55 protein-coding genes (1 of these 55 only partly in view) are annotated in these 54,276 nt (G+C 73.3%); 32 read left to right on the top strand and 23 right to left on the bottom strand.

Annotation, left to right across the window (positions count from 1 at the left end; genetic code table 11):
- The 3 genes in view from ACGGAQ_RS29370 to ACGGAQ_RS29360 are tightly spaced (at most 49 nt apart) and all read left to right on the top strand, a layout consistent with a single transcriptional unit that may run on beyond the window.
- Positions 1 to 1,086 carry the 3' portion of a Vms1/Ankzf1 family peptidyl-tRNA hydrolase gene (locus ACGGAQ_RS29370; protein WP_393054769.1) on the top strand. 39 nt of this gene lie to the left of the window's left edge, so 1,086 of the gene's 1,125 nt are visible here — the last part of the coding sequence; its start codon lies beyond the left edge, outside the window; its stop codon occupies positions 1,084 to 1,086.
- The gene (locus tag ACGGAQ_RS29365; protein ID WP_393054767.1) at positions 1,079 to 2,833 is read left to right on the top strand and encodes a thiamine pyrophosphate-binding protein; all 1,755 of its coding nucleotides are present in this window, start codon (positions 1,079 to 1,081) and stop codon (positions 2,831 to 2,833) included. The genes ACGGAQ_RS29370 and ACGGAQ_RS29365 overlap by 8 nt, the downstream gene beginning before the upstream one ends.
- Positions 2,834 to 2,882: 49 nt before the next feature.
- Positions 2,883 to 4,007, top strand: coding sequence for an iron-containing redox enzyme family protein (locus ACGGAQ_RS29360; RefSeq protein ID WP_393054765.1), 1,125 nt, complete (start codon positions 2,883 to 2,885; stop codon positions 4,005 to 4,007).
- A 32-nt stretch (positions 4,008 to 4,039) separates the two neighbouring features.
- Here the strand turns inward: ACGGAQ_RS29360 and ACGGAQ_RS29355 are convergent, their stop codons facing one another.
- Entirely contained in the window at positions 4,040 to 4,267 is a 228-nt protein-coding gene (locus ACGGAQ_RS29355; RefSeq protein ID WP_393054763.1) for a CDGSH iron-sulfur domain-containing protein, read from the bottom strand.
- Positions 4,268 to 4,490: 223 nt separating this feature from the next.
- Between ACGGAQ_RS29355 and ACGGAQ_RS29350 the strand changes: the two genes are divergently transcribed.
- Together ACGGAQ_RS29350 and ACGGAQ_RS29345 are read left to right on the top strand one after the other, a co-directional pair.
- Positions 4,491 to 5,903, top strand: a complete 1,413-nt coding sequence (locus ACGGAQ_RS29350) for a hypothetical protein (protein ID WP_393054761.1) — start codon at positions 4,491 to 4,493, stop codon at positions 5,901 to 5,903.
- A gap of 221 nt (positions 5,904 to 6,124) precedes the next feature.
- Positions 6,125 to 7,267 carry a SigB/SigF/SigG family RNA polymerase sigma factor gene (locus ACGGAQ_RS29345; protein ID WP_355067259.1) on the top strand — a complete coding sequence of 381 codons (1,143 nt, stop codon included), beginning with the start codon at positions 6,125 to 6,127 and terminating at the stop codon, positions 7,265 to 7,267.
- A gap of 66 nt (positions 7,268 to 7,333) precedes the next feature.
- Here ACGGAQ_RS29345 and ctaD read toward each other — a convergent pair whose 3' ends face one another.
- The 5 genes from ctaD to ACGGAQ_RS29320 all read right to left on the bottom strand — a co-directional run bounded on the left by ctaD (position 7,334) and on the right by ACGGAQ_RS29320 (position 13,028).
- Entirely contained in the window at positions 7,334 to 9,325 is a 1,992-nt protein-coding gene (gene ctaD, locus ACGGAQ_RS29340) for a cytochrome c oxidase subunit I (protein ID WP_393054759.1), read from the bottom strand.
- Positions 9,326 to 9,450: 125 nt separating this feature from the next.
- Positions 9,451 to 10,179: an STAS domain-containing protein gene (locus tag ACGGAQ_RS29335; protein ID WP_393054757.1), complete on the bottom strand. Its 729-nt coding sequence runs from the start codon at positions 10,177 to 10,179 to the stop codon at positions 9,451 to 9,453.
- Between the two features lie 112 nt (positions 10,180 to 10,291).
- Complete coding sequence (locus ACGGAQ_RS29330) at positions 10,292 to 10,750, bottom strand: DUF4383 domain-containing protein (RefSeq protein ID WP_393054755.1); 459 nt, start codon at positions 10,748 to 10,750, stop codon at positions 10,292 to 10,294.
- 90 nt (positions 10,751 to 10,840) lie between these two features.
- Positions 10,841 to 11,998 (bottom strand): glycosyltransferase, encoded by a 1,158-nt coding sequence (locus ACGGAQ_RS29325; protein WP_393054753.1) that lies wholly within the window; start codon positions 11,996 to 11,998, stop codon positions 10,841 to 10,843.
- 46 nt (positions 11,999 to 12,044) lie between these two features.
- Positions 12,045 to 13,028 carry a glucosyl-3-phosphoglycerate synthase gene (locus ACGGAQ_RS29320; RefSeq protein WP_393054897.1) on the bottom strand — a complete coding sequence of 328 codons (984 nt, stop codon included), beginning with the start codon at positions 13,026 to 13,028 and terminating at the stop codon, positions 12,045 to 12,047.
- A gap of 222 nt (positions 13,029 to 13,250) precedes the next feature.
- On the opposite strand from ACGGAQ_RS29320, the gene ACGGAQ_RS29315 reads away from it, so the two are divergent.
- From ACGGAQ_RS29315 to ACGGAQ_RS29285, 7 genes are all read left to right on the top strand, one after another.
- Complete coding sequence (locus ACGGAQ_RS29315; RefSeq protein WP_393054751.1) at positions 13,251 to 14,261, top strand: Gfo/Idh/MocA family protein; 1,011 nt, start codon at positions 13,251 to 13,253, stop codon at positions 14,259 to 14,261.
- The gene (locus ACGGAQ_RS29310; protein ID WP_393054749.1) at positions 14,254 to 15,342 is read left to right on the top strand and encodes a zinc-binding dehydrogenase; all 1,089 of its coding nucleotides are present in this window, start codon (positions 14,254 to 14,256) and stop codon (positions 15,340 to 15,342) included. The genes ACGGAQ_RS29315 and ACGGAQ_RS29310 overlap by 8 nt, the downstream gene beginning before the upstream one ends.
- A gap of 49 nt (positions 15,343 to 15,391) precedes the next feature.
- A complete protein-coding gene (locus ACGGAQ_RS29305) occupies positions 15,392 to 17,143 on the top strand; it encodes an ABC transporter ATP-binding protein (protein ID WP_393054747.1) in 1,752 nt (583 codons plus the stop codon).
- Positions 17,144 to 17,231: 88 nt separating this feature from the next.
- The gene (gene secA2, locus ACGGAQ_RS29300) at positions 17,232 to 19,523 is read left to right on the top strand and encodes an accessory Sec system translocase SecA2 (RefSeq protein ID WP_393054745.1); all 2,292 of its coding nucleotides are present in this window, start codon (positions 17,232 to 17,234) and stop codon (positions 19,521 to 19,523) included.
- A 178-nt stretch (positions 19,524 to 19,701) separates the two neighbouring features.
- Positions 19,702 to 20,442, top strand: a complete 741-nt coding sequence (locus ACGGAQ_RS29295) for a GAF and ANTAR domain-containing protein (RefSeq protein ID WP_393054895.1) — start codon at positions 19,702 to 19,704, stop codon at positions 20,440 to 20,442.
- Positions 20,443 to 20,559: 117 nt separating this feature from the next.
- Entirely contained in the window at positions 20,560 to 21,051 is a 492-nt protein-coding gene (locus ACGGAQ_RS29290) for a DUF2231 domain-containing protein (RefSeq protein ID WP_354862118.1), read from the top strand.
- Between the two features lie 66 nt (positions 21,052 to 21,117).
- On the top strand, positions 21,118 to 21,888 hold the full coding sequence (locus tag ACGGAQ_RS29285) for a class I SAM-dependent methyltransferase (protein ID WP_393054743.1): 771 nt from the start codon (positions 21,118 to 21,120) through the stop codon (positions 21,886 to 21,888).
- A 39-nt stretch (positions 21,889 to 21,927) separates the two neighbouring features.
- On the opposite strand, the gene ACGGAQ_RS29280 is transcribed toward ACGGAQ_RS29285, so the two are convergent.
- Positions 21,928 to 22,878: a DUF3500 domain-containing protein gene (locus ACGGAQ_RS29280; protein WP_393054741.1), complete on the bottom strand. Its 951-nt coding sequence runs from the start codon at positions 22,876 to 22,878 to the stop codon at positions 21,928 to 21,930.
- Between the two features lie 32 nt (positions 22,879 to 22,910).
- Positions 22,911 to 23,303 carry an ankyrin repeat domain-containing protein gene (locus tag ACGGAQ_RS29275; protein ID WP_387182413.1) on the bottom strand — a complete coding sequence of 131 codons (393 nt, stop codon included), beginning with the start codon at positions 23,301 to 23,303 and terminating at the stop codon, positions 22,911 to 22,913.
- A 64-nt stretch (positions 23,304 to 23,367) separates the two neighbouring features.
- Here ACGGAQ_RS29275 and ACGGAQ_RS29270 point away from each other — a divergent pair, with 64 nt between their 5' ends.
- From ACGGAQ_RS29270 to ACGGAQ_RS29235, 8 genes are all read left to right on the top strand, one after another.
- On the top strand, positions 23,368 to 23,745 hold the full coding sequence (locus ACGGAQ_RS29270; RefSeq protein WP_354860324.1) for a signal peptidase I: 378 nt from the start codon (positions 23,368 to 23,370) through the stop codon (positions 23,743 to 23,745).
- A gap of 114 nt (positions 23,746 to 23,859) precedes the next feature.
- The gene (locus ACGGAQ_RS29265; RefSeq protein WP_393054738.1) at positions 23,860 to 24,315 is read left to right on the top strand and encodes a cysteine dioxygenase; all 456 of its coding nucleotides are present in this window, start codon (positions 23,860 to 23,862) and stop codon (positions 24,313 to 24,315) included.
- Between the two features lie 44 nt (positions 24,316 to 24,359).
- Entirely contained in the window at positions 24,360 to 24,848 is a 489-nt protein-coding gene (locus ACGGAQ_RS29260; protein ID WP_355137049.1) for a rhodanese-like domain-containing protein, read from the top strand.
- Positions 24,849 to 24,899: 51 nt separating this feature from the next.
- The gene (locus ACGGAQ_RS29255; RefSeq protein ID WP_393054736.1) at positions 24,900 to 25,487 is read left to right on the top strand and encodes a winged helix-turn-helix domain-containing protein; all 588 of its coding nucleotides are present in this window, start codon (positions 24,900 to 24,902) and stop codon (positions 25,485 to 25,487) included.
- Between the two features lie 259 nt (positions 25,488 to 25,746).
- A complete protein-coding gene (locus ACGGAQ_RS29250; protein WP_363940473.1) occupies positions 25,747 to 26,352 on the top strand; it encodes a winged helix-turn-helix domain-containing protein in 606 nt (201 codons plus the stop codon).
- Positions 26,353 to 26,396: 44 nt separating this feature from the next.
- Positions 26,397 to 27,041: a uridine kinase gene (locus ACGGAQ_RS29245; RefSeq protein ID WP_393054734.1), complete on the top strand. Its 645-nt coding sequence runs from the start codon at positions 26,397 to 26,399 to the stop codon at positions 27,039 to 27,041.
- Positions 27,042 to 27,197: 156 nt separating this feature from the next.
- The gene (locus tag ACGGAQ_RS29240; protein WP_007459738.1) at positions 27,198 to 27,596 is read left to right on the top strand and encodes a TraR/DksA C4-type zinc finger protein; all 399 of its coding nucleotides are present in this window, start codon (positions 27,198 to 27,200) and stop codon (positions 27,594 to 27,596) included.
- Between the two features lie 48 nt (positions 27,597 to 27,644).
- On the top strand, positions 27,645 to 28,520 hold the full coding sequence (locus tag ACGGAQ_RS29235) for a DUF72 domain-containing protein (protein ID WP_393054732.1): 876 nt from the start codon (positions 27,645 to 27,647) through the stop codon (positions 28,518 to 28,520).
- A 39-nt stretch (positions 28,521 to 28,559) separates the two neighbouring features.
- On the opposite strand, the gene ACGGAQ_RS29230 is transcribed toward ACGGAQ_RS29235, so the two are convergent.
- Positions 28,560 to 29,369, bottom strand: coding sequence for an SDR family NAD(P)-dependent oxidoreductase (locus ACGGAQ_RS29230; protein ID WP_393054730.1), 810 nt, complete (start codon positions 29,367 to 29,369; stop codon positions 28,560 to 28,562).
- Positions 29,370 to 29,548: 179 nt separating this feature from the next.
- Between ACGGAQ_RS29230 and ACGGAQ_RS29225 the strand changes: the two genes are divergently transcribed.
- A complete protein-coding gene (locus ACGGAQ_RS29225; protein WP_393054728.1) occupies positions 29,549 to 29,734 on the top strand; it encodes a hypothetical protein in 186 nt (61 codons plus the stop codon).
- Positions 29,727 to 30,155, top strand: coding sequence for a DUF2267 domain-containing protein (locus tag ACGGAQ_RS29220; RefSeq protein ID WP_393054726.1), 429 nt, complete (start codon positions 29,727 to 29,729; stop codon positions 30,153 to 30,155). Before ACGGAQ_RS29225 ends, ACGGAQ_RS29220 begins: the two co-directional genes overlap by 8 nt.
- A 51-nt stretch (positions 30,156 to 30,206) precedes the next feature.
- On the opposite strand, the gene ACGGAQ_RS29215 is transcribed toward ACGGAQ_RS29220, so the two are convergent.
- The gene (locus tag ACGGAQ_RS29215; protein WP_393054724.1) at positions 30,207 to 31,001 is read right to left on the bottom strand and encodes a DUF72 domain-containing protein; all 795 of its coding nucleotides are present in this window, start codon (positions 30,999 to 31,001) and stop codon (positions 30,207 to 30,209) included.
- 157 nt (positions 31,002 to 31,158) lie between these two features.
- Between ACGGAQ_RS29215 and ACGGAQ_RS29210 the strand changes: the two genes are divergently transcribed.
- Positions 31,159 to 31,464 carry a hypothetical protein gene (locus ACGGAQ_RS29210; protein ID WP_393054722.1) on the top strand — a complete coding sequence of 102 codons (306 nt, stop codon included), beginning with the start codon at positions 31,159 to 31,161 and terminating at the stop codon, positions 31,462 to 31,464.
- 9 nt (positions 31,465 to 31,473) lie between these two features.
- Entirely contained in the window at positions 31,474 to 32,748 is a 1,275-nt protein-coding gene (locus tag ACGGAQ_RS29205) for a cupin domain-containing protein (RefSeq protein WP_393054720.1), read from the top strand.
- Positions 32,749 to 32,783: 35 nt separating this feature from the next.
- On the opposite strand, the gene ACGGAQ_RS29200 is transcribed toward ACGGAQ_RS29205, so the two are convergent.
- The 7 genes from ACGGAQ_RS29200 to ACGGAQ_RS29170 all read right to left on the bottom strand — a co-directional run bounded on the left by ACGGAQ_RS29200 (position 32,784) and on the right by ACGGAQ_RS29170 (position 41,057).
- Positions 32,784 to 33,302 (bottom strand): trypco2 family protein, encoded by a 519-nt coding sequence (locus ACGGAQ_RS29200; RefSeq protein WP_393054718.1) that lies wholly within the window; start codon positions 33,300 to 33,302, stop codon positions 32,784 to 32,786.
- Positions 33,303 to 33,342: 40 nt separating this feature from the next.
- Positions 33,343 to 35,763 (bottom strand): CHAT domain-containing protein, encoded by a 2,421-nt coding sequence (locus ACGGAQ_RS29195; RefSeq protein ID WP_393054716.1) that lies wholly within the window; start codon positions 35,761 to 35,763, stop codon positions 33,343 to 33,345.
- Positions 35,764 to 35,844: 81 nt separating this feature from the next.
- The gene (locus tag ACGGAQ_RS29190) at positions 35,845 to 36,507 is read right to left on the bottom strand and encodes a hypothetical protein (RefSeq protein WP_393054714.1); all 663 of its coding nucleotides are present in this window, start codon (positions 36,505 to 36,507) and stop codon (positions 35,845 to 35,847) included.
- Complete coding sequence (locus ACGGAQ_RS29185; protein WP_393054712.1) at positions 36,504 to 39,179, bottom strand: FtsK/SpoIIIE domain-containing protein; 2,676 nt, start codon at positions 39,177 to 39,179, stop codon at positions 36,504 to 36,506. The genes ACGGAQ_RS29190 and ACGGAQ_RS29185 overlap by 4 nt, the downstream gene beginning before the upstream one ends.
- Positions 39,172 to 40,257 (bottom strand): hypothetical protein, encoded by a 1,086-nt coding sequence (locus tag ACGGAQ_RS29180; RefSeq protein WP_393054710.1) that lies wholly within the window; start codon positions 40,255 to 40,257, stop codon positions 39,172 to 39,174. The genes ACGGAQ_RS29185 and ACGGAQ_RS29180 overlap by 8 nt, the downstream gene beginning before the upstream one ends.
- A gap of 6 nt (positions 40,258 to 40,263) precedes the next feature.
- On the bottom strand, positions 40,264 to 40,524 hold the full coding sequence (locus ACGGAQ_RS29175) for a hypothetical protein (RefSeq protein WP_007076395.1): 261 nt from the start codon (positions 40,522 to 40,524) through the stop codon (positions 40,264 to 40,266).
- A gap of 152 nt (positions 40,525 to 40,676) precedes the next feature.
- A complete protein-coding gene (locus tag ACGGAQ_RS29170) occupies positions 40,677 to 41,057 on the bottom strand; it encodes a hypothetical protein (RefSeq protein ID WP_393054707.1) in 381 nt (126 codons plus the stop codon).
- 141 nt (positions 41,058 to 41,198) lie between these two features.
- On the opposite strand from ACGGAQ_RS29170, the gene ACGGAQ_RS29165 reads away from it, so the two are divergent.
- Genes ACGGAQ_RS29165 through ACGGAQ_RS29155 form a run of 3 tightly spaced genes read left to right on the top strand, consistent with a single transcriptional unit; the run spans position 41,199 to position 44,322 of the window.
- The gene (locus ACGGAQ_RS29165) at positions 41,199 to 43,754 is read left to right on the top strand and encodes an ATP-dependent Clp protease ATP-binding subunit (RefSeq protein ID WP_393054705.1); all 2,556 of its coding nucleotides are present in this window, start codon (positions 41,199 to 41,201) and stop codon (positions 43,752 to 43,754) included.
- Entirely contained in the window at positions 43,751 to 43,972 is a 222-nt protein-coding gene (locus tag ACGGAQ_RS29160; protein WP_354860347.1) for a hypothetical protein, read from the top strand. Before ACGGAQ_RS29165 ends, ACGGAQ_RS29160 begins: the two co-directional genes overlap by 4 nt.
- The gene (locus tag ACGGAQ_RS29155; RefSeq protein ID WP_393054702.1) at positions 43,972 to 44,322 is read left to right on the top strand and encodes a DUF3140 domain-containing protein; all 351 of its coding nucleotides are present in this window, start codon (positions 43,972 to 43,974) and stop codon (positions 44,320 to 44,322) included. The genes ACGGAQ_RS29160 and ACGGAQ_RS29155 overlap by 1 nt, the downstream gene beginning before the upstream one ends.
- Before the next feature lie 56 nt (positions 44,323 to 44,378).
- Here ACGGAQ_RS29155 and ACGGAQ_RS29150 read toward each other — a convergent pair whose 3' ends face one another.
- Positions 44,379 to 44,624, bottom strand: a complete 246-nt coding sequence (locus ACGGAQ_RS29150; RefSeq protein WP_234582022.1) for a hypothetical protein — start codon at positions 44,622 to 44,624, stop codon at positions 44,379 to 44,381.
- Positions 44,625 to 44,704: 80 nt separating this feature from the next.
- Positions 44,705 to 45,448 (bottom strand): TetR/AcrR family transcriptional regulator, encoded by a 744-nt coding sequence (locus ACGGAQ_RS29145; RefSeq protein ID WP_393054699.1) that lies wholly within the window; start codon positions 45,446 to 45,448, stop codon positions 44,705 to 44,707.
- 23 nt (positions 45,449 to 45,471) lie between these two features.
- Here ACGGAQ_RS29145 and ACGGAQ_RS29140 point away from each other — a divergent pair, with 23 nt between their 5' ends.
- Entirely contained in the window at positions 45,472 to 46,626 is a 1,155-nt protein-coding gene (locus ACGGAQ_RS29140; protein WP_393054697.1) for an FAD-dependent oxidoreductase, read from the top strand.
- A 15-nt stretch (positions 46,627 to 46,641) separates the two neighbouring features.
- On the opposite strand, the gene ACGGAQ_RS29135 is transcribed toward ACGGAQ_RS29140, so the two are convergent.
- A complete protein-coding gene (locus ACGGAQ_RS29135; RefSeq protein WP_393054695.1) occupies positions 46,642 to 47,613 on the bottom strand; it encodes a LysR family transcriptional regulator in 972 nt (323 codons plus the stop codon).
- 87 nt (positions 47,614 to 47,700) lie between these two features.
- Positions 47,701 to 48,309: a hemerythrin domain-containing protein gene (locus tag ACGGAQ_RS29130; protein WP_393054693.1), complete on the bottom strand. Its 609-nt coding sequence runs from the start codon at positions 48,307 to 48,309 to the stop codon at positions 47,701 to 47,703.
- Positions 48,310 to 48,483: 174 nt separating this feature from the next.
- Between ACGGAQ_RS29130 and ACGGAQ_RS29125 the strand changes: the two genes are divergently transcribed.
- Positions 48,484 to 49,812 carry a M20/M25/M40 family metallo-hydrolase gene (locus tag ACGGAQ_RS29125; RefSeq protein WP_393054691.1) on the top strand — a complete coding sequence of 443 codons (1,329 nt, stop codon included), beginning with the start codon at positions 48,484 to 48,486 and terminating at the stop codon, positions 49,810 to 49,812.
- Positions 49,813 to 49,870: 58 nt separating this feature from the next.
- The gene (locus ACGGAQ_RS29120; RefSeq protein ID WP_266241932.1) at positions 49,871 to 50,530 is read left to right on the top strand and encodes a hypothetical protein; all 660 of its coding nucleotides are present in this window, start codon (positions 49,871 to 49,873) and stop codon (positions 50,528 to 50,530) included.
- Positions 50,531 to 50,679: 149 nt separating this feature from the next.
- Here the strand turns inward: ACGGAQ_RS29120 and ACGGAQ_RS29115 are convergent, their stop codons facing one another.
- Positions 50,680 to 50,871, bottom strand: a complete 192-nt coding sequence (locus tag ACGGAQ_RS29115; RefSeq protein ID WP_039906151.1) for a DUF5703 family protein — start codon at positions 50,869 to 50,871, stop codon at positions 50,680 to 50,682.
- A gap of 174 nt (positions 50,872 to 51,045) precedes the next feature.
- The gene (locus tag ACGGAQ_RS29110; RefSeq protein ID WP_393054688.1) at positions 51,046 to 52,017 is read right to left on the bottom strand and encodes an aldo/keto reductase; all 972 of its coding nucleotides are present in this window, start codon (positions 52,015 to 52,017) and stop codon (positions 51,046 to 51,048) included.
- Between the two features lie 187 nt (positions 52,018 to 52,204).
- Here ACGGAQ_RS29110 and ACGGAQ_RS29105 point away from each other — a divergent pair, with 187 nt between their 5' ends.
- Positions 52,205 to 53,257, top strand: a complete 1,053-nt coding sequence (locus ACGGAQ_RS29105; RefSeq protein WP_393054686.1) for an LLM class F420-dependent oxidoreductase — start codon at positions 52,205 to 52,207, stop codon at positions 53,255 to 53,257.
- Entirely contained in the window at positions 53,254 to 54,090 is an 837-nt protein-coding gene (locus ACGGAQ_RS29100; protein ID WP_355137073.1) for an undecaprenyl-diphosphate phosphatase, read from the top strand. Before ACGGAQ_RS29105 ends, ACGGAQ_RS29100 begins: the two co-directional genes overlap by 4 nt.
- Positions 54,091 to 54,276 lie beyond the last annotated feature (186 nt).

The following is a 54,276-nucleotide window of genomic DNA, read 5'->3' as shown; positions in this document are numbered from 1 at the left end:
GGGCCGTGGTGCTCGGTGTACCTGGACGCCTCCGCGGACACGGAGGACGCCCACCCGGCGCTGGACCTGCGCTGGCGCGCACTGGAACGTCGCCTTGCCGAACAGGGGGCCGACGAGGCGAGCATCGCCGCGCTGGACCGGGTGATCCGGGGTCACGACCCGATGGTCGGTGACTACGGCCTGGCGGTCTTCGCCAGCCACGGGCGGGTGGCGCTCTCCGAGTACCTGTCCGCGCCACCTCTGCGCGACCTGGCCAGTTTCGGGCCGTTGCCACACGTGATGCCGCTGCTCGCCCAGCGCGGCGAGCAGGTGGCCTGGGTCCGGGTCGTGGCCGATCGCACCGGCGGTGACGCGATGGCGGTCAGCGCGGGCGGAGTACCCCGCCGGGCGCACGTCGCCGGTCGGGACAGCTTCCCGCTGCGCCGAGTAAAACCCGGGGGTTGGTCCCAGTCGCGCTACCAGCGAGCCGCCATGGAGGCGTGGCACCAGAATGCCGGCGACGTGACCGCCGCGACCGTGCAGCTGGCCGACAGGGTCGGCGCCGACGTCGTGGTGGTGGCCGGTGACGTCCGGGCCACCGGGATGATCGCCGCCCAGATGCCGGAGCGCTGGCAGGACCTGGTGGTCCGTACCGACGCCGGGTCCCGGGCCGGCGGCGCCGACCAGACCATGCTGGACGACCTCACCGTGCAGACCATCGCGGAGGTCGCCGACCAGCGGATCACCGCCGCGCTGGACCGGTTCGGCGTGCAGGAGGACGTCGGCGCCGGCCTCGAGGCGGTCGTCTCGGCCCTGCAACGCAACCAGGTCGACACCATGCTCATCGTCGACGACCCGTCGGCCAACGGGGAGCTGTGGATCGGCCCGGAGCCGACCGAGATCGCCGTCGACCCCACTCAGCTGAGCGCGATGTCGGTCGACGACCCGCAGCGGGTACGCGCCGACGCGGCGCTGGTCCGCGCGCTGGTTGGCACCGACGCGGCGTTGACCGTGCTGGGCGCGGACGAGGCGCCCGAGCTCACCGACGGCGTCGGCGCGGTGCTGCGCTACGTCGACGAAGGCACCCCGGGGCGCGGCAATGGCTGAGCGCCGTGTCGCGGACCTGGTGGTGGAGCGGCTGCGGGCCTGGCGGGTCCCGCGCGCCTTCGGCTACCCCGGTGCGGCGATCGCCCCGCTGGTCGAGGCGCTGGACCGCTCCGGGGGTGACCCGGCATTCGTCCCGGCCCGGCACGAGGAAACCGCCTCGTTCATGGCCACCGGGCACGCCAAGTTCACCGGCGGCATCGGGGTCTGCCTGGCCACCCAGGGGCCCAGCGCGGTGCAACTGCTCAACGGTCTCTACGACGCGAAGCTGGACAGCAAACCGGTCGTGGCGATCGTCGGCGAGGACGTCACCGGCCCCCTGGGGGGCGCGCACCAGCAGATCGGTTTGAGCCGGCTCTTCGGCGACGTGTGCAACCAGTTCGTCCAGTACGGCCGCAGCCCGGAGAGCGTACCGGCGCTGCTGGACCAGGCGTTCCGCACCGCGGCGGCGACCCGTAGCCCGACCTGTGTGGTGCTGCCTCGGCACCTGCAGGAGGCCGTGGTGCCCGACCTGGGCGCGCACGCGGTCGGCGTGATCACGGCGACTCCCGGCGAGCCGCTGGCCCGGGTGCTGCCGCACGAGGTGGACCTCGACGCCGCCGCGCAGATCCTCGGCAACGGCCAGCGCACCGCGATCCTGGTGGGCCAGGGGGGCCGGTCCGCCGCCGACGAGATCATCGAGCTGGCCGACCGGCTCGGCGCCGGGGTGGCCACCTCGCTGCTGGGCAAGCCGGTCCTCGACGAGCGGCTGCCCTTCCACGCCGGCGTGCTCGGCGAGGTCGGCACGCCGGCCGCCGCCGAGCTGATGGGCGGCTGCGACACGCTCCTGCTGGTGGGCACCAACGACCCGTGGACCGACTACTTCCCGATGCCCGACCAGGCCCGCACCGTGCAGATCGACATCGACGGCACCCGCATCGGCAGCCGGTACCCGGCCGACGTGCCCCTGGTCGGGGACGCGGCCGAGACGCTGCGCGCGCTGCTGGCGCGGGTGCCGTCGCGGCCCCATCAGCAGTGGCGTGCCACGGTGGAGAGCGCGGTCGACCGCTGGCGGGCGACCGCGGCCGACCGGGCCGCCGCGCCCGCCGAACCGATCAACCCGCAGCTCGTGCTCCAGGAACTCTCCACCCGGGCCCCGCGGACCGGCTCGGTCGCGGTCGACGTCGGCTCGGTCCTCTACTGGTACGCCCGGCACCTCGTCCTGCCGTCCGGGGTGAACGCGCAACTGTGCGGCACCCTCGGCTCGATGGGCTGCGCCCTGCCGTACGCGGTGGCCGCCAAACTCGCCGCGCCCGACCAGCCGGTGATCGCCCTGCTCGGCGACGGGGCCATGCAGCTCAACGGGCTCGCCGAGCTGATCACGGTGTCGCACCACTGGCAGCGGTGGGCCGACCCACGCTTGGTGGTGCTCGTGCTCAACAACCGCGACCAGAACGGCATGGGCGGTGGCCGGGAGCCGTCGTCCGACCCCACCCACCGCCGCCCGGACGTGCCGTACGCCGGCTGGGCCCGCCTGCTCGGGCTGCACGGTGTCCGGGTGGACCGCCCGGAACTGGTCGGCGCCGCCTGGGACGAGGCGCTCGCCGCGGACCGCCCGTGCGTCCTGGAAGCGGTAGTCGATCCGGCGGTGTCGTTGGCGCCGCCGGAGCCGGCCTTCGCCGACCTGCGCGGACTGTACGCCGAGGGGGAGGGCGCCCGGCGGGTACGCGAGCAGGTCGAGCAGGCGGTGGCCGTCGAGGATCTCGTTTAGGCGTACCTGATCAGGGCATCAGTAGCGGCCCGACGACGCTGGAGGTCACATGCCGGAGCCCGCCGACCGCCGCTACGGTCCCGCGCCACTGCCGCAGCCGCGCGGTCCGCTGTCCGCCGCGGTGATCGATGCGCTGCGGAGTCCGCCGCACGACCTGCCTCCCGGCCTGGGCGTCGACCTCGATCCGGTGGACGCGATCGGCGACGAGGACCTGCAACTGACCCTGTTCCTCTGCTACGAGCTGCACTACCGGGGCTGGAGCGGGGTGGATGAGGGCTGGGAGTGGCAGCCCGCGCTGCTGGCTCTGCGGGCCCGCGTCGAGCGGCCCTTCGAGGCGGCGCTGCGCCGGCTGGCCGGAGCCCCGGCGGTACCGGCCGGTGGGGTCGCGGCCGGGTTGGGCGAGCTGGTCGCGGCCGACGACGGGCCGCCGCTTGCCGCCACGCTCCAGCGGCACGCCGACCTCACCCAGTTCCGCGAGTTCGTCGCCCACCGGTCCGTCTACCACCTGCGCGAGGCGGACCCGCACAGTTGGGCGCTGCCCCGCCTCGGCGGTCCCGCCAAGGCCGCCCTCGTCGAGATCCAGACCGACGAGTACGGCAACGGCCGGCTGGACCGGATGCACGCCGAGCTGTTCCGGCGCACCCTCGACCGGTTGGGTATGGACACCGGCTACGGCGCCCACCTGGACGCGGTGCCCGCGGTGACGCTGGCGACCAACAACCTGATGTCGCTGTTCGGGCTGCACCGACGGCTCCGCGGCGCGCTGCTCGGACACCTGGCGGCCTTCGAGATGACCTCGTCCCTGCCGAACCGCCGCTACGGCAACGGCCTGCGCCGGCTCGGCCTCGACGAGGTGGCCACCCGCTTCTACGACGAGCACGTGGAGGCCGACGCGGTGCACGAGCAGATCGCCGCGCACGACCTGTGTGGCGGCCTGGTCCGTACCGAGCCGGCGCTCGCCTCCGACGTGCTCTTCGGCGCGGCGGCGGCGCTCGCGGTGGACCGGCTGTTCGCGGCGCACCTGCTGGACAGTTGGGCCGCCGGCCGCAGCTCACTGCGCTCGCCACTGCCGCTGTCGACCGCGCCGGCCGTGCCGCCGCTGGTGTCGCTCACCGCGACGCCGACCGTGCCGACGCCGACAGTGGTGACGCCGGTCCAGCCTGCCGTCGCCTGACGGCTGCACCCTGGTTGGGCGGCTCCGCCCGGTCAGCCCTCGCGGGCGGTGCCGGCGCGGAAGTTGACCACCTTGTGGGTGCCGTCGCAGAACGGCTTGAGCGCCGACTTGCCACACCGGCACAGAGCGACAGTGCCCCGGCGCGCGTCGATCCGCTCGCCGTCCGGAGTGACCAGGGCGAAGTCGCCGCGGACCAGGAGCGGGCCGTCCTCGTACGGGGTGATCGTGGCGGCGGACTCGCCGGTGTCGTCGGTGCGCATGAGCCCGGAAGTGCCCGCACCGGCCGCGCCGAAACCCCGCGCGAACGTCGTGGTCCCTCAGGACCGATCGTCCCCGCCGGCCCGCTCCCGCCGCCCGGGGCGGATCGTCGCCGAACGCCGCTGACCTGTGGAATGTTGCCGCCGGGTGGGTGATGCCCCGTTTGAACCCCATCGGGACGGGAAGCCGGGCCGCGTGGTGAGCGAACGAGGCAAGGTGGGCCCGGTGCACAAGGTGCACAAGGGGCTGACGGCCGACGGCGCCGGTCTGGCCGGCGACCGGGTCGTGGCCCAGGGCAGCGCCGCCCGGGTGCTGGTCGCCGCCACCGCCCGGGCCCTGCGCGGCGCGGACTGCGCCGACCTCGGGCACACCGGGCCCACCTCGCGGTTCCCGGGCGCCCCCGAGCCGGTACGCCGTGCCGCGGTGAGCCGGGCCGCCGGGCGGGTCGCCCTCACCGTCGACCAGGTCGGTGAGGTGGACGCGGCCCGGGTCGCGCGCTGGTTCGTCGACCAGTACCCGCGCGGGAGCTACCCCGGCGTGCTCATCGGGTCGCCACACGGCGCGGCAGCCCACCTCGCGGTGGCCCTCGGCGTGCCGTGGCTGCCCGCCGGCTTCGAAATGACCGCGCACTGGAGCGACGGCGCCGTGGACCGCCCGGGGGCGGCACTGGAGCACGGCGGCGCGCTCGCCGAACGGATGCTCGCCGGCAACCCCGACGTGCACCTGCGTCAGGTGCACTGCCCGGCCAGCCGGGGGTCGCTGACCGGGGTCACCGTGTCGCTGGCCGCCCGCTGGAGGGCGCTGCCGACCGCGTACGCGCAGTTCCTGACCGACCGGCTGAGCGCGGGTGCCCCGGTGCTGCTGGTGCGCGACGCGCGCACGTGGCCGGTGTCGGAGCGGGGCCCCGGGCACAGTTTCCAGGTGGGCTGCCCGGCCAGCGGGCTGGACCCGGTGGACTTCCACCCCGACAGTCATGCCCTGCGGCAGGTCCTGCGCGCCGTGGGCGGGGACGCCGCCCAGTGGGCGCCGCCGGAGGTGTCGGCGCCGTCGGGCGACGCCGAGCACGGCATGGACCCGGACTTCGAGCGGACCACGCGGGACTGGGCCGCCCGCCGGCAGCATCCGCTGCACCGGGTGCTGGTGCCCCGCCCTGCGGCGCTGAGCGCGGGCGTGGCCGACCTGTACCGGCGGTGGCTGCGGGCCGCGGGCAAGACCGGTGACCGGTTGGTGGTGGAATGCGGCCGGCTGCTCGATCCGTGGCAGGTGGTACGGGCGGGGCTGGTGCCGTACTGGTGTGAGAACGCCACCCGGCGCAGCGTCGACGAGGCCGAATGGTGGCTGGCCGGCAGCGAGACGTTCAGCTCGGTGGACGTCCTGCCCGAGCCTCCGGGGATGCGCTCGCCCGCCCTGGCCGGGCTGCCGCAGTGGTTGGCCGTCGCGGGCTTCGGTCGGCGGCGGCGGGCGCTGGACCGGACCTCCGCCCGGGGCTATCCGGTGACGTCCGTGCCGACGCGCCGGGCCACCGAGGTCCTGCGCGCCCAGCCGTACGACCTGCCCGCTCCGCCCCCGCTGGGGGCCGCTGAGGCCCTGTCGGTGCTCCGCGACAGCGGCGGCCACCAAGGGTTGCTCGTCTCCTGAGGGGAGCACGCCGAAACTTCCTCGCGAACCCGGGGTCCCGTGATTGAGTACCTACGGAGCGGGAACATCGCTGGCTGCGACGGCCTGATTGCGCTGCGTAGAAGCGTTGTCGCCCGCTGGCATCCCAGTCACTGACCCACTTTCCGGCCCGGTGCGTGGCCCGACCACGCGCACGACCGGTTTCCCGATCCGGGCGGGGGACCTTCCTGAGGGAGGCGCGGATGTTCGGACAGACGAGCACGACCACGACCACACCACCACCCACCGAGCGTGGTCTGGAGGACCTGGACGCGGCGGCGCTGGCGTACGCGGCCCGGATCGAAGGGCTGCCGCCGGAGCGGCGGGGGGAGGCGCGCGACGACCTGGTGCGCTTCGCGCTGCCGTTCGCCGGGCGACTGGCCCGCCGGTACCGGGGCCGGGGCGAGCCGCTGGAGGACCTGGAGCAGGTGGCCCGCCTCGGGCTGGTCAACGCCGTCGACCGGTACGACCCGGAACGGGGTTCGTTCACCGCGTACGCGGCGATCACCATCGTCGGGGAGATCAAGCGGCACTTCCGGGACCGCACCTGGGGTGTGCACGTGCCCCGGCGGCTGCGGGACCTGATCCTCGAGGTGGGTCAGGCCACCGCCGCGCTGACCAGCGAGCTGTCCCGGGCGCCGTCGGTGGCCGAGCTGTCGGCCCGCCTGGAGACGCCGCAGGAGGAGATCCTCGCAGCGCTGGAGTCGGCGGCCGGCTACAGCCCGGCGTCACTGAACGCGCCGGTCGGCGGGGAGAGTTCCGCGGAGTTCGGTGACCTGGTCGGCGAGTCGGACAACGCGCTGGAATCGGTCGACGACCGGGTGACGGTGAGCGGCCTGCTGCACCGGCTGCCCTGGCGCGAACGCCGCATCCTCGCCATGCGCTTCTACGGCAACCAGACCCAGGCGGAGATCGCCGCCCGGTTCGGCATCTCACAGATGCACGTCTCCCGGCTGCTGTCGCGGGCGCTGACCTGGCTGCGGCAGGCCATGCTCGCCGACGCGCCGCCGCCGTGGCAGAACGGCGCCGCCGAACCGGACCCGGGCAAGACCCGCATCTCGGTGCGGCAGAACGGCGACGGGGTCGTCGTCGAGGTCGGCGGTGAGGTGGACCGGGACGGTGCGGACCAGCTGCGCCGCGCGATGCTGGAGGCCGTCAACGGTCAGCCGAGCGAGGTCGTCGTCGACCTGGTCGGCGCGGGTGGCTTCGACGCCGGCGGGATCGCCGCGCTGATGGCGGGCCGGGAGGCGGCCGAGCGCACCGGCGTGCCGCTGCGGCTGACCCGGGTGCAGCCCGCGGTGCGCCGCTCGCTCACCGCCGCCGGCCTGGCGCCCGCCCGGGACTGACCGGCGCGTACGCACACGACGAGGGGCCCACACCAGCGCGGTGTGGGCCCCTCGTCGTAGCGCGGGTCAGCGGTCCTCGGTCTCGTCACCGCTGTGGGGGTGCCGCCATCGTTCGTGCGGCTTCGGCGCCTCCTCGGCGTCCTGCGGCGCGTCGCTCTGCTCGAAGCTCGGCCGGCGTACGCCCTCGGGCTCCGGCACGTCCACCGGGCGGGCGCCGGACTCGGGCGCCGGCTGGTAGCGGACCGCGTCCCGGGCGCCGTGCGCGCCCTCGGGGGCGGGCGACTCGGGCGCGTGGTGCTCCAGGTGTATCTCGTCGCCGAAGTGCTGCGGCGGCTTCGTGGTGCGCTGCGGCAGGTCCCGGCCCAGGTCGGCGACGAGCGGACCGTACTTCAGGTCGAAGGCCGGCCGCTCGGAGCGGATCCGGGGCATCTTGTCGAAGTTGCGCAGGGGTGGCGGGCAGGTGGTCGCCCATTCCAGCGAGTTGCCGAAGCCCCACGGGTCGTCCACCGTGACCACCGCCCCGTACCGCCAGGACTTCCAGGCGTTGTAGATGAAGAAGAGGGTGGAGAGGCCGAGGATGAACGCGAAGATGCTGGAGATCATGTTCAGCGTGGTGAAGCCGTCGGTGGGCAGGTAGTCGGCGTACCGGCGGGGCATGCCCTCGGCGCCCAGCCAGTGGTGCACCAGGAAGGTGCCGTGGAAGCCGATGAACATCGTCCAGAAGTGCGCCTTGCCGAGCCGCTCGTCGAGCAGCCGCCCGGTCATCTTCGGCCACCAGAAGTAGTAGCCGCCGAAGAGGGCGAAGACCACCGTTCCGAACACGACGTAGTGGAAGTGCGCCACCACGAAGTAGGTGTCGTGGGTGTGGAAGTCCACCGGAGGGCTGGCCAGCAGCACCCCGGTGAGGCCGCCGAGCAGGAAGGTGACCAGGAAGCCGATGGCGAACAGCATCGGCGTCTCGAAGGTGAGTTGCCCCTTCCACATGGTGCCGATCCAGTTGAAGAACTTCACGCCGGTCGGCACCGCGATCAGGTAGCTCAGGATGCTGAAGAACGGCAGCAGCACCTGGCCGGTGGCGAACATGTGGTGCGCCCAGACCGTCATGGACAGCACGGTGATGGCGATGGTGGCCAGCACGATTCCGGTGTAACCGAACAGCGGCTTGCGGGAGAACACCGGAATGATCTCGGTGATGATGCCGAAGAACGGCAGCGCGATGATGTACACCTCGGGATGACCGAAGAACCAGAACAGGTGCTGCCAGAGCATCGGTCCACCGGTGGCGGGGTCGTACACGTGCGCGTTGATCAGCCGGTCGGCCGCGAGCGCCAGCAGCGCGGCGGCCAGCAGCGGGAACACCAGGATCACCAGCACGCTGGTGAACAGCATGTTCCAGGTGAAGATCGGCATCCGGAACATGGTCATGCCGGGCGCGCGCAGGGTCAGGATCGTGGTGATCAGGTTGACCGCGCCGAGGATGGTGCCCAGGCCGGAGACGACCAGGCCGAGCACCCACATGTTCGCGCCCACCCCGGGGCTGTGGTCCACGTCGCTGAGCGGGCTGTACGCCGTCCAACCGAAGTCCGCCGAGCCGCCCGGCGTGAGAAACCCGCCGATCACCATGAGCCCGCCGAACAGGTACAGCCAGTAGGCCAGCGCGTTGAGCCGGGGGAACGACACGTCGGGCGCGCCGATCTGGATCGGCACGATGAAGTTGGCGAACCCGAAGGCCGCCGGCGTGGCGAACAGCAGCAGCATCACCGCGCCGTGCGAGGTGAAGAGCTGGTTGTACTGCTCGGAGGAGAGGAACTGCAGACCCGGCCGGGCCAGCTCGGCGCGCATCAGCATCGCCTGCAGACCGGCCACCAGGAAGAACCCGAAGGAGGTCAGCAGATACAGCACACCGATCTGCTTGTGATCTGTGGTGGCGAGGAACTTGATCAACGAGTTGCCGGGGACCGGCGCCCGCAGGGCTCCGGGGAAGCCCCCGAAGCGGGCCGGTGCCAGGATCGCCGGGCCCCGATCGCGACCGGGTTCCGTGGTTACCCGCTTGGGCATGGCTGCTCACCCCGTCGTGACGGCAGAAAGGACGGGCGTGCCTACCCGACCCTCCCACCATGTAACCAGGCTGAAGCGGTAATTTCGGTCAGATCGCCGGTACCGGTCGAAGCCGCCCGATGCGCTCAGGTGGCCGGCAGCATCGCCCAGACGGCCTTGCCCTGCCCCGCCGGCACGCTGCCCCACCGCTGCGTCAGCTCGCGGACCAGCACCAGTCCTCGGCCACCCTCGGCCCGCAGATCCAGGTCGGCGGGTTGGGCGGCGGCCCGGCTGCCGTCCACCACGGCCAGGTGCAGGTACGGCCGGCGCAGTGTCACCGTCACCTGCATGGGGGTGCCCGCGTGCCGGACCACGTTGCCGACCAGCTCGCTGAGCACCAGCGCGGCCGGGCCTGCCGCGCCGGGCAGGTTCCACCGGGCGCACGCGTCGCCGACCAGCTCCCGGGCCCGTCGGCAGGCCCCGGCCACCGGCTCCAGCCGGGCCCGCATCCGCAGCGCCCCCGCAGCGCCGGCCACCCGGGTCGCCTCCGCGCAGTCGCGCGACACCGGCACCACCCGGCACGTCGTCGACTCGGCCAGCCAGCGGGCGGCGACCGGAGGCGGTGCGCACAGCACCACCGGCACGGCCGGCCACTCCTCGGCCCGTCGTGCCGTCGCCGCGAACACCGACAGCGCCAGCCGGTCCCGCACGGTCACCCCCGAGAGGTCGACCACCAGCGCGTCCGGTTGGGCGGCCAGGGCCCCGTCCAGCGCCTCGTGCACCGACCGCATCGTGCCCAGATCGAGGGCGCCGGTGAGCTGGACGACCGCCACCGGTGCGGCCTCGCGCACCTCGCAGGTGATCCGGCTGGGCATCGGCGGGCCCTCGATTCGCTGGTCGGGTCGGGATCTGCCCACTACCCGAGGCCCTGCGGCACCAAACCGGACCGGCCGGTCCCGGGACGCAGGTCACGCCCGGACCCGCAGGTCAGCGGCGTGCCCGTGAGGTCAGGAGACCCAGCGCGATCAGGCCCAGACCGAGGCCGAGGTGCAGCCAGCCGTCCGCGGCGTTGACCGGCAGGACGTTCGCGCCGGTGTCGTGATCCACCGCCAGGCCGTAGAGCCAGAGCACCAGGTAGACGGCGCCGCCGCCGATGAGGAACGTCCGGGCGCCGCTGACCGTCCGCGCCAGCGCCAGGCCGGCCACCCCGAACAGCAGGTGGACGAGGTTGTGCAGCACCGACACCTGGAAGGCGCCGAACAGGAACGCGCCCGAGCCGTGCCCGGCGAACCGCAGATTGTCCGTACCGCTGGTGATCCCCGGGACGAAGCCGAGCACGCCGACCAGCAGGAAGAGCACGGACGCGGCGCTCGCCGCCCGGCGTACCGGCGGCTTGCCGTCGGCCGGGTTGGCCCGGGCCCGGGAGTGCGCCATCGGTCCGACCATCACCGGCTCCTCGCTGCGCGACGGGCGTGAGCGGAGCGTCTACCCGTTGCCGCCGACGGCAAACGCGCCGGCGGCAACGGGTGCGCGCGCTCAGGCCGGTTGCAGGCGGGGCGCGGTGGCCAGCTCGCGGACGCGCCGGTACAGCTCGACGTAGCGCTGGGCCATCACCGCGGGCGTGAACCGCTGCGCGGCCACCCGCCGGCACTCGTCCGGGTCGAGCAGGTCGGCGGCCAGCACGAGGTCGGCCAGCTCGTCCTCGTCGGCGGTGAGCAGGCCGGTGCGGCCGTGCTCGATCAACTCTGGCAGGCAGCCCCGGGCGGTGGCCACCACCGGCGTACCCAGGGCCAGCGACTCGACCACCGCCGTGCCGCCCGGCTCCTCCCAGCGCAGCGGAAACAGCGACGCGCGGGCGCTGGCCAGCAGGTCGTCACGCTCCTGGCCGGCCACGGTGCCGACCCAGCGCACCAGGTCACCGTCGACGTGCGGCGCCACCTCGTCGAGGAAGAACCGCACGTCCGGGTTCTGCCGGGCGTCGTCGCCGGCCGCGGCCAGCTCGGCCGGGCGATGGTACGGGCCGACGGGACCGGCCAGCACCAGCGGGACACCGATCCGCTGCGCGAGCCGCGCGCCGACGTCCTGCCCCTTGCCCGGGTTGATCCGACCAAGGATGAGCAGGTGCTCGCCCTTCTCCGGGCGGGGCCGGCGGTCGGCGTCCACGGCGAGCGGCGTAGACAGGTGCACGTGACCCACGGAGTGCTCGCGCAGCGCCAGCGGCGCCCGGGCCAGCTGCGACGCCGAGACACCGTTGACCCGGACCCGGTCGCCGCCGTCCAGGCTGCCGTACAGCGCGGGGTGCTTGGCCAGGTCCCAGTGCAGGGTGTGCAGGGTCGGCGGCCCGGCCGGCCCCATCGCCGCGAGGGTGGCCAGCCCGACCGCCTCCACGTGGTCGTGGACCAGGTCGATGTCGTCGCGGGAATGCAGCTCGCGGACCACCCCGGCCAGGTGTGCCTGGGCGATCCCGCAGACCTGGTTGTACGGCCGTTGCAGCGCGGCGAACTGCCCGTCGGGAAAGACCGACACCTTCTCGTCCACCGGCAGGCTGCTGCTGTCGACCGAGGCGAGCACCACCCGCACGCCGAGTCGCCGCAGCTCCGGCACCAGGGTGGCGATCACGTTCTCGATGCCGCCGTAGCCGGGCGGGGGCACCGACAGCCACGGGCCGGCGTTCATCAGCACGGTGAGGCTCATCGGCCGCCCTCCCGCATCGCGGCCGTGTGCGGCCGTGCCTCGGCGCTCACGCCGCGGCCACCCGTCGGCGGGGAACCCGGTGGCGCAGCTGGGCCAGCGGTGGGCGTTCCTCGATCGACACGTCGCTGACCACGATCTCCCGGTCGAGGTTCGGCAGCGTGTCCGACCCGCCCCGGCGGAACTGCGTGAGCAGCGACTCCGGCATCATGCCGGGGATGGCCCAGCCGCGTCGTTGCAGCCGGGACCAGGCGGTCAGCATGATCTGCGCGGACATCCGGCCGAGCGCCGCCGTGTCCTGGTGGCGGTGCTTGCGCTCGCCCAGGTCGACCTGCGCCAACGCGTCCAGGCCGACCAGGTCCAGCAGGTCGATCATCATCGCCGTCTCCACGCCGTACCCGGAGACGAACGGCACCTGGGCCAGCACGTCACGGCGACCGGCGTACTCGCCGGCGAGCGGCTGCACGAAACCGGCCAGCTCGGGCCAGAAGAGGTTGAGCAGCGGTCGGGCCATCAGCTCGGTCACCCGGCCGCCGCCGTCCTGCTCCACGCTGGCGGCGCCCACCAGGGGCCGGTGATAGAAGCCCTTCACGAAGTCCACCGACGGGTCGGTGAGCAGCGGCCCCAGCAGACCGCTGACGAAGTGCGGGCGGAACTCCCGCAGGTCGGCGTCGATGAACGCCACCACGTCGCCCTCGGCGGCGGCCAGCCCGGCCCAGAGCGCGTCGCCCTTGCCGGTGAGCCGGGGCAGGCCCCGGGTCATCGCGTCCTGACTGACCACCTCCGCGCCAGCGGCGCGGGCCACCTGCGCGGTACGGTCGGTCGACCGTGAGTCCACCACGATCAGTTCGTCGACGAGAGCGACCCGATCCATCAGGTGTTCCCTGATGGTCGACACGATCGCGCCGACCGTCGCCTCCTCGTTACGTGCCGGCAGCACCACGCTGACCCGGCTCTCTCCCTTGGCGCGCAGCAGCCGGCGTGCCGGCCAGTCCGCCGCCGAGGTGGTCCGGTACGTGGCCCACGCCTCCACCACCGGTGACACGGTCGTATCCCGCACGGGCACCCCTCCGTTCGTGCGTGGAACAAGCGGAGTCTCTAGTTCCCACTCGCCGCCACGTGCTAACCGTTCCCAGGGCAACAGCTTGATCACAACGGTGACATCCTCGCGTTCCCGGGGGATGAACGTTTGATTGCGCACATCCCAGGGGACTGCTCTCACCGAAGTCGAAACGTTCTCGAAAGAGGTTGTCGAATGGGTGGATGCCGGGTGGGTCTCGTGGGAGCCGGCGGGGTGGCACAACGCCATGCGCGGGTGCTGTCCGGGTTCGGCGACGTCGAACTGATCGGGGTGACCGACGTGGTGCCCGAGGCGGCGTCCGAGCTGGCCGGGCAGCACGGCGGGCAGACCTTCCGCGACGTCGCCGAGCTGCTGGCCGCCGGCCCGGACGCGGTGTACGTCTGCGTGCCACCCTTCGCGCACGGCCCGGCCGAGGAGGCGGTGATCGACGCCGGGGTGCCGATGTTCGTGGAGAAGCCCGTCGCCGTCGACCTGGTCACCGCCGAGCGCGTCGCCGACCTCGTCGCCCGGCGTGGGCTGCGCACCGCCGTCGGGCACCACTGGCGCTACCTGAGCGTGCTCGACCAGGCCCGCGAGCTGCTCGCCGACCGCCCGGTGCGGATGGTCAGCGGCGCCTGGCTGGACAAGGTGCCGCCGGTCGCCTGGTGGTCGCGCCGCGACCGCTCCGGGGGCCCCGTGGTCGAGCAGGCCGCTCACGTGCTGGACCTGATCCGGGTGCTGGCCGGCGAGGTCACCGAGGTCACCGCGTACGGCAACGGCACGCCACCGCCGGTCGACGGCGCCGACATCGACTCGGTGACCACCGCCACGCTGCGCTTCGCCAACGGCGCCGTCGGCACGCTCAGCGCGGCCTGCGTGCTGGGCTGGAAGCACCGGGCGGGGCTGGAGATCCTTACCGACGGGCTGGCCCTGGCGCTGACCGAGGACGGTCTGCTGATCCGCGACGCCGACGGCGAGCGACACGTCCCCGCCGATCCGGAGGCCGCCCGGGTGGCGGTGGACCGCGCCTTCGTCGACGCGGTACGCGGCGTCGGCGACGACGTCCGCGTCCCGTACGCCGAAGCGCTGAAGACCCAGCGACTGGCGCTCGCGGTGGCCGAATCGGCCCATACCGGTCAGACGGTGCGGCTCGGTACACCCGCCGAGCCGGTCGCGCTGTCCAGCGGGGTGACCGTCGATGCGTGAGCGCGTGGTCACGGTCACCGCCCCCGGTCGGGTGGAGCTCGTCGAGCAGGAGGCCGCGGCGCTGCGCCCCGGCACCTTCCGCGTCGAGACGCTGTTCAGCGGCGTCTCCGCCGGCACCGAGCTGAGCTACGTCAAGGGCACGAACCCCTATGTGAACGTCACCTGGAACGCAGACCTGGGGCTCTTCCAGCCCGGCGAGGCCAGCACCCCGTACCCGGTCACCCGACTGGGGTACATGCAGGTTGGCCGGGTGGTGGAGAGCGCCACGCCGGCCGTGGCGGTGGGCACGGTCGGCGCGATGACCTACGGGCACCGCACCGGCTGGCTGGCCGACCCGGTCGCCGAGCGGTTCGTCGGCCTGCCCGACGACCTGGACCCGCTGCTCGGCGTCTACGTCGCGCACATGGGCCCGATCTGCGCGAACGGCCTGCTGCACGCCGCCGCCGACCTGCACGGCGCGGACGTCCGCTCGCTCGGCGACGGCGTACGCGGCCGGCGGGTCGCCGTGGTCGGGGCCGGCGTGGTGGGGCTGCTGACCGCCCTGCTGGCCCGGCGACACGGCGCCGCCTCGGTGGTGGTGCTCGACCCCACCCCGCGCCGCCGCGAGGTCGCCGAGGCGCTCGGCCTGGAGACCCTCGACCCGGACGCGGACGACCCGGCGGTGGTGCTCAAGACCCGGTGGGCCCACGCCGCCGGCGACCGGGGCGCCGACGTCGTGTTCCAGTGCCGGGGGCAGGGGTGGGCGTTGCAGCTCGCGCTGCGGTCGCTGCGCCCGCAGGGCACAGTGATCGACCTGGCCTTCTACCAGGGCGGCGCGGACGAGGTCCGCCTCGGTGAGGAGTTCCACCACAACGGGCTGGCGCTGCGCTGCGCCCAGATCGGGCGGGTGCCGCGCGGGCTCGCGCCCACCTGGGACCGGGAACGGCTCTCCGCCGAGACCATCGACCTGCTGCGGGCCTACGGGGACGTGATCCGCAAGCACCTCGTCTCGGCGGTGGTGCCGTTCGACGAGGCGCCCACCCTGCTCACCGACCTGGCCGAGCGCCGCCGCCAGGAGTTGCAGGTGGTCCTGGCCGTGTGACCCACCGGAGCGCGCACGCGGGGTGACAGGGCGGGTTACCGTTCCCGCCATGAGCACCCCGAAGGACCGGCCGGTCGGTCTGGCCGCGCTGCTGCCGTACCTGCGGGAGCACCGTGGCACCCTCGTCGCCGTGGGCGCGCTGTCGCTGCTCGGCTCGGCGGCATCGCTGGCCCAGCCGCTGCTCACCCGGTCGGTGCTCGACCGGATCGGCGCCGAGCACCCGGTGTCCGCGCTGGTGGCGGTGCTGGTGGCGCTCGTGGTGCTCGGCGCGGCGATCGGCGGGCTGCGCGACTACCTGCTGCAACGCACCGCCGAAGGACTGGTGCTGAGCACCCGGCGACGGCTGGCCGGTCACCTGCTGCGGCTGCCCATCGCCGAGTACGACCAGCGGCGCACCGGCGATCTGCTCTCCCGGGTGGGCTCGGACACCACCCTGCTGCGGGCGGTCGTCACCTCCGGGCTGTTCGAGACGGTAACCGGGGCGGTGATGGTGCTCGGCGCCGGCACCGCGATGGTGCTGCTCGACCCGCTGCTGTTCGGCGTCACCCTGCTCGGGGTGGCGCTGGGGCTCGGCTTCGCCGCCACCTTCGCCCGCCGGGTCCGGGCGCTGGCCCGCCTCGCCCAGGAGCGGATCGGCGAGATGACCTCGGCGGTGGAGAGGGCCATCTCGGCGGCTCGGACCATCCGGGCCAGCCGCGCCGAGAGCCGGGAGACGGAGACCGTCACCGGCAGCGCCCGCCAGGCGTACGCGGCGGGGCTGCGGGTGGCCCGGGTGCAGGCGCTGATCGGCCCGATCGGCTCGGTCACCGTGCAGGGAGCGTTCCTGCTGGTGCTGGGGATCGGCGGGGCGCGGGTCGCCGCCGGGGCGATCTCCGTCGGCGACCTGGTCGCCTTCGTCATGTACCTGTTCCTCCTGGCGCTGCCGCTGGGCCAGGTGCTGCGCGCGTACACCCAGTTGCAGTCCGGTCTGGGCGCGTTGCAGCGGATCGAGGAGATCCTGGCCGTGCCGGCGGAGGGCGCGGCGGACCGGCCGACGGCCGGAACCGCCACGACGACCCCCCGCCGGCCCGCCCCGATGATCGAGTTCGACCGGGTCGGGTTCGGCTACCCGGGCGGCGCGCCGGTGCTGCACGACGTCAGCTTCGCGGTGCCGACCGGCACCCGTACCGCCCTGGTCGGCCCCTCGGGCGCCGGCAAGTCGACGCTGCTGGCCCTGGTCGAGCGCTTTTACGAGGTGAGCGCCGGCGCGGTCCGCGTCGACGGGGTCGATGTGCGGGAGCTGCCCCGCGACGCGCTGCGCGGCCGGCTCGGGTACGTGGAGCAGGAGGCCCCCGTGCTCGCCGGCACGCTGCGCGAGAACCTGCTGATCACCGCGCCCGACGCCACGGACGACCGGCTGCGCGAGGTCCTCGACGAGGTCAACCTGAGCCACCTCGTCCAGCGCACCCCGCAGGGCCTGGACGTGCAGGTGGGGGAGGGCGGGGTGCTGCTCTCCGGAGGTGAGCGGCAGCGCCTCGCCATCGGCCGGGCGCTGCTGGCCGGCCCTCCGGTGCTGCTGCTCGACGAGCCGACCAGCAACCTCGACGCGCGCAACGAGGCCGCGCTGCGCCGGGCCATCGACGCGGTGGCCGCCCGCCGGACACTGCTGATCGTGGCGCATCGACTCGCCACCGTGGTGGACGCCGACCAGATCGTCGTGCTCGACGGCGGCCGGGTGGTGGCGGTGGGCACCCACGCCGAGCTGACCGCCACCGACCCGCTCTACCGGGAGCTGGCCACCCACCAACTGCTGGTCGCCTGATCCGGCGGCGACGCGGAATCGACATGCCGGCGGATACCCGGCCGGCCGGGCCGCGCAAGGCGGCTGGAATCGCGTACCGTTGCCGCTCATGGGTGTGTCGCAACGGTTCAAGAGCAAGTTCCGGCGGTTTCTCCAGCGCCCGGGATCAACCGTGGATCTTGCTCCGCTGGAGAAGCTGCTGCCGGCGATCGAGGGGCGCGAGGATGACCTCGCCGCGCTGGACGACGCCGAGCTGACCGAGGCCGCCGGCGTCGCCGCCGGCTATGAGGAGATCTGCGCCGTCGGCCGCGAGGCCGCCCGCCGGGGCCTCGACCAGCGACCGTACGACGTACAGCTGCTCGGCGCGATGGCGCTGCTCTCCGGCAAGGTCGCCGAGATGGCCACCGGTGAGGGCAAGACGCTGACCGCCGCCATCGCCGCGTACGGGCACGTCCGGCTCGGCAACGGGCCGGTGCACGTGCTCACCGTCAACGACTACCTGGCCCGCCGCGACGCCCAGTGGATGGAACCCATCTACACGCTGCTCGGCCTGACCGTCGGCTGGGTCAACGAGGCGTCCACGCCGCAGGAGCGGCGTGACGCCTACAACTGCGACGTCACCTATGTCTCGGTCAGCGAGGCGGGCTTCGACTACCTGCGCGACCAGTTGGTCACCGACGTGGCCGACCGGGTGCAGCCCGCGCTGGCCACCGCGATCATCGACGAGGCCGACTCGATCATGATCGACGAGGCCCGGGTGCCGATGGTCCTGGCCGGCGCGGTGCCGGGCGAGCAGGATCCGGTGCACGCCGCCGCCGCGCTGGTGCGCGGCCTGCGCAAGGGCCGGCACTACACGGTCGCCGAGGATGGGCGCAGCGTCGCCTTCACCTCCGCCGGCCTGGCCGCCGTCGAGGCCAAGCTCGGCATCGACCTGTACGACTCCGAGCACGTCGAGCAGCTCTCCGCGGTCCACGTGGCGTTGCACGCCCAGGCCCTGCTGCACCGTGACGTGGACTACATCGTCCGGGACGGCTCGGTCGAGCTTATCGACGAGATGCGCGGCCGGGTGGCCCAGCGCCGCCGTTGGCCCGACGGGCTCCAGGCGGCGGTCGAGGCCAAGGAGGGCCTGGACGCCACCGCCGAGGGCGAGGTGCTGGGCACCATCGCCGTGCAGGCGTTCATCGCGCTCTACCCGAAGGTGTGCGGCATGACCGCCACCGCGGTGCTGGTCGGCGACCAGTTGCGGGAGTTCTTCGGCCTGGAGGTCGCGGTGATCCCGCCGAACACCCCGTGTGTCCGCGAGGACGAGCCCGACCGGATCTACGCGACCCGCGCCGAGAAGGACGAGGCGCTGATCGACGAGATCCAGCGCTGGCACGCCAAGGGGCGTCCGGTGCTGGTCGGCACCCTCGACGTGAAGGAGTCCGAGGGGCTGGCCGCCGGGCTCAACGCGGCCGGCGTGTCCTGCGTCGTGCTGAACGCCAAGAACGACGACGAGGAAGCGGCGATCATCGCCGAGGCCGGCGCGTACGGCGCGGTGACCGTCTCCACCCAGATGGCCGGCCGGGGCGTCGACATCCGGCTCGGCGGCAGCGACCAGGCCGACCAGGAGCGGGTGGCCGAGCTGGGCGGCCTGTACGTGATCGGCAGCGGCCGGCACGACAGCCGCCGCGTCGACGACCAGCTGCGTGGCCGCGCCGGCCGGCAGGGCGACCCGGGTGGTTCGGTCTTCTTCGTCAGCCTGGAGGACGACCTGGTCGTCCGGCACGCGGCCGACTCGGTGCCGGCGTCGCCGCGGATGAACGCCGACGGCCTGGTCACCGACGAGCAGGTCGACTACGCGGTCGAGCACGCCCAGCGGGTCGCCGAGGGCGTCAACCACGAGATCCACCGCAACACCTGGCGCTACAGCGTGGTGATCGAGCAGCAGCGCATTGCCCTCGCCGCCCGCCGGGAGCGGCTGCTGACCAGCGACGTGGCCGCGCTGATGCTGCTGGACAAGGTGCCCGAGAAGGCCGGCGAGATGGACGAGGACCTGCTCGCCCGGGTGGCCCGCTCGATCGCGCTCTTCCACCTGGACCGGCTCTGGGCCGAGCACCTGGCCGAGCTGTCGGAGGTGCGCGAGGGCGTGCACCTGCGCGCGCTGGGCCGGCTCGACCCGCTGGACGAGTTCCACCGCGCTGCGGTGCCGGCGTTCAACAACCTCGTCCCGGAGATCGAGGCCCGCACCATCGCCACGTTCACCGAGACCGAATTCGATGAGGATTGGGAGCCCGAGGACGGCACCCTGATCCGGCCGACCGCCACCTGGACGTACCTGGTGCACGACAACCCGTTCGGCTCCGAGCTCGACCGGCTGATCGCCTCGATCGGGCGGCGGCTCAGCGGCGCCTCGCGCTGACCTGACCTTCGGGGCCTCTGCCACACCTCCGGGTGGGGCAGAGGCCCCTCCTTACGCCGTTTCGATCCCGGTTTGCGAGGGTAGTAGGGCGGGTCGGTCAACTCGGAAGAGAGCAGACGATGGCACCTGTGACGACGTTGGCGGGATGCACGCGAGGGCGTACGAGGGCAGTGGAACGGTGAACCTGGACACGCGGGAACCGGTGGTCGAGCGACTCGGTGTGCTGGAGACCGCCGCGCTGTTGCGGGAGCTGACCGCCGGCCTGATTGCGTTGACCGATTTCGACGAGGCGCTGCTGGCGCTGGTCCGGGTCACCCGCGACGCGGTGGCCGGGGTGCGCTGGTGCGGCTTCACCGCGCTGCGGGCCGGCGAGCCGGCCGGCGTGGCCGCCTCCGACGAGCGGCTGGCCGGCCTCGACGACCTGCGCCACGGCCCCGACTCGCCGGCGATGAGCGCGATCCGGCGTCGCGAGATGATCCTCGCGGTGGACCTGGCCGGCGAGTCACGCTGGCCGGCCTGGACGCCCCGTGCCCGCGACCTCGGCGTCCGTGGGGTCATCTCCGCCCCGCTGGACATCGACGACCAGGTCATCGGGGCGATCAACCTGTACGCTGCCGCGCCCGACGTCCTCACCCCGCAGCACCAGTTGACCGCGATGCTGCTCGCCGAACACGCCGGCCTGCTGCTGGCCGCCGTCCGCGACCGGAGCCGCCAGCAGGCGCTCGTCGGTGAGCGGGACGCCTCGCTCCTGCATGACGGTGTCATCGGGCAGGCCATCGGTGTGATCATGACGCAGCGCGGCTGCCCGGCGGCCGAGGCCCTCGACGTGCTGCGCACCGCCGCCTCGTCCCTGGACATCCCGCTGCGCGAGGTGGCCGAACGCCTCATCCGGACGGTGTCCCGCCCCCGCGAGACCTGACCGGCCGGGCGTGCCCGTTCTCCCGGTCGGCGGCGAGTCGGGCGGTGTCGTTTCGCGCGACGAGGGGTCGGGTAGCACTCTGGTACTGGTGAGCTGCGCCGACCCTGGGGAGGAACGATGCAGAGCCGGCTGCGGGTGCAGGGGCATCCCATCCAACCGATGCTGGTGACGTTCCCGCTGGGGCTCTTCGTCAGCGCCGCCGTCTTCGACCTCACCGACGTCCTCGGCGGGCCGGCCTTCCTCGGTGAGGTCGGCTACTGGACCGGTGTCGCCGCCCTGTTCGCCGCCGCGATGACGGCGGTCGCGGGCATGGTCGACCTGTGGGACGTGCCGGTCGACGGCACCCGCCGCACCGCCATCGCCTTCAACCTGGTGAACGCGGCCATGGCGGGCCTGTTCCTGGTCACCTGCCTGGTGCGCGCCCACTCGCCGGACCGGGGCGCGACGGTCGCGATCCTGGCCACCGAGCTGGTCGCGCTGACCGCCGGTGGAATGGGTGTGCACCTGGGCGCGCGGCTCATGCGCCAGTTCGACGCGGGCCGGGCCGAGACCGGCGGCCTGGACACCCTCGCCGGTGGCACGGTCGAGGTCGCCCGCCCCCGCCCGTGACCAACCCGGCGCACGCGCCGGCAAATCGGTTGCCCGCCGTCCGGCCGGCCGACGAGGCTGACCGCCATGAGCGCCGAACGTGATGCCGAGGAGTTGATCGCGGAGGCGGCCGCCGCGCCGGTCGACGGTTGGGGCTTCGACTGGCTGGCCGGTCGGGCCACCGAGGAACGTCCACCCTGGGGGTACGCCGGGTTGGTCGCCGAACGAATGGCACGCGCCGACGCCGCGCTGGACGTGGACACCGGTGGCGGCGAGGTGCTGGCCGAGATTCCGTACCCGCCGAAGGTGTTGGTGGCGACCGAGGCGTGGCCGCCGAACGTCGAGGTCGCCCGGCGGACCCTGCGCCCGCTCGGAGCGACGGTGGTGGCGGTCGCCCCCGACTCGGCGCTGCCGTTTCAGGACGGGTCCTTCGACCTGGTGGTCAGCCGGCACCCGGTGCACACCGACTGGGCCCAGACGGCCCGGGTGCTGCGCCCCGGCGGCACGTTCCTGTCCCAGCAGATCGGTCCGGGCACCATGCGTGAGCTGAGCGAGGCGATCCTGGGCCCGCTGCCTCCGCCGGAGGGGCGGCACCCCGCGGCCGCGGTCGCCGCGGCCGAGGCCGCCGGGCTGCGGGTGGTCGACCTGCGCCGGGCCACGCTGCGCGCCACCTTCCACGACATCGGCGCGGTCGTCTGGTTCCTGCGCAAGGTGGTCTGGACGGTGCCGGGCTTCACGGTGGACCGCTACCGCCCCGAACTGCTCGCCCTGCACCGCCGCATCACGGCCGAGGGCGCCTTCATCGCCCACGCCCGACGTTTCCTCATCGAGGCCACCCGCCCCACCTCGACGCGCTGATCATGACGGTTCCCGGGGCGTCGCGCCCCGGGGTACGGGTCAGTGGGGATGGGCCTGGTGGTGGGTTGCCAGGATGTCGGCGCCGAAGTCGCTGGCGGGGCGGCGGAGCACGGTGTGCGCGTGGTTGCCGTCGTCGCTGGTGTTGTCGTACTCGATCAGCAGGTCGTCGCCCTGCACCCGGTAGTAGTGCCGCTGGCCGGGCCTCGTCGGGCCGGCCCAGGCGAAGTGCAGCTGGCCGCCCTCGATGCGGGCCGCCTCCTGCACGGCCAGTTCGGGAGGCAGCCGGTCCAGGTAGAGCGCGACGACCTGGTCGAGCAGCGCGCGGCCGGTCGGGCCGAGCCGGTCGGCCGGCACGCCGAGCGGTTCGAGGGGCCCGTCGACCCGAGCGCGGGTGGCGCTGATGATGTCCGTCGGCGCCTCGTCGGCGATGATCGCGGCGGCCCGCCCGGCCGGTCCGAGCGCGTCGAGCAGGGCGCGGGCCAGGTCCTCCTCGACACCGAGCGGTCGGGAGATGGTGTGCCCGGCGTAGCGCACCGCCGCCGGGTTGGCGCCGAAGAAGATCGGCGCGGGGGAGACCTGGTCGTCGACCACGGTCATGGTCACCGACAGGTGGTGCCCTTCGAGCCGCCACGCCCAGCGGTCGTCGCGGGCCGGGTCCCCGAAGACGGCGATCCAGTAGTCGCCGCTGTGCCGCCCGCGGTGCCAGCCCTCGGCCCGGTCGAGGACCTCCTCCAGCGCGATGATCGCCATGGCCTGCGCGTACGCCGATGGGCTGAGCGCGGTGGCCAGCAGCCGGTGCGCGGCCTTGCGCCCGGCGACGTCCAGCTCGGCCAGGCAGACGCCGGGGCGGGGGCGGGGGCGGTATTCCAGCCAGCGCCGGGCCGACTCGTCGTCGAACGGGTACACGGCGCCGATGCGGGTCGCGGGGTCGAGCGCGGCCAGCAGCGCGGTGCCGGCGGCACGCATCTGTTCGGGCAGGGGATCTTCCACCGACCCTGTATACCGGCCCGTGGGGGGCTGCGTCAGCCGGCCCGCAGCAGCGCGGCCATCTCCGGCAGGTCGAAGAACTGTGCGGTCTCGGCCGCGGACGGGGTGCCGTGCGCCGGATCGGCCCCGGCGGCGAGCAGCGCGCGGACGGCGTCGGCGCTGCTGCGGAAGACCGCGGCGGCGAGTGCGGTCTGACCTCGGTCGTTGGTACGGGTGTGGTCCGCGCCGCGGGCCAGCAGAGCGGCCACCGTGTCCGGGTGGGCGTGGTAGGCGGCCAGGATCAGCAGCGTGTCGCCCTTGTCGTTGGTGAGGTTGACCGGCAGGCCGGCGTCAACCTGGGCGGCCAGCTCCTCGGTGGAGCCCGCGCGGGCCAGGTCGAACATCCGGTGCGCGAACGCCAACGTCTCGGCGTCAAGGTCATCGGTCACCGGTCCAGGGTAGTCGCCGAGGTCCTGATAGGTTGCTCGGCCGGCGCGGTGGGGGAGGGGTCCGATGGGTGAGACGGTCTACGTGGGCAACGCGGGCGTCGACGGCGTCGGCAACGGTGGCTGGCTGCTCGGGCACTTCGCGCCGCCGGACGAGATCCGGCACAGCACCGACGTCGAGGTGAAGTGGGGCGTGCACCCGCCCGGGGAGGCCCGCGCGCGGTGGGCGACCGGTGAGCGTCGGACCACCCTGCTGGTGCTGGTCGACGGGTGCTTCCGGGTGGAGCTGCCGGACCGGACGGTCCGGTTGGCCGCTCCCGGCGACTACGTGGTGTGGGCGCGGGGCGTGGATCATTCCTGGTACGCGGAGCGCGCCTCGGTGGTGCTGACCGTGCGGTGGCCGTCGCTGCCCGGCTACCGGGTGGGCCCCCCGGTTCTGCGCTGAGCCCGAGCGGTCGCCTGCTCGCCTCCCGACATGTGGAATTACCTACTAAACCTATAGGGTTTGCCGGCTAGAGTACGGAGGCACCCCGCCGAACGACCCGCTGAGGAACCACCGATGACCCACGATCGCCAGGCCCCCGACCTGCTCGCCGTCGCCGCCCGGTGGGCCGACCCGGCCGGCTGGCCGGTCGCGCTGCGCTTCGATCCCACCGAGCGCTGGTACGCCCGGCTCGCCACCGCCGACGACCACGAGGTGTGGGCCCTGAGCTGGCTGCCCGGCCAGGGCACCGACCTGCACGACCATGGCGGCTCCGCCGGCGCGTTCCGGGTGGTCGCCGGCGCCCTCACCGAGGAGACGGTCAGCCGCGCGGCGCTGCGCCCTCGTCTGCTGCCCGCTGGCGCCGCCCGCCGCTTCGGCCCCCGCCACGTCCACCGGGTCACCAACCGTGGCCCGGTGCCGGCGGTCAGCGTGCACGTCTACCGGCCGGCGCTGCGCCGGATGACCCGCTACGACCTGCTCGACGGGCGCCTGCGGGTCGCCGAGGTCGCCGAGGCTGGCCGGTCCTGGTGAGCCTTTCGTTCGCACCGTCCTCTCGTCACCGGAAGGAATCGATAATGCAGGTCACCGCCGAGCACTGTCCGGCACCCGTGCCACCGCCGGGCTCCCGGGGCATCGACGAGATCCTGGCCGCCGCGCGAGCCCGCCTCGACCGACTGGACCCGGAGCGGGCGCACCTGGCGTGCCGGGCCGGCGCGTTGCTTGTCGACATCCGGCCGGCCGCCCAGCGCGCCGCGCACGGCGTCGTGCCCGGCTCGCTCACGGTCGAGCGCAACGTGCTGGAGTGGCGCTTCGACCCGCGCTGCCCGGCCCGGCTGCCCGAGGCGGTCGACTACGACGTGCCGGTGGTCGTCATCTGCCAGGAGGGTTACACCTCGTCGCTCGCCGCCGCCGCGTTGCAGGACATCGGCCTGCACCGGGCCACCGACGTCGACGGTGGTTTCGCCGCCTGGCGCATCGCCGGCCTGCCGGCGCTCGGCCCCACCCCGCTGCACCGCGCATCCCCCCTCGCGCCCCCGGTCACCGCCGGCTGGGCGCGCCGCTGACCCCCACGCCGCACCGGGCGTGGCGGGCGTACCGCCATCTCAGGAGGCACGATGTCCGTCGTCGCGATCCCCACCCGTCCCTACTCGCCGGGTCACCCGGGTCGGGCCGCCGTCCGCCCGCGTACCGGCCCGACCCTGACCATCACCCTCGACCTGGCCCCCGGGCCGATGAGCCCCCGGTTGGCCCGGCTGGTGCAACTGCTCGGCGAGCTGGCCGAGGCCGGGGAGGGTCGGCTGCGCCCCGCTGACGACGTGCCGTCGACGCCGCGTCCGCTGTCCCGCCCCGCCACCGCCGAGGTGCCCGCCGCCGCTGGGTTGCCAGCCGCCGACACCGACGGGGCCGACGTGCGCATCCTGGCCGGCTCGCGGGTGGTCCGCCTGGGCGACCGGGTGGTCGCGCTGACCCGCATCGAGTACGACCTGCTGCTCTTCCTCGCCGAGCGTCCACGCCGGGTCTTCACCCGCCTCCAGCTGCTGTCGAACGTCTGGGGCTACGAACACGCCGTGGCCCGCACCGTGGACGTGCACGTCCGGCGGCTGCGCGCCAAGCTGGCCGGGGCGGAGGTGGTCACGACCGTCTACGGGGTGGGTTACCGGCTGGGCGACGAGGCGCGGATCAGCGTCGACCACACCCGCTGAGCAGCGCTCGTGCGGCGGTCCGCAAGCGGCGGCGGTGACATGGTGAACAGGACGGGGACCCCCGTATCGGGGCATCCTGGCGGCTCTGCTGTAATCATCTGGCTTCGTACGCAGAGCGAGCATCCGGCTCCGATGTGTTCGTCAATTGTCACATTCATGCAACGCAGCCGCCTCTTGACCCTCGCCCGGGCGCCGGGAAGCATCGATGAAGCGGCGTCCCGGGCCGTGGGGAGATACCCGGACCAGCCCAAGGAGGACCATGTCGGTCAGCCCCGCCTCGTCGCGCGCCGGATGGCATACGTCCCAACCCGCGGTGCCCGGTCGACCTCCCGGCGGTCAACGCCGCCCGGCGAACACCGCCGCGCCCATGCTCACCGTGACGCTGTCCATCCCGCTGGCCTGTGAGGAGTCGCTGACCCCGCCGGCCCGGCGGCTGCTCGAAGCCGCGCGCGAGATGCTGGAGCGGGGCGAGGGCGTGATCACCAGCTCCGTTCCGGCCGAGCGTCGCGCCGACGGGGTGCCGGCCAACCGGGCGCCGGCCCGAGCCCTCACCCCGACGATCCCCGCCCTGCACATCCTCGCGGCGTCCCGGTCGGTGCTGCGCGACGACGAGCCGCTGCCGCTGACCCGGCTGGAGTTCGACCTCCTGCTGCACCTGGTCGCCCACCCCCGCCGGGTGTTCACCCGGCTGCAACTGCTCAACGCCGTCTGGGGCTATGAGCACGCCGGCGTCCGCACCGTCGACGTGCACGTGCGCCGGCTGCGCGGCAAGGTCGGCGTGGACGTTCCCCTGGTCACCACCGTCTACGGCGTCGGCTACCGGCTGGCCGACGACGCCCGCGTCACCGTCGACCGCACCGGCTGACCGTCCGACGACCGCCTGTTCGGCGGGCGGGGCAGGATGGTTCGGTGCGTATCCGTCCCATCTCGCCCGACCTGCTCGTCGCCGAACTGACCGGCCTGCTCGACGACGCCTCCCGCACCGTCGAGCCCGCCCGGCTGCGCGTGGCGGTCGACGGCGCCCCCGCCGCCGGCCCGGACGAGCTGGCCGCCGCGCTGGTCGACCCGCTGCGCGCCCGGGGCCGCCCGGTCCTGCACGTCCGCGCCGCCGACTTTCTCCGACCCGCGTCGCTGCGCTTCGAACTCGGTCGCACCAACCCGGACGCCTACTACGAGGGCTGGAACGACGAGGCCGGCCTGCGCCGCGAGGTGCTCGACCCGGCCGGCCCCGGCGGCGACGGGCGGGTGCTGCCGTCGCTGTGGGACGCCGTCGCCGACCGGGCCAGCCGCGCCCGGTACGTCGACCTGCCACCCGGCGGCGTGGTCCTGGTCAGCGGCGCGCTCCTGCTCGGTGGGGCGCTGCCCTTCGACGTGACCGTCCACCTTCAGCTGTCCCCGGCGGCGCTGCGCCGCCGCACCGAACCGGCCGACGAGTGGACCCTGCCGGCCTTCGACCGCTACGCCGAGGAGGTGGTCCCCGCCAGCTTCGCCGACGTGGTGGTACGCGCCGACGACCCCCGTCACCCCGCGCTCGTGCAGGCCGGCGGCAGCTGAGAAATTCGCCGGTTTGCGTGTCACGTGCGGCGGGTACTCGCCCGGCTCACAGAGCGCGGGTGACCGCCCGCGTACCGGATGCGACCGTTGACCGGGGCCCACGCCGCCGGCACCCGGTTCACCTTGAGCCACCAGGCCCAGGAAAGGCAGGCAGCGATGCTCGTCCACGACACGGTCGGTACGGGCCGATCCCAGACGGAGATCGACCAGATCCGGCACTCCCTGCAGGCGCGCTACGACGAGCTGACCGCCGAGTACGAGCAGGCCGTGCTGCAGAGCCAGGTGCTGCGTCTGGTGGAGGTCGGTGACACCGCCGGCGACGACCAGGCCGACAGCGGCACCAAGACGGCCGAGCGCGACACCGCGCAGTCCCTGCTGCGGACCATTCTCGACCGGCGCACCCAGTACGAGCACGCCCTGGGCCGCCTCGCCGAGGGCACGTACGGCTGGTGCGAGGGCTGCTCGGCGGCGATCCCGGTGGAGCGCCTGGAGATCTTCCCGGCCGCGACTACCTGCGTGACCTGCAAGCAGACCCGCGAGCGGCGGGCGGCCTGAGCGACGGCAGCGGTTGCCGGTCGGTCCACGACACGATGGACTTTCCCCATGGGTGACATCCTGGTGGGCACCGCGTCCTGGACCGACCGCACACTGCTCGACTCGGGCTGGTACCCCCAGACCGCGGACACCCCGGAGAAGCGCCTGGCGTACTACGCCCGGCAGTTTCCGCTGGTCGAGGTCGACGCGACGTACTACTCACCGCCTGCCGAGGCGACCGCCCGGCTGTGGGCCGAGCGCACCCCGGCCGGCTTCACGTTCAACATCAAGGCTTTCAGCCTGCTCACCGGGCATCCCACCCGGGTCGGCGCGCTCTACAAGGACCTGCGGCCGGAGACGGACAAGAAGAACGTCTACCCCGACGACCTGCCCGCGCAGGCGTACGAGGAGGTGTGGACGCGCTTCCTGTCCGCGCTGGACCCTCTGGTCGAGGCGGGCAAGCTCGGGGCGCTGCTGTTCCAGTTCCCGCCCTGGTTCACCATCAAGCGGGCCAACAAGCAGTACCTGCTGGAGGTGGCGAAGCGCTGTGCGCCGCTGCGACCGGCCTACGAGTTCCGCCACGCGTCCTGGTTCGACGGCGACAACGCCGACGAGACCCTCGCCTTCCTCCGCGAGCATCGGCTGCCGTACGTCTGTGTGGACATGCCGCAGGGCCACCGCTCGTCGGTGCCGCCGGTGCTGGCCGCCACCGGCGACCTCGCGGTGATGCGCTTTCACGGCCACAGCGACAAGTGGACCAGCAAGGACATCCACGAGAAGTTCGGCTACCACTACTCGAAGCGGGAACTGGCCGACTGGGCGCCGAAGCTGCGCGAGCTGGCCGACTCCGCCGGGCAGACCCACGTCCTCATGAACAATTGTTACCGGGACTACGCGCAGCGGAACGGGCAGCAGCTACAGGAGTTCCTCGCTGCGGATACGTAGCGGCCGACGCACCAGCTGGTTCGCAGGCGTCAGGCACCTCTAGCGCTGGGCCGTCGCGGATGGGCGTGGATCGGTCGTCCGGGTACGCAGCCACGCGTCGAAGTCGCGGGCCACGATGCGTTCGTCGGTGACACCGTCGGCGGCCGGCGAGCACAGCCAGCGGATCGGCGCGGCCATGACGGCGGGATCAAGCATCTGCTCGCGAACCGCCTGGGGCATCCCGTCAGGGATCATGCCGGTACGGGTGGCCCCGCCGGGCAGGAGCACGTTGACCCATACCGAGTGCTCGCGCAGATCGGCGGCCATGATGCGGGACAGCGCCTCGGACCCCGCTCGTGACGGGCCGTAGGGCACGAAACCTCTACGGATCATGGTCTCCTCGTTGAGCGAGATGGTCACGATGCGTCCGCCGCCGGCGGCGAAGAAGGTCGGTACGACCGCGCGGGCGACCAGGAAGTAGCCGGTGAGGTTCGTGTCGATCACGTCCCGGAAACCGTCGGGCGTGACCTCCCAGAAGCCCCGAGGTTCGGTGAAGAACTGCGGGTTCACGGTTCGCATGCCGATCCCCGCGTTGTTGACCAGCACATCGAGTCCGCCCAGGCGGTCGACGGTCCGGCGGACACCGTCGGCCACCGAGCGCTCATCCCGCACGTCCATGGCGACGCCACCGACCCGCCCGCGATCGGCGTCGATCTGCTCGGCGACCTGGGCGGTGCTGCCCTCATCGCGGCCGGTGATGACTACCCGCGCGCCGCTGTCGGCCAGCGCCTCGGCCATCGAGCGGCCAAGACCGCTGGTCGCCCCCGTGACCAGGACCCGTACGCCGGAAAGGGATTCGTCGGTTCTCACGTCACGCACGGTCATGAATCAATCATTCCTCATTCGTCTGGACAGAAACGGGGGTACCGGCCGTGACCTCACCCGATCCGGGTGGGGCCGGCTCACCCGCCCGACCGGCACGGTGGGACACGGTGGGTACGGCCGCACGGAGGTGGCCGACGCCGGAGAGGACACGGAGGTGACGGGGGATGACGGTTCGAGTGGTGACGGATCGACGGCGGGGTGCCGTCCTGCACGTGGTCGGCACGGCCGACAACACCCGGCGCGCGCCACAGGGCACCCCGGTACGGGCCCGCCGCGGCCCGGTGGGGCCGCCGCGACGCGCCGACGACCGACGGTGGGACACGACGGAACGGGGGTCGACCGATGGCTGAAGCGATGATCTCCGCTTTCGAGAGTTCGCTGGACAAGACGAACCTGATCCTCAAGGACATCGAGACCGCCTACGGGTGGCCGAAGGAGCAGCGCAACCAGTCGTACGCGGCGCTGCGTACGGTGCTGCACCTGCTGCGCGACCGGTTGCCGGTCAACGAGAGCGTCGAGTTCGCCCAGCAGTTGCCGGTGCTGGTCCGGGGGATCTACTTCGACGGCTGGAACCCGTCGGACGTGCCGATCAAGCTCAACCGCGACGACTTCCTCTACGAGGTCCGGCAGGGCTTCCCGTATGACGTCGAGGGCGGCGCGGAGCGGGTGACGCAGGTGGTGCTGGACACCCTGCGTCGGCACGTCACCCAGGGCGAGTGGCAGGACGTGAAGGACACCATGCCGAAGAATCTCGCCACGTTCATGCCGTGACGCCGTGACGCCGTGACGCGTGAGCCCGCCCGACGACGCCGTCGGGCGGGCTCAGCGCTCGGAGGCGTCGGCCTCGGAGGCGTCGGCCTCGGCAGCGGAGGGCACCCGCGACACCGGATGACCGGCCGCGCGCGCCAGCGCCGCGAAGGCGACGGCGTCGGTGACGGCCGCGCCGCCGGGGTCGTTGTTGAAATAGACGTACGCCGGCTCGTCCGGGCCGAACGCGTCGGTGAGCCGGCGGACCCACGAGCCGAGCGCGGTACGCCCGTAGTGCGGCCACGGTCGGGCCCGCCCCTCGTGCAGCCGGAGGTAGCCGAAGTCGGTGGTACGCCAGCGCGGCGCCACCGGACGACCGAGGCGATCCGCCCAGACCAGCGCGGCCCGCCGCCGTTCCAGGACGGCACGGGTGGCGTCGGTCCACCATGACGGGTGGCGCGGCTCGACCGCCACCCGCACCTGCGCCGGGAACAGCCGCAGCGTCGCGTCGAGCGCGTCGACGTCCGCCCGCAGGTTCGGTGGCAGTTGCAGCAGCACCGGCCCGAGCCGGTCACCGAGGGCCGTGGCCCGGCCGAGGAATCGGGCCACCGGCTCGGCCGGGTCCCGCAGACGTTTGATGTGGGTGAGGTAGCGGCTCATCTTCACCGCCACGCAGAAGTCCGCCGGCGTCCGCGCCCGCCACGCCGCGAACGTCTCCCGCTCCGGCAGCCGGTAGAAGGCGTTGTTGACCTCGACGGTGGCGAAGCCCGCCGCGAAGTGCTCCAACCAGAGTCGCTGCGGCAGCCGCTGCGGGTAGAAGCGGCCCCGCCAGTCCCGGTACTGCCAACCGGAGGTGCCCACCAGGATCACCTCCCCATCCTGACACCGACCGCCACCGCCCGCGAACCGCCCGTGTCGCCCCGGTTCGGCGTCTACGGTGTGGGTTAGAGAAGATCGCGCGTGGGGTACCACCCGCAGCACGACGGACCCCGGCGTACGGCGGGGCGGCACACCCGAGGGAGTACCGATGGCACTCAACGACGATGACATGCAGACCACGGGCGGCGGCGGCCTGGAGGGTCCGGCCGACGGTGGAGCGACCCCGGGTCACCAGGATGGCGGCGCCGATGGTGGCGCGGAGGGTCCGGCCGATGGCGGTGCGACCCCGGGCCAGCGGGATGGCGGCGCTGACGGTGGCGCGGAGGGTCCGGCCGACGGTGGAGCGACCCCGGGCCAGCGGGATGGCGGCGCTGACGGTGGCGCGGAGGGTCCGGCCGATGGCGGAGCGACCCCGGGTCACCAGGACGGCGGCGCCGACGGCAGCGCCCGGTAACGGATCGTCATGACGCACCTCGACCCGCCGGGCGGCCACGGCCGCCCGGCGGTTCCGTCCGCGGACGCCGCCGCCGCGCTGGCCCGCTGTGTCTCGGTCGAGCCGGCCAAGTTCGCCGCCGCGCACTGGGGACACACCCCGCTGCTGTCCCGCGCCGCCGAGCTGCCCGACCCGGCCGGCTTCACGGACCTGTTCAGCCCCGCCGACGCCGACGACCTGCTCAGCCGGCGCGGTCTGCGTACTCCCTTCCTGCGGGTCGCCAAGGACGGCCAGCTCGTGCCGGCGGCGCGGTGGACCGGCGGCGGCGGCGCCGGCGCGGAGATCGGCGACCAGGTCCTCGACGAGCGGGTTCTGGAGCAGTACGCCGGCGGTGCCACCCTGGTCCTGCAGGGCCTGCACCGGATCTGGCCGCCGCTGGTCGACTTCGCCCGGGACCTGGGCCTCGCGCTGAACCAGCCGCTCCAGATCAACGCCTACCTCACCCCCGCGGGCAGCCAGGGCTTCGCCACCCACTACGACACCCACGACGTGTTCGTGCTCCAGGTCGACGGCCGCAAGCACTGGCGGATCCACCCGCCGGTGCTGCCCGACCCGCTGGAGAAGCAGCCGTGGGGCGGTCGCGCCGACGAGGTCTCCGCCACCGCGCAGGGCCCCGCCGCGCTGGACGTGGTGCTCGCCCCCGGCGACGCCCTCTACCTGCCCCGCGGCTGGCTGCACAGCGCGCAGGCCCAGGACGCCAGCTCGCTGCACCTGACCGTGGGCATCCGCGCGCTGACGCGCTATGCCCTGGTCGAAGAGTTGCTCGCGCTGGCCGCCGAGGACCAGCGGCTGCGTGCCAGCCTGCCGTTCGGCACCGACGTGGCCGACCCCGACGCCATCGAGCCGGAGCTGACCGAGACGGTGGAGGCGCTGCGGGACTGGCTGCTGCGCGCCGACCCGGCCGCCGTCGCGGCGCGACTGCGCCACCGCGCCTGGCCGGCCGCCCGACCGGCGCCGATCCGGCCGCTCGCCCAGGCCGGCGCCGTGGCCACGCTGGACGCCGACTCCCGGCTCACCCTGCGTCCGGGCCTGCGCTGGCAGCTCGTGCCGCACGGGTCGGACCAGGTGGCGCTGCGCCTGTTCGACCGCACCATCACCTTGCCGGCGGACTGCGAGCCGGCGGCCCGCGCCCTGCTCAGCGGGACGGTCACCCGCGTCGGTGACCTGCCCGGTCTGCCCGACGACGCCGACCGGGTCACCCTGGCCCGCCGCCTGCTGCGCGAGGCCGTCCTGATCCCGGCCTGAGGTACGCCGCCGCCGATGCGCGGGCGGCGGGGTGCCTAGCCGGCCCTGGCGCTGAGCAGCTCGATCCTGAGCGTGTTGGTGACCTCGTCGGTGAGCTCGCCCTCCGCGCCCACCGAGATGGTGCCCTGGTCGGTGATGCCGAAGACGATTTCCACGGTGCTGGTCTTCAGCACCAACGGGTCGTCGCCCCCGGTGCCGATGGCGACCACGGCGCGGATCGTGGTGATCGCCTCGACGAGGGACTCCTCGACGGCATCGTTGCGCAGCTCGTGCTGGTCCTGATGGTCCTCCGCGACGAGGGTGATGTCGATCGTGTGGGTCTTCTGCCGGGAGCGGCTACCGCCCACCTTGACCTTCCAGCCGATCACCGGCACGCGGAAGTCGAGGCCACCGCCCAGCTTCGTGGTGACGACCGCGCTCAAGGTCAGCTGAACCGAGCCGACTCGCAGATCCCGGCGGCCCACGTCGGTCGCCGAGATGCCGGCCTGTTTAACCGCGTTCTTTACCGCCGACACCAGGTCCTCGACCGGCACGCTGTAGTCGATGACGTTCATGCCTTGACCGCCCTTCTTCACGAATCGATGTGTCGGGCATTCAGGCTGCGGTCGCGAACGGGTCGCCGTAGACGCTGTACGCGAGCCACGTCGGATCGAGCGGGTCTTCCTGCTGCTCCGTCCGGGCGGCGAGAGCGGCAGCGCCGAGCGTGGCGCCCTCGGCGAGCGACTCGTAGAACGCGATGGCGAAGCGGGCCGAACTCTCCGAGCGCACCGCCCACAAGGTGCCGACGAACGCACCCGCGCCGGACGACATGAACTGCTGGGCCCAGCCGAGCATCCTCGTGTACGTCGGTGCCGTGCCCGCGCTCCGGCACGCGTTGATGAACACCAGGGGGCCGGTCTGCGCGAGCGGTCTGCGGATGCTGGCCTCGGCGAGCAGGGCCGGCTTGAACCGGCCGCCGTCCATGTCGATGAACGAGCCGTCCGGCGAGAACGTGTTGTGGCAGGCGAAATTGGTCGTCCCCAGGCCCCCGGAGTTGATCAGAGTGAGCAGTTCGTCGGCCTTGGTGATCGGCTCGCCGCCAGCCGTGCCGAGGATCGCGCGGATGGCGGCGACCTCCTCGTACGCCCCGCTGGGAGCCCTCGTCGGCACCACGAACCTCGGGTACCGGAGGCCGAGCTTCGAGGTACGGTGTTGACCATATGTGCGGCGTACCACCGGGACCTGCTCGACGAGGAAGCCGGCGTCGTGCCGGGCGCTGAGCGGATAGAGCAGCTCCCACGGGACCACGTCGTGGTCCGTGGCGATGGTGAAGGCGCTCATGTCGGAACCGACCTGCCAGAACTGGTCCTGCACGTCGGCGGGCACCATCTCTGACCACAGCTGGATACCCGCCGACCGGATGAGCTCGCGGGTCATCCGGGCGCTGTAGCGGGAGCCGCCCCCGGCCAGCTGCTGCAGCTCCCTTATCGCGTTCTCCACCGCTGTGTTCGGCGTCTGCGTGACCGACTCGACGACAGGGGCGAACAGCGCCGCGTCGGACCGCAGCTGAAAGGTGTACCTTGTGCCGTCGAAGCGCACCTCCATGGTGACCTCTCCCGGCCGGGCCTGCGGCGTAGCCATCACCGCCGCCTTCGGCTGGCCGTCGCGAAACGGCCCACCGTCCGCGACGGAGACCTCGACGGACACCTCGGTGAGGAACGTGCCGCCGGCCCAGGCTGTCACGTCGACCCGATGCAGACCAGGGGTACGCGCCCCGAAGTCGAACCGGACCGGTGCCGGGTCCTCGTCCGGCATGACGAGGACTGTGTGCTGCAGTGGTCCCTCGACGTGCAGGCCGGCGGGGGCGTGGGCGGTCAGGGTGACGTGGGTGCCTTCGTTGGCCACGGCGAAGCTCGCCATCCGTGCGGTCACCGCGGCCGGGTGCACCAACCGTCCCTCGCTGCTGATCCGTACGTCGACGCTGAGGTCGTGGCCTACCGGGATCTGGGTGGGCGCACGAACCACCAGCAGTCTTGCTCGCGAACCGGCTGCCATTCTCAACCCTATGCGCTGCTGGCCGCCGTAAGTCGTGGATCGCCAGCGTCCCTCAGCAGTGATCTCCCACAAGCGTCGGCGTCCTTGTTCGTCGAGAGTCAACCGCGTCCACACAGAGCGAACAGTGACTCCACCCGGGATGGGGATGTCCCGACCGATCTGCCGGTTGACGGCCTTCTCCGCCTGCGCCGCCTCGTCAAGGCTGAACCGCCGGGCGATCGGCTCACAGACCCCTACCAGGAAGTCGCGGATCGGCGCCACGGCGTCCGTGACCGCGCGCCGGACAACCTCCGCCGGATCGGTCACTGCAAAAACGACAGAAAACGATGCCACGAAGCCGTACCCCTCGTCCTTCGAGGGCAACCGGAGGTCGACGATGACACGGTGTTCGCTGACGTCCACGATGTAGCGCGTCGAGTCGGTGGCGTCGACGACCACGGTCGCCGGGCGGGATCCGAGGGCCGGCATGAACAGCCGCGCCGGATCTTCGCTGCGGATCAGCGGAATCGTCGGCAGCGTGCCGCTGGTGTCGGCGCCGAAGGTCGTGGCGAGGTCGTCGACCAGGCGGTGGATGTCCGGCTCGGCGGTGCGTGTGCGAACGTGCCGGTACTGCTGGCGGGTCAGTGGCCGGAGACCCTCAGGAAGATCCGCTTCGGCCGGCGGATCAACGGCACCCACCAGGATCGGGATGATCGGAACCCGCAGCGCGATCGCGATCTCGATCGTCTGCTGGAGGAGGGTCGGAGAACCACCCAGCAGGCCGTCCTTGTCGTCGCGCCACTGGGGCCCGAGCACGACGATCAGCGCCGTCGTGCCGGACAGTCGACGCTCAATGACCGCGGAGATACCGGGACTGGCGGCAACGAAACGGCTGTCTCGGTGGACGCGGTCGCTCCCGAAACGGGCGGTCAGCGCGTCATCGATCATGCGCGTGATGAAGCCCATGTCGTCGGCGTGGTAGCGGAGGAAGAAGCTCGCCATTTGGCGTACCGTATCGAAGTTCTGCTTTCGAGTCGCCGTGCCGTCGGTCGGCTATCCGACGGCTTGCCGGCGCCTCGCGAGTCAGCGGGTCAGGATCAGCAGCAGGGCGGTTGTCACCAGGCCGGCGCCGAGGACCACTGTTATCGGGCGGGGGCCGAGCACCGCGTGTCGGCGGTCGGCCAGCACCCGCGCGGGCGCGAGGCCGACCAGCGGCCCGAGCAGGGTCACCACCAGCGCCAGCACCGGCATCCCGACCGCCAGGTCCCCGCCGTACCCGACGCCGAGGGCCCGCGCGCCGGAGCCCAGCGCGTACGCCACGACCGCGCCGGCCACTCCGCAGAGCGCCAGCAGCGGGTTGACCGAGCTCGGCAGCTCACCGGGCTGCCCGGCCCGGTCGAGCAGGTCCCGGGCCCGGCCGAGCAGCAGCACCGGCTCGCCGACCGCACTGCCGTTGGTCGGCGCGGGCGGCGCACCGAGACGGCGGGTGCCGAGGCGGGCCCGTACCTGCTGCCACAGGTGCGCCACCTCGGCGTCGACGCGTTCCTGCTCCTCGCGGGCCGCCACCAACTCCTCCTCGGCGCGGCGCACCTGGTCGGCGGCGTCGGCGACGGCCCGCTCGGCCGCCGCGCACTGCCGCTCGTACCACGTGTGCGCCTCGGCGCGTTGCTCGCGTACCCGGGCGCTCAGCTCGGCCAGTCGCCGCAGCTGCGCCGTGTACGTGTCACTGGTCACCGGTTGGTTCATCGCGACGGTCCATAGGGGATGAGCACCTGCCCGGTGCGGTGCACCGCCCGGTCGAAGAAGAGCCCGCGCCACGGCCGGGGATACCAGTCGGGGCCGCCGGTGCCGGGATAGAGCGAGGCGCCCAACTCGCCGCCGTGCGCATCCAGCGCCACCCAGGCACCGATCTGGTCGGTGCGGGCGGCCGGGCCGCCCAGGTCCGCGCGCATCCGCGCCACGCCCCGCCACCAGGCCAGCACGTGGGTGCGCCGCTCCGGTCCGTCGTGCAGGATCCGGCGCAGCTGCTCCAGGCCGGTACGCCGACCCGTACGCGCGGCGAGGGCGCCGGCCGCCGCGTCGACCGCGAACAGCAGCAGGTAGTGCGGGCTGCCGGGGCCGGACAGCCCGTCGGCCGTCTCGGTCATCAACTCACCGACGGTCTCCTCGTCGTACCAGGAGGCGTCGTCGGCCAGGTCGTCGTAGAGCGCGCGGGCGATCGGATCGGCGTCCGGGTCGAGGCAGGCGATGGAGAACCGGGCGGTGCCCGGCGGGTGTTGGCGGGCCAGCGACCGGGCGGCCGAGTCGAGCACCGCGCACGCCTCGTCCACCCGCGTGCCCAGCACCGCCAGGTTGCGCCCGGGTGCGCGCGGCAGCCGCAGCGCCGCCGAGCGGGACTGCACGTCGATGATCTCGCCGAGCAGGGCCACCGGGTTGCGCGGCGCGCGGCCGTCCGGCGGCGCGACGAGCGCCCGGAAGTCCGGGGCCTCGTCCAGCCGGGGGATCGCGTCACCGTCGAAGAGTCGGGCCGGCGCGGCGTCCGGCGGGCGCATCCGCCACAGCCGGTGTTGCAGGCCGCTCCACGTCTCCCAGTCGCTGGCCGACGGGATCCGCGCGACCTCGTTGCCCTCCACCATGCCGGACTCGGCGTTGACCACCGCGTGCCAGCGGGGCAGCGACTGCGCCGCGTCGTTGCGCTCGGCCAGGATCCGCAGCGCCTTCGGCAGCGCGATCCGCAACGTGAACTGGGCGACCAGCGCCGGACGGCCCCACAGCGCCTCGATGCCCCGCACGTCCTGCGAGGCGAGCACCAGGTGGATGCCCTGCGACCGGCCGCGGCGGGCCAGGTCCTCCAGCAGGTCGGCGGCCTCCCGGGCGACCACGTCCCGGCCGGCCAGCAGCATCTGGAACTCGTCGACCACGGCGACGACCCGGGGCCAGTGCCCGGTCGGGTCGACCGCCCGCAGCTCGGCCAGCTTGGTCACCTCGTGCTTCTTGGCGGCGTCGGCGCGGCGACGCAACTCCTCGGTGAGGAACCGCAGCAGCGCCAACCCGAACTCCCGGTCGGTGTTGACGTTGATGCCGACCAGCCGCATGTGCGGCAGCCAGCTCGGATCGCGCCGGCCCTGCGCGAACCGAGCGAAGGACACCCCCTCCTTGAAGTCCAGCAGATAGAACTCCAACTCGGCGGGGGAGTAGCGGGCGGCGAGGGCGCCGATCCACGCGAAGATCAGGTTGGTCTTGCCGGTGCCGGACGGTCCGCCGATCAGCGCGTGCGGTGGATAGTCGCCCAGGGTCAGGCGCACCGGTCGGCCCTGCGGCCCCTCACCGATCGGGGCGGTCAGCCCGCCGGCCGAGTCCTCCCGCCACATCTGTTCCGGTGGGGGCAGCAGGTCGGCGAACGGGGTCGGCGGCGGGCCGGCGTTGACCTGGGCCGCGATCTCCCGGCAGGTCTCGGTGACCAGCGTCGCCGGTGGCGGCGGGTCCAGCCGGACCGACAGGCCGGACGGGCCGCCGATCCGCGCGCCGGACGCCTCGGTCACCACCCGGGTCACCGTCGGGTCGTCCGGCAGGGGGATGCCCCGGACCACCAGGTGCACCCCGCAGGCGGCGCCGGCGCGGACCACTCGTTCGAGCTGGCCGCGTTCGTGCCGGCTCAGCTCGTCGCCGCCGAGCAGCACCGCCACCCGCCAGGGCTCGGGGCGGCGTCCGGTCGCCGCGGCCAGCTCCCGCAGTGAGCCGTGTTCGCCGGCCAGCACCGTCTCGTTGATGCGGCGGATCTGCTCGACCAGGTCGTCCAGCAGCGGGCCCAACCCGCCCGGCCCGACGAAGGTCAGCAGCCCCGCGGTGCCCAGGGGCGCGAACCCGGCCAGGCCGCCGCCGAGGTGCTCCGGGTCGTACCCGACCAGTCGTACCCCGCCCGGGTCGGCGCGGCCGACGGCCCGCAACAGCAGCGCGGACACGACCGCGTCGCAGCCGGCGCGGTCGTTCCCGGACAGGTGCACGTGCCCGGCGTCGAGCAGCGGCACCAGCGCGGGCACCGGGTCGACGTCGTCGAGCCGGACCGTGCCGACCCGCAGCGCGCCGGGCGGCTCGGCCCGGCGGGTGGGCGTGGGCGTCCAACCCGGCCAGTCGGCGCCGGCGCAGCCGGGCGCCTCCCGGCGGGCGGCGTCAGCGGCGTGGCGGGCCAGCTCGGCGATCCGGGTGGCGTGCCGGGCGTCGATGTCGGCGAGGCGACGGTCCCGTTGGGCGCCCACCCGCTGCGGTACGGCGGCGGCCGCCCGGCGGACCCGGGTCAGCCGTTCGCGGCCCGCCGTCAGCTCGGCCTGGGCGGCCGACAACCGGGTACGCGTGGCACCCAGCGCCTCGGAGAGGGTGTCCCGGATTCGGGTGACAAGCTGGCCGCGCCGGTCAGCCATCGGAACCCCGGCGGGCCGGCGCGTCCCGCCACGGACTGCCGGTCCGCGGCGGCAGGCCGGCGCCCCGCTGCGGCACGACGCCGCCGGACGCCTGCCTACCGCTGACCGCGCCAGGACGTGGACCGACGCCGCCGGAGGGTGGGTCGGGGGGCCGTGGCGTCGCCCTCCCGGAGCGTGGCTCAGCGGGGCGCGGACCCGCGTCGCCGGGGCGCTGGTCACCGGTGGCCGGTGGCGTGCCGGTGGCGACGGGCAGGTCCCGGCCGAGGCGAGCGAGCAGCAGCCCGGTCGCCACGCCGGCGGTGACCGCGGAGTCGGCGGCGTGCGGCGGCTCTCCCGACGCGCGGGGTGGCGGCATCCGGCACACCCGGGTCAGCAGCGTCTCCAGCACCGGCGGCGGCAACCCGGGCAGCAGGTCCCGGACCCGCCCGTCCAGCTCGCCGCGCAGCCGGCCGAGGTCGGTGGCGCGGGGTGGATGCCCCAGCAGCTCACCGGCCAGCTCCCGCAGCAGCGGCGGCGCGAGCGCGGCCATGCCGAGCCCCACGTCGGCGGGCGCCCGCCGCAGCTCGGTGCGCAGCCGGTCCCGGTCACCGGCGCGCACGCCGCCGACGACCCGGCGCAGCAGCTCCCGCGAGTCGCGCAGCCGCTCGTCGGGCTCGTCGGCGCCGCCGTCGCGCCCGCCGGTCAGCTCGGCCACCCGCACCGACCACCAGCGACGCATCCGAACCTGCTCGGCCTGCTCCGGCGCCACGGTGGTCGGCCCGTGCGGCGGGGCCGCGTCGTGGCGCGGGTCCCGCTGCTGCGGGCGGGGCGGCGGGGCGCCGTCGGCGGCCAACCCGATCGCGGCCAGATAGGCCGACAGCTGCTCCTGCGCCACCCGCAGCGCGTAGTTGGCGCTCTCGGCGTGCTCGGTCGCGGCGGACAGCTCGGGCACCCCCATCGGGTTGGCCGACTCCTGTCGTACCCAGCGCAGCCGTTCCGCCGCCAGGCCGAACTTCTCCAGGGCCTGCCCGAGCAGGCCGACCGGGAACTCCTCGCTGGCCGCGCGGACCTGGCCGCCGATGTCCTCGATGATGGACACGGTGGCCTACAGAGTGGAGACGTAGAGCTGCGCCTGCTCGACCGCGACCAGTGTCGCGGCGAGACACTCCTCCAGCTCCTGGCTGGCCTGGGTCAGCGACGCCTGGGCCGCCTCGACCGTCTCGTGCCCGCTGCCCTCCAGCGCGCCGGCCAGGGTCTGCTGCGCCTCGGCGAGCTTCTCACCGGCCGCCTGGACGGCTGTCTGCCCGTCGCCGATCTGTTGGAGAGCGACATCGATGGCAGCCTTCAGCTCGGCGACGCTCGCCACGGCGGAACCTCCTGGGGGCGGGGAGATCTCCATTAGAGCTTACTGGCGTCCATGGGAGAACATCCGCCCTGGCGGTGTTCCTGCCCGACTGACCGTTAACCCACCTGAAGTGCCGGGAGTCCGTTCTGTGGGAGTCCCAGTACGAGAACTTCTCAATTATCGCGGAGCCAGCGCGGGCCGTACACCTCGGCGCCGAGGGCGGTGACCCGCTCGCGCAGCTCCCGGTCGGCGGTGACGACCAGCCGACGGCGCTGCGGCGCCGCCTGCACCAGCTCGACCACCGTGTCGTCGCCGGAGCCGGGGGCGGAGACCACGCGGACGTCGTCGGTGCCGGGCACGTCCCGGGCGGCGCCCTCGACCACGAGCACCACCTCGACCGGGGCGGTCAGACGGGCGGGCAGGCCCGCGGCGGCCACCGGGGCCAGCGAGTCCCGCAGCCGGGCGGCGGCCCCGGCCCGGTCCCGCCACCATCCGTTGGGGCGGGAGCCCACCACATTGGCGCCGTCCACGATCAGCAGCGGGTTCTCAGTCATGGCGTCAGCCTGCCACCCGGGGGCGGGCGCCGGCCGGACGCCACTCCAGAACGCGGAGTGCGCCGCCGCGTGCGGCGTTTGTCGGGCCGGGTGCCGGGTAGCCCCTGCCGACCGTGCCGCGCCTGACTGCGGAGGACAGACATGATGGGACCCGGTGACCCTGGCTCCGACCCGTGGGACGAATTCCTGGCCCGGTATTTCGGCCGGGGTGAGGGAGGACGCCGACCGCCGCACCGGGTCGACATCACCCGACTGATGACGGCCGACGCGCGGGAGATGCTGGCCGACGCGGCCCGCCGCGCCGCGCAGCGGCAGAGCAACGACCTGGACACCGACCACCTGCTCTGGGCTGCCCTGCAACGCGAACCCCTGCGCGACCTGGTACGCCGGGCCGGCGCCGACCCGGACACCCTGCTCAACGCGCTGGGCGGCAAGGGCGACGGCGCGCCACGCGGAGAGGTGCCGCCCAACCTGTCGCTGACCCCGGCGGCCAAACGGGCGCTGCTCGACGCCCACCAACTGTCCCGGGCGATGGGGGCCAACTACATCGGCCCCGAGCACATCCTGATGGCCCTGCCGCTCAACCCCGAGTCGCCGGCCGGGCGGATGCTGGCCGCCGGCCGGATCCAGCCCGAGTCGTTGCAGGCCGCCAACGCCGAACGCGGTCCGATGACCGGGCCGAAGCCGGACCGCGGCACACCCACCCTGGACCAGTACGGGCAGGACCTCACCGACCTGGCCCGCGCCGACCAGATCGACCCGGTGATCGGGCGGGCCGACGAGATCGAGCAGGCGGTGGAGATCCTGTCCCGGCGCACCAAGAACAACCCGGTGCTGATCGGCGAGGCCGGTGTCGGCAAGACCGCAATCGTCGAGGGTCTGGCCGAGCGGATCTGCGACGGCGACGTGCCGCAGACCCTGCTCGGCAAGCGCGTGGTGCAGCTCGACCTCGCCGGTCTGGTCGCCGGCACCCGCTACCGGGGCGACTTCGAGGAGCGCCTCAAGAAGGTGATCGACGAGATCCGGGCGCACCGGGACGAGCTGATCATCTTCCTCGACGAGATCCACACCCTGGTCGGCGCCGGCGGGGCCGGCAGCGAGGGCGGAATGGACGCGTCCAACATGCTCAAGCCCGCCCTCGCGCGGGGCGAACTGCGGGTGATCGGCGCGACCACGCTCGACGAGTACCGCAAGAGCATCGAGAAGGACGCCGCGCTGGCCCGGCGGTTCCAGCCGGTGCTGGTGCCCGAGCCCAGCGTCGACGACACGATCGCCATCCTGCGCGGCCTGCGCGACCGGTACGAGGCCCACCACCAGGTGCGCTTCACCGACGAGGCGCTGGTCGCCGCCGCCGAGCTGTCCGACCGGTACGTCACCGACCGGTTCCTGCCGGACAAGGCCATCGACCTGATCGACCAGGCCGGCGCCCGGGTCCGGCTGCGCACCCGCACCCCGGCGTCCGACGTGCGGGAGCTGGAACAGCAGCTTGACGACGTACGCCGGGACAAGGAGCAGGCCGTCACCGACGAGCAGTACGAACGGGCCTCGGCGCTGCGGGACCGGATCTCCGAGCTGGAGGAGGAGATGCGCCGCGCGAGGGGCGCGGACGGCTCGACCTCGCAGGTGCCCGAGGTGGGCCCGCAGGAGATCGCCGAGGTGGTCTCCCGGGCCACCGGCATCCCGGTCAGCCAGCTCACCGAGGAGGAACGAGACCGGCTGCTGCGCCTGGAGGGCCACCTGCACGAGAGGGTGGTCGGCCAGGACGCCGCGGTCACCGCGGTGGCCGAGGCGGTGCGCCGCTCCCGGGCCGGGCTGGCCGACCCGGAACGCCCGATGGGCAGCTTCCTGTTCCTGGGCCCCACCGGCGTCGGCAAGACCGAGCTGGCCCGCGCCCTGGCCGAGGCGTTGTTCGGCGAGGCGGACCGGATGGTCCGGGTGGACATGAGCGAGTTCCAGGAGCGGCACACGGTCAGCCGGCTGGTCGGCGCCCCGCCCGGGTACGTCGGCTACGAGGAGGCCGGTCAGCTCACCGAGGCGGTGCGCCGCCGCCCGTACGCGGTGGTGCTGCTCGACGAGATCGAGAAGGCCCACCCGGACGTGTTCAACATCCTGCTCCAGGTGCTCGACGACGGGCGGCTCACCGACAGTCAGGGCCGCACGGTGAACTTCAAGAACACCGTCCTGATCATGACGAGCAACCTCGGCTCCGAGTTGATCACCGGGACCCAGCGGGCCGTCGGGTTCGGCACCGGCGCGCCCGGCAGCGAGCAGGAGAACGACGAGCTGCGCGAACGGCTGATGCGCCGCCTGCAGGAGAATTTCCGGCCGGAGTTCCTCAACCGCATCGACGAGGTCATCATCTTCCGCCGGCTGGAGGCCGAGCAGTTGCGCGACATCACCGCGCTGCTGCTGGAGGAGACCCGCCGCCGGCTGCACGCCCAGGACATCCAGGTGGAGTTCACCAACGCCGGCATCGACTGGCTGGCCGAGCACGGCTATCAGCCGGAGTTCGGGGCCCGTCCGCTGCGCCGGGTGATCCAGCGGGAGGTGGACAACCACCTGTCGCGGATGCTGCTGGAGTCGGCGATCTCGCCCGGGCAGAAGGTCATCGTGGACGCCCGCGACGGGCAGCTCACCTTCGACGTGACCGCAGGTGAGCGGGGGTACACCGCCGCCACGACAACACACCCGCGATGACCGGGCCGGCGCGACGGGACGACCACGAGGACCCGCGTGAGCACGCGGAGTCCGCCAAGCCCCGGGACGAGGACGACGACGAGGACCATCCCGACCCGATCCTGGCGCCCCCGACCGCGAACCCGCGCCGCACGCGGGTGCCCGCCGAGGGCCTGCATCCGAAGACCGACCAGGACGACCCGGAGACGTCGGGTCACCATCGTCGAGAGGAGACCTGATGGTACGCGACACGCGGATCGATCCCGAGGTGGAAGTGCTCTGGGAGGACTTCCACGCCGAGGTCAACGTCCCGTCGGAGCAGCTGCGCACCTGGCTGCTGACCCGGGGCTCCGGCGAGGAGTCGTTCAGCCCGAACCCGGACCTCGACCTGCCCCAGCCGGGACGGGAGATCCTCAAGGTGCTCAACAAGCGCAAGGTCGACCTGACCCCGGAGGACATCGAGGTGATGCGGGAGGCGGTCGAGCGGATCCGCGAGCTGATGGACGCCAAGCCCCAGCGCGGCAACGCCGACGACAACTGGCGGCACTCGCTGCTCGACCTCGGCCACGACCCTCTCGTCGAACGCTGAGCGATGCCGTACGCGACGGTGCCGTCCCGGGTGCGGGACGGCACCGTCGCATGCCGCTACTGGCCCTGGTCGGACTCCAGGCTGCCGATGGTCAGCCCCGCCGCGTCGGCGGCGGCGTCGCGCTCGCCCCGGGTCTGGTCCTCCCGGGTGAGCAGGTTGGCGTACTCGGTGACGTCGGCCGGGTCGGGCACCTCCGGCAGCCGGCGCAGGAACGCCTCCACCTGGCGGGTGGCGGCGGTGTGCGCGGCGGCGGCCTGGCGGAGCAGTTCCCGGTCGTCGGCGGGCGGGTAGAGATCGGTCATGTCCGCCAGATACCCCGACAGCGGCCGTTCGCACCGCCACCGACCAGGCAGTAGCCGACGTCCGGGCCGCGTGGCCGGGACTACTCGCCCGTGCCGCCTGCCGGGTGGGGGTGGCCGGTGATGCCGTCCAGGATGGTGGTCAGGTTGTGGTCGAAGGTCTCCTCGGCGCTGAGGTGGGCGCCCTCGATGACGAGCCGGGCGACGGTCGGGTAGCGACCGGTGTCGAGCATGCGGGTCAGGTAGGGGCCGAGGCTGGCCTGCCAGGCGCTGACGTCGGTGCCGGTGAAGCGGGCGGTGCGCCGCTCGGTGACCTCTCGGCGCAGGGCGCCGACGACGAAGGCGTTGAGGGCGCCCAGGGCCCGCTGGAGGTCGTCGATGCCGCGTACGCCGGGGGCCTGGCTGAGGGCCGCCGCGCTCATCTCGCCCACGGCCAGCGCGTGCGGGCCCAGGTGTGGCCGCCCGCCGAGCAGGTCGGAGAACCACTCGTGGTCGAGGGCGGCGGCGCGGGTTCGCCGAAAGACGGCCAGCAGCGTGGCCCGCCACCCGGAGTGCTGCCCTGTCTCGGCGATCTGGGCATAGACGGCATCGACCATCAGGTCGAGCAGTTCCGATTTGTTGGCCACGTAGTCGTAGAGCCGCATCGGACCGACGCCGAGCTCTTTCGCGATCTTGCGAACCGACAGTCCGTCGAGGCCGTGCGCGTCAGCGAGCCGGATCGCCGTGGCGGCGATCTTCGCGCGGCTCAACGGCACCGGCGTCGCCCGGGGCTGGGGCTCCGGGCGTTCCCAGATGGGCACGACCTCACTACCGTACGATGTATCCACGCGATACAGTGTACGGTAAGGCCATGACGATGCGACTGGCGATCGCCGGTGGTGGCCTGGGCGGCCTGACGCTGGCACGGATCCTGCACCGGCACGGCATCGACGCGGTGGTCTACGAACGCGAGGCGAGTCGATCCGCACGCTCCCAGGGCGGAATGCTCGACCTGCACCCGGAGTCCGGGCAACTGGCCCTCGCCGAGGCGGGTCTCGACGACCGGTTCCGGTCCGAGGCGCGGCCCGAGGGCGAGGAGCATCGCATCCTCGACCCGGCCGGGCGCACCCTCGTGCACCACAGGCCCCAACCCGGCTCGTTCGCCGGCCGCCCCGAGATCGACCGCACCGTCCTGCGTGATCTTCTGCTCGACTCGCTGCCGCCCGACGCGGTGGTGTGGCGGCACCGCCTCGTCGCGGCGACGCCACGGCCGGGCGGGGGCTTCGGGTTGACCTTCGACGGCGGCCACCGCGCCGAGTGCGACATCCTCATCGGCGCGGACGGCGCGCGCTCGGTCGTCCGGGGGCTGCTGACCGACGTGGGTCTGTCCCATGTGTCGAGCCACGTGGAGCTGACCATCCACGACGCCGACCGACGCCACCCGGACCTCGCCGAGCTTGTCGGCCCCGGAAACCTGTGGGGCGTCGGCGTGAACCAGATCCTCGCGGCGCAACGCCTCGGCGACGGCAGCATCCGGGTCGGGATCTCCCTGCCCGCCGACGACCGCGACCTCGACGCCTACCGTGACAAGCGTGCCCTGCTGGGCCTGTTCGACGGCTGGGACGCCCGTCTCACCGCCCTCATCGACGCGGCCGACAGCCCGCCGACGCCGCGCCGGGTCGAGGCGATGCCGGTCGGCGCGCGCTGGGCCCACCAGCCGGGAACCACCCTTCTCGGTGACGCCGCGCACCTCATGCCGCCGGTCGGCGAGGGCGCCAACCAGGCCATGCTGGACGCCGCCGAACTCGCACGCGAACTCGCCGCCAGCCCCGCCGACCCGGACGCGGCGATCCGGGCGTACGAGGAGGCGATGTTCGCGAGGATCGAGCCGATTGCCGAGATGTGCGCGCGAGTTCAGGCGATGATGCTGTCCCCGACGGCGGCCGACGACCTCGTCCGCTTCTTCACGCCACGGTCCGCCACGCCCCCGTCCGGGGACGAGGAACCCGTCACCGCGCCCCGCTAGACCTCCCGTCGGCGCTCACACCCCGCTGGGCTGCCGGACGCCGAAACCCGGATTGCGCACCAGCCAGTCCAGGTAGGTGGGGTGCGGGGCAAGCGAGTCGGTGTACGCGGCCTTCGCCGTCGCCAGCACCAGCTCCGCGTCCCCGGCGGCGGGCGAGTCCGGATGCCACCCCAGCAACAGCCGCCAGCGCAGCGGGACACCGGCCAGCCGTCGGGTGACCAGGCCGGCGACCGGGCGGAACGTCGCCTGGCAGAGGGCCACCGCCACGCCCGCCTCCACCAGATCGACGCAGCCGCGGATGTCGGTCTCGTACACCTTGCGCGGGGTGAAGCCGGCGCGGGCGCACGCGGCGGCGAAACAGTCGCCGAAGCAGCCGTCGCCCGGCGCGGCCACCCACTGCTCGTGACCCAGGTCCGCCAGGCGCACCTCGGCCCGCTCGGCGAGCGGGTGGGTCTCCGGCAGCAGCACCAGCACCGGGTCGATGGCCACCTCCCGCCAGCTCAACCCGAACGCGGCCGACGGGGTGGCGTCGCCGCACACGCCGGTGAGGGCGAAGTCCAACCGCCCGCCGGCCACCAACTGCGCCAGCTCGTCGACCGACCACGAGGCGTACGTGGTGATCTGGGCCGGTGGCTGCTCGGCGGCCAGCCGGTGCACCAACCGGCCCAGGATCGGGCTGTTCACCCCGCCGAGGCGATAGCAGCGGGGCGCCGCGCCCGCGCCGGCGAGCCGTGCCGCCTCGTCCTGCAGGCCCTTCATCGCCGGCAGCAGCACCCGGGCCCGGGCGAGCACCAGCTCACCGAGCGCGGTGGGCCGGGCGCCGCGCCGATCCCGGTCGAACAGCGGCCCGCCCAGCGTCCGCTCGATCCGCTGGAGCTGAGCGGTGAGCGCCGGCTGGGCGAGCCCGAGCGCCGACGCCGCCTTGGTCACACTCCCTGTCTCCGCGATCGCGCAGACCACCCGCAGGTGTCGCAGCTCCAGGTTCATACGGTGACGGTAGGACCACGTCGCAGCCTGCGGAAGAGGCCAAGCGGATCGGTGACGTTGAATGCATTTTGCGGCGCGGCCCGCGCTTCAGTCGCGCGGCGGCTCCGGCAGGTCCGCCAGGTACGTCGGCCGCCGCGTCACCGCGTCACGGACCTTGTCCACCACACCCACCGCCGGCTCGACGATCCGGTTCCACGGCGGTGTGGCCGGGGTGCCCGGGTGCGGCCGGGTCGGCGCGGCCTCCTCGGCGATCTCCAACCGGTTGCCCAGCCGGATCAGCTCCTCCCCGGTGGCCACCGCGCGCAACTCGGCCACGAGCGCGCCCACCCCGTCGACGTGGCGGCGGACCCGCTCGGCGACCTCGGTCAGCGTCTCGTCGGACAGCCCCTTCAGGGCGGCCAGCAGCGCGGCGTCAGCGTCGATCTCCGCGTCCACCCGGCCCGCCTGATCCGGCAGGGCCGCCCGCACCGCCGGCAGCAGGTACTGCTCCTCGGCGGAGATGTGTCGCGACAGCGCGGCGGTGAGCACCGCCAGCCCCTCCTGCGGCGTGGCGTCCGGGCCGGTCAGCTGGTCCACGAGAGCCAGCAGCTGCCGGTGTTCGCGGTCCACGATGTCGGCGATGCTGCGGCCACCGGGACGGTAACCCTCCTCGGGTGCGGGCGCGGGCGGCAACGGGGGCAGGGGGACGGCGGACATGGTGCCCTCCTCGACTGGCGGGCGGAAGCTCCGGCAGGGGATGTGCGGTCGTGGGCGGCGGTACCCGAACGCGGACGCCGCGAAACCGTCGCGCGGATCCGCCGAGGTGAATGCCCGGCCCCGTCCCGCCGGTGCGCCCGCCCGCCGGTCACCCCGGGCTGGTATGAAGGGGCGATGACGAGCGACGCCGCCTCCGCCCGACCGGACCCCAGCGCGGAGGTCGTGGACCTCTGCCGCGACCTGCTGCGCATCGACACCACCAACACGGGGGACAACGACACCAGCGTCGGCGAGCGCCGCGCCGCCGAGTACGTGGCGGAGAAACTCGCCGAGGTGGGCGTCGAATCGGTCCTGCACGAGTCCGCCCCCGGCCGGGCCAACGTGGTGGCCCGCATCCCCGGCGCCGACCCGAGCCGGGGCGCGCTGCTGGTGCACGGCCACCTGGACGTGGTGCCCGCCGACGCCGACGAGTGGTCCGTGCACCCGTTCTCCGGCGAAGAGCGCGACGGCTACCTGTGGGGCCGTGGCGCCATCGACATGAAGGACTTCGACGCGATGGTGCTCGCCGTGGTGCGGCACTGGCAGCGCACCGGCGTACGGCCTCCGCGCGACATCGTGCTCGCGTACACCGCCGACGAGGAGGCGGGCAGCGACTACGGCGCGCGCTTCCTGGTGGAGAACCACCGCGGCCTGTTCGACGACTGCACCGAGGCGATCGGCGAGGTCGGAGGCTTCTCCTACTCGGTCAACGACAGCCAGCGGCTCTACCTCATCGAGACCGCCGAGAAGGGCATCGACTGGCTGCGGCTGCACGCCAAGGGCCGTCCCGGGCACGGATCGATGGTGCACGACGACAACGCCGTCACCGCCCTGGCCGAGGCCGTGGCCCGCATCGGCCGGCACCGCTTCCCGGTGGTGGTCACCGACACCGTACGGGCGTTCCTGACCGAGGTCTCCGACCTGCTCGGCATCGAGCTGGACCCGAACGACCCGGAGACGGCAATCGCCAAGCTCGGCCCGATCGCCAACATCATCGGGGCGACCATCCGCAACACGGCCAATCCGACCCGGCTCAGCGCCGGCTACAAGGACAACGTCATCCCCGGTCGCGCCACCGCCACCATCGACTGCCGCAGCCTGCCCGGCCAGTCCGAGCTGCTGGAGCGGCAGCTGCGTGAGCTGGTCGGCCCGGACATCGCCATCGAGTACGTCCAGCGACAGCCGGCGCTGGAGACCACCTTCGACGGCGACCTGGTCGAGGCCATGTCGGCGGCGCTGCGCGCCGAGGACCCGGGTGCCCGGCCGGTGCCGTACATGCTCTCCGGCGGCACCGACGCGAAGGCGTTCTCGCAGCTCGGCATCCGCTGCTTCGGGTTCGCGCCGCTGCGACTGCCCGCCGACCTGAACTTCTCGGCGTTGTTCCACGGCATCGACGAGCGCGTTCCGGTCGACGGACTACAGTTCGGCGTGCGGGTTCTCGACCGGTTCCTCCGGACCTGCTAACCGTGTCCGGTAGCTGCACCCGGCGCGTTACCTCCCCATCGTGAAGGGACTGCCCCACATGACCGACCAGCACGGTGAGCTGGACGCCGCTCTCGAGCGGGTGATCGAAGCGGCCCGCCACCACCTGGCCGCCGTACGCGCCGCGCAGGGCCGCGTCGACGACGACGACGTCTGGCAGGCGTACGTGGCGTTGAACAACGCGTCCTTCGCCTACGACGAGCAACTGCTCGACGCCTTCGGCGAGGTGACCCCGTGGGACGTCGACTCGATCGACCCGGACGAGGCCGACGAGCGCTTCGGCGGCGAGGGCGCCGAGGCCAGCGACCCCCACCCGCGGGTGATCTCGGTACGTCAACGCCGCGACTACCGGGTGCCGAGCATCTCCGCGCTGCTGCGGGCGGCCGAGGCGGCCCGGCGCGAGGGCACCCCGGAGGACGACGAGCCGGCGCCGGTGGAGGGCGTCGGCGAGGCGGTGCTGGAGCTGCTGCAGAGCGGCGACGGCTCGCTCGGCGCGCTGGACGTCCCCGAGCTGGAGCCCCTCGACGGGGTGGTCATGGTCAGCGAGGTGGGCACACCCGTGGACCTGGAGTCGTTCGACGATGACGACGCCGTCGGCCCGTTCCAGCCGGCGAGCGACGACCGGCTCGTCGGTCGACTCGACGAGCACCCGTTCCTGGAGCTCGACGACGACCACGACCACGCCGGGCACCAGCACTAGGGCTGGCGTCCCTGCCCTTCGGCCGGCCATCGCCGGGGCTCCTGCGCCGCGGACCGACCGAGAGCCAGGCACGAGGCCGTGTGAGGCCCGGGGCCCGAACCGTTCGCGGTTCGGGCCCCGGGCGTGTCACCGCCCGTCCCGGCCCGGCGTCAGTACGACAGGCCCGGCTGCGGCTGGTTGACCCGCCGACGGCGCAGCATGACCTGCCGCGTGCCGTCACGGAACAGCCGCACCCGGGCCAACTCCCATCCGGAGAACTCCGCCTGGATCGCCAACTGCGCCGCGGCGGTCAACCGGTCGACGTTCGGCGGCAGCCGCAGCGGCGCGTACTCGTAGTCCATGCCGTCCATGCTGCCCAGCCCAGCGGCCGTTCGCCACCCCCTGCGGGGTGACCAACGCCGCTGCCCTGCGTGGTTCGTGCCGCCCCGGGCGCCCGCGCGTGGTCTTCGCCGCGCGGAAGCCGCCCGCGGTCCCCAGGCGTTCCGGTCAGCGCCGGTCCGGTGCGCGCCCGCGTGTCACCCGTCGCGCTCGGGGTAGCCGATGGGCACCGACGAGACGTCGTCCAGCGCGGTGGTGATCTCCTCGGGCAGCGTGATCCGCTCGACCTGCAACGCGCCGAGCAGCTGCCCGACCGTCCGGGCGCCGAGGATCGGCGCGGTCACCCCCGGTCGGTCCCGGATCCAGGCCAGCGCCACCTCCAGCGGCGACACCCCCAGGCCGCCGGCCGCGGTCGCCACCGCCTCCACGATGCTCGAGCAGCGCGGCTCCAGGTACGTGGCGACGAACCGCTCGAAGTGGGGCGAGGCTGCCCGCGAGTCCGCCGGCCGGCCGTGCCGGTACTTGCCGGTGAGCACGCCCCGACCCAGCGGCGACCAGGGCAGCACGCCGAGGCCCAGCGCGTCGCACGCCGGCAGCACCTCCCGCTCCACGCCCCGCTCCAGCAGCGAGTACTCCACCTGGGCGGCGACCACCGGCGCCCGGCCCGGCCAGGCCGTCTGCCAGGCGGCGGCCCGCGCGGTCTGCCAGCCGGAGAAGTTCGACACCCCCACGTAGCGGACCTTCCCGCTGGCCACCGCGTGGTCCAGCGCGGCGAGGGTCTCTTCGAGCGGGGTGTCCGGGTCGTACCCGTGCACCTGGAACAGGTCGACGTGGTCCGTGCCGAGCCGACGCAGCGACGCCTCGAGGGTGCGCAGCAGGTGGCCCCGGGAGCCGTCGCGACGCCGGCCGCTGCCCGGGCGCAGGCCCGCCTTGGTGGCGATCAACAGCTCGTCGCGCGGAACGAGGGTGCCCAGCAGCGACCCGATCACCGACTCGGCGTCGCCGTCGCCGTACACGTCGGCGGTGTCGATCAGGTTGCCGCCCGCGTCCAGGTAACTCTTCAGCTGGGCGGCCGCATCGTCGGCGTCGGTGTCCCGGCCCCAGGTCATGGTGCCGAGCGCGAGCCGCGAAACCGCCAGCCCGCTTCGGCCGAGCGGTCGCTGTTGCATGGGTGAACCTTATTTCGAACCCGCCGCCACGGATATCCTCGCTCCCGTCATCTCTGCCGGTTCTGCCGGTTCCGCCTCCGGCGGGCACCGCGACGGACGGGGGATCATTGGCGGTGAGCCGGTGATCGGGTCCGTTTTCGGCATTGCGTAACCTGGTGCGACCTGTGCCACGGATGGGGGAGGACCAGTGCGACTCGGGCTCAGCCTCGGATACCAGACGGCGTGGAGCACGCCGGCCGACCACCTGGCGTTGGCCCAGGAGGCGGATCGCCTCGGCTACTCGGTGGTGTGGGCGGCGGAAGCCTACGGCTCCGACTCGCCCAGCATGCTGGCCTGGATGGCCGGCCAGACGCAACGGATCGACGTGGGCGCGGCGGTGATGCAGATCCCGGCCCGTACGCCGGCCGCCACCGCGATGACCGCCGCCACCATCGACGCGCTCTCCGGCGGCCGGTTCCGGCTGGGCCTCGGCGTCTCCGGCCCGCAGGTCTCCGAGGGCTGGCACGGTGTGCGGTTCGCCAAGCCACTGGGCCGGACCCGCGAGTTCGTCGACATCGTCAAGCTGGCCATCGCCCGCAAGGAGGTGGCGTACGACGGCGAGCACTACACGCTGCCGCTGCCCGACGGCCCCGGCAAGGCGCTGCGGCTGAGCTTCCACCCACCCCGCGAACACATCCCGATCTACCTGGCCGCGGTCGGGCCGAAGAACCTGGAGCTGGCCGGCGAGATCGCCGATGGTTGGCTCGCCGTGTTCTACGCCCCGGAGTTCGCCGACGAGCACCTCGCCGCCGTGGCCGCCGGGCGGGCCAAGGCCGGCAAGGAGCTGGCCGGCTTCGACGTGGTGCCCTCCGTGCCGGTCGTCGTCGGCGACGACGTGGCCTCCTGTGCCGAGCTGGTGCGCTGGTACGCCGCGCTCTACGTCGGCGGGATGGGCAGCCGGAACCAGAACTTCTACAACCAGCTCGCCACCCGGATGGGCTACGGTGACGCCGCCCGCGAGGTGCAGGACCTGTACCTGGCCAAGCGGCAGCGCGACGCGGCCGCCGCGGTGCCGATGGAGTTCATCGACCGCACCTCGCTGCTCGGCCCGAAGGAGCGCATCGCCGAACGGTTGCGGGAGTACGCCGCCTCCGGCGTCACCACGCTGTCGGTGACTCTGTTCGTGGCCGACCGGGACAGCGGCGTGCAGACCCTGCGTACCGTCGCCGAGGCGCTCGACCTCTCCGGAGTCGGCGAGTGACCTGGATCGAGGCCATCGTCCTGGGCGTCGTCCAGGGGCTGACCGAGTTCCTGCCGGTCAGCTCGTCGGGGCATCTGCGGATCACCTCGGCGATCTTCTTCGACCGCGACGCCGGCGCGTCGTTCACCGCCGTCACCCAGCTCGGCACCGAGGCAGCCGTGCTGATCTACTTCGCGAAGGACATCTGGCGGATCACCCGTACCTGGCTGGTGGGGCTGCGCGACAAGTCGGTGCGCTCCAGCCTCGACTACCGGATGGGCTGGTACGTGATCGTCGGCTCGATCCCGATCGGGCTGTTCGGGTTCCTCTTCAAGGACCAGATCAAGACCGCCGGGCGCAACCTGTGGGTGGTGGCGACCACCCTGATCGTGTTCGCGTTCGTGCTGGCGTTCGCCGAGTACTGGGGCCGGCAGACGCGCACGCTGGAGAACTTCCGGATGAAAGACGGCGTGGTCATGGGCTTCGCCCAGGCCATGGCGCTGGTCCCGGGGGTGTCCCGCTCCGGCGGCACGCTCACCGCCGGCCTGCTGCTCAACCTGACCCGGGAGGCGGCGGCGCGCTACTCGTTCCTGCTGGCCATTCCGGCGGTGGTGATGTCCGGGGTGTTCAGCCTCGGCGACGTCTTCGAACCGTCCGCCCCGGGCACGTCCGTGCCCACCGTGGCCCAGACGATCGTGGCTACCGCCATCGCCTTCGGCATCGGCTACGCGGCCATCGCCTGGCTGCTGCGCTACGTCGCCCACCACACCCTGTACGTCTTCGTGCTGTACCGGGTCGCGCTGGGCACCCTGGTCCTGGCTCTCCTGCTGACCGGCACGATCAGCGCCACCTGATCAGCCCTCGCATGCCGATGGCCGGCACCCGTTCTCGGGTGCCGGCCATCGGTCGGTTCGTGCGGTGGGTCAGCTGTTCCAGTGCTGGGCGACGAGGTCGGTGGCCTGCTGCTCCCACTGGGCGTAGGCGTCCGGGTACGCGGAGACCTGTACGGTCTGCGCGGCCTGGGTCAGGGGCATGTCCTG

The sequence above is a fragment of the Micromonospora sp. NPDC047557 genome, from assembly GCF_043205095.1.
Classification (GTDB): domain Bacteria; phylum Actinomycetota; class Actinomycetes; order Mycobacteriales; family Micromonosporaceae; genus Micromonospora.
This window is presented reverse-complemented; position numbering and strand designations above follow the sequence as displayed.

Excerpts from the sequence above, each read along its gene's own strand:
- ACGGAQ_RS29365 (WP_393054767.1), top strand. The coding sequence starts at position 1,079 with ATGGCTGAGCGCCGTGTCGCGGACCTGGTGGTGGAGCGGCTGCGGGCC.
- ACGGAQ_RS29360 (WP_393054765.1), top strand. The coding sequence starts at position 2,883 with ATGCCGGAGCCCGCCGACCGCCGCTACGGTCCCGCGCCACTGCCGCAG.
- ACGGAQ_RS29355 (WP_393054763.1), bottom strand. The coding sequence starts at position 4,267 with ATGCGCACCGACGACACCGGCGAGTCCGCCGCCACGATCACCCCGTAC.
- ACGGAQ_RS29345 (WP_355067259.1), top strand. The coding sequence starts at position 6,125 with ATGTTCGGACAGACGAGCACGACCACGACCACACCACCACCCACCGAG.
- ctaD (WP_393054759.1), bottom strand. The coding sequence starts at position 9,325 with ATGCCCAAGCGGGTAACCACGGAACCCGGTCGCGATCGGGGCCCGGCG.
- ACGGAQ_RS29335 (WP_393054757.1), bottom strand. The coding sequence starts at position 10,179 with ATGCCCAGCCGGATCACCTGCGAGGTGCGCGAGGCCGCACCGGTGGCG.
- ACGGAQ_RS29330 (WP_393054755.1), bottom strand. The coding sequence starts at position 10,750 with ATGGTCGGACCGATGGCGCACTCCCGGGCCCGGGCCAACCCGGCCGAC.
- ACGGAQ_RS29325 (WP_393054753.1), bottom strand. The coding sequence starts at position 11,998 with ATGAGCCTCACCGTGCTGATGAACGCCGGCCCGTGGCTGTCGGTGCCC.
- ACGGAQ_RS29315 (WP_393054751.1), top strand. The coding sequence starts at position 13,251 with ATGGGTGGATGCCGGGTGGGTCTCGTGGGAGCCGGCGGGGTGGCACAA.
- ACGGAQ_RS29310 (WP_393054749.1), top strand. The coding sequence starts at position 14,254 with ATGCGTGAGCGCGTGGTCACGGTCACCGCCCCCGGTCGGGTGGAGCTC.
- ACGGAQ_RS29305 (WP_393054747.1), top strand. The coding sequence starts at position 15,392 with ATGAGCACCCCGAAGGACCGGCCGGTCGGTCTGGCCGCGCTGCTGCCG.
- secA2 (WP_393054745.1), top strand. The coding sequence starts at position 17,232 with ATGGGTGTGTCGCAACGGTTCAAGAGCAAGTTCCGGCGGTTTCTCCAG.
- ACGGAQ_RS29290 (WP_354862118.1), top strand. The coding sequence starts at position 20,560 with ATGCAGAGCCGGCTGCGGGTGCAGGGGCATCCCATCCAACCGATGCTG.
- ACGGAQ_RS29285 (WP_393054743.1), top strand. The coding sequence starts at position 21,118 with ATGAGCGCCGAACGTGATGCCGAGGAGTTGATCGCGGAGGCGGCCGCC.
- ACGGAQ_RS29270 (WP_354860324.1), top strand. The coding sequence starts at position 23,368 with ATGGGTGAGACGGTCTACGTGGGCAACGCGGGCGTCGACGGCGTCGGC.
- ACGGAQ_RS29265 (WP_393054738.1), top strand. The coding sequence starts at position 23,860 with ATGACCCACGATCGCCAGGCCCCCGACCTGCTCGCCGTCGCCGCCCGG.
- ACGGAQ_RS29260 (WP_355137049.1), top strand. The coding sequence starts at position 24,360 with ATGCAGGTCACCGCCGAGCACTGTCCGGCACCCGTGCCACCGCCGGGC.
- ACGGAQ_RS29255 (WP_393054736.1), top strand. The coding sequence starts at position 24,900 with ATGTCCGTCGTCGCGATCCCCACCCGTCCCTACTCGCCGGGTCACCCG.
- ACGGAQ_RS29250 (WP_363940473.1), top strand. The coding sequence starts at position 25,747 with ATGTCGGTCAGCCCCGCCTCGTCGCGCGCCGGATGGCATACGTCCCAA.
- ACGGAQ_RS29240 (WP_007459738.1), top strand. The coding sequence starts at position 27,198 with ATGCTCGTCCACGACACGGTCGGTACGGGCCGATCCCAGACGGAGATC.
- ACGGAQ_RS29235 (WP_393054732.1), top strand. The coding sequence starts at position 27,645 with ATGGGTGACATCCTGGTGGGCACCGCGTCCTGGACCGACCGCACACTG.
- ACGGAQ_RS29225 (WP_393054728.1), top strand. The coding sequence starts at position 29,549 with ATGACGGTTCGAGTGGTGACGGATCGACGGCGGGGTGCCGTCCTGCAC.
- ACGGAQ_RS29220 (WP_393054726.1), top strand. The coding sequence starts at position 29,727 with ATGGCTGAAGCGATGATCTCCGCTTTCGAGAGTTCGCTGGACAAGACG.
- ACGGAQ_RS29210 (WP_393054722.1), top strand. The coding sequence starts at position 31,159 with ATGGCACTCAACGACGATGACATGCAGACCACGGGCGGCGGCGGCCTG.
- ACGGAQ_RS29205 (WP_393054720.1), top strand. The coding sequence starts at position 31,474 with ATGACGCACCTCGACCCGCCGGGCGGCCACGGCCGCCCGGCGGTTCCG.
- ACGGAQ_RS29200 (WP_393054718.1), bottom strand. The coding sequence starts at position 33,302 with ATGAACGTCATCGACTACAGCGTGCCGGTCGAGGACCTGGTGTCGGCG.
- ACGGAQ_RS29195 (WP_393054716.1), bottom strand. The coding sequence starts at position 35,763 with ATGGCGAGCTTCTTCCTCCGCTACCACGCCGACGACATGGGCTTCATC.
- ACGGAQ_RS29190 (WP_393054714.1), bottom strand. The coding sequence starts at position 36,507 with ATGAACCAACCGGTGACCAGTGACACGTACACGGCGCAGCTGCGGCGA.
- ACGGAQ_RS29185 (WP_393054712.1), bottom strand. The coding sequence starts at position 39,179 with ATGGCTGACCGGCGCGGCCAGCTTGTCACCCGAATCCGGGACACCCTC.
- ACGGAQ_RS29170 (WP_393054707.1), bottom strand. The coding sequence starts at position 41,057 with ATGACTGAGAACCCGCTGCTGATCGTGGACGGCGCCAATGTGGTGGGC.
- ACGGAQ_RS29165 (WP_393054705.1), top strand. The coding sequence starts at position 41,199 with ATGATGGGACCCGGTGACCCTGGCTCCGACCCGTGGGACGAATTCCTG.
- ACGGAQ_RS29160 (WP_354860347.1), top strand. The coding sequence starts at position 43,751 with ATGACCGGGCCGGCGCGACGGGACGACCACGAGGACCCGCGTGAGCAC.
- ACGGAQ_RS29155 (WP_393054702.1), top strand. The coding sequence starts at position 43,972 with ATGGTACGCGACACGCGGATCGATCCCGAGGTGGAAGTGCTCTGGGAG.
- ACGGAQ_RS29150 (WP_234582022.1), bottom strand. The coding sequence starts at position 44,624 with ATGACCGATCTCTACCCGCCCGCCGACGACCGGGAACTGCTCCGCCAG.
- ACGGAQ_RS29140 (WP_393054697.1), top strand. The coding sequence starts at position 45,472 with ATGACGATGCGACTGGCGATCGCCGGTGGTGGCCTGGGCGGCCTGACG.
- ACGGAQ_RS29135 (WP_393054695.1), bottom strand. The coding sequence starts at position 47,613 with ATGAACCTGGAGCTGCGACACCTGCGGGTGGTCTGCGCGATCGCGGAG.
- ACGGAQ_RS29130 (WP_393054693.1), bottom strand. The coding sequence starts at position 48,309 with ATGTCCGCCGTCCCCCTGCCCCCGTTGCCGCCCGCGCCCGCACCCGAG.
- ACGGAQ_RS29125 (WP_393054691.1), top strand. The coding sequence starts at position 48,484 with ATGACGAGCGACGCCGCCTCCGCCCGACCGGACCCCAGCGCGGAGGTC.
- ACGGAQ_RS29120 (WP_266241932.1), top strand. The coding sequence starts at position 49,871 with ATGACCGACCAGCACGGTGAGCTGGACGCCGCTCTCGAGCGGGTGATC.
- ACGGAQ_RS29115 (WP_039906151.1), bottom strand. The coding sequence starts at position 50,871 with ATGGACTACGAGTACGCGCCGCTGCGGCTGCCGCCGAACGTCGACCGG.
- ACGGAQ_RS29110 (WP_393054688.1), bottom strand. The coding sequence starts at position 52,017 with ATGCAACAGCGACCGCTCGGCCGAAGCGGGCTGGCGGTTTCGCGGCTC.